This window comes from Klebsiella sp. C360, from assembly GCF_048822415.1.
GTDB lineage: Bacteria > Pseudomonadota > Gammaproteobacteria > Enterobacterales > Enterobacteriaceae > Klebsiella > Klebsiella quasipneumoniae.
Window position 1 is genome coordinate 55,480 of sequence record NZ_JBMEZZ010000009.1, and the last position, 55,141, is coordinate 110,620.

Here is a 55,141-nt window from a genome sequence, read left to right on the forward strand (position 1 = left end):
GGGTCAGGTTAGCCCGATCGCGGCTGGTTGATATGGAACGGAATTCATTCAGAGGCAGCTTCGGGTTATCGGCGTTAAATTTTTCCCGGAACTGGCTGATCGACAAGTCAAAGCTCGGCGCGCCGGCGAGCAGGTAGGGGGCAGCGGTCGTCGATTCACTTTCTGCGGACAACGCGTGCGGGCCGACGGCAAGGCCCATCAGCCCACTGAAACACAAGATTGTCCACTTCTTCATGCCCGTCGTTCCTTTTTTTGCCTGCTGACGATTAAATCGGGAAGCGCGGCGCTTGTCAAAAAGTCACGACGCCAGGGTAAACTACGCAGACGATGATGATAAGGAAAAACGCATGACCCTACAGCAGTGGTTATTCTCAATTAAAGGGCGCATTGGCCGCCGCGATTTCTGGATCTGGATTGCCATCTGGCTGGTGACCATGAGCGCTCTGTTCACCCTGGCAGGCAGCAATCTGCTTAATCTGCAGACGGCGGCGTTTATTATCGTCTGCCTGCTGTGGCCGACGGCGGCGGTGGTAGTGAAGCGACTGCACGATCGCGGCAAATCCGGACTGTGGGCGCTGCTGATGATTTTGGCGTGGATGCTGCTGGCGGGGAACTGGGCGATGCTGCCGCAGGTCTGGCAGTGGGGCGTCGGGCGCTTTGTGCCGACGCTGATTATCGTCATGATGCTGATCGACCTGGGGGCGTTTGTCGGCACCCAGGGCGAGAATAAGTTCGGCAAGGAGACCCAGGACGTGCGCTGGAAAGCGGACGCCTGATTACCAGTAATGCTCCGCCGTCATGTGGCCCGGCCGGCGACGCAGATGTTTGGTCATCTGCCGGGTCTCTTTTAACAGCTGTTGGGTATCGCGCACCATCTGCGGGTTGCCGCACAGCATCACATGGCTGGTGTCGTTGGTCATCGGCAGGCCGACCGCCTCCTCCAGCGCCCCGGTTTCAATCAGGAACGGCACCCGGCCGGTCAGCGAGCCTGCCACGGTTTCGCGACTGACCACCGTCTGGATGCGTAATTTGCCGGCGTAGCGCTGCTCAAGCTCGCGCATCAGCGGCAGATAGCTCAGGTCCGCGGCGTAGCGCACGGCATGGACCAGCACCAGATGGTTAAAGCGCTCAAGATCTTTGCCTTCCTGGAGAATCGACAGGTAAGGCCCAAGCGCGGTGCCGGTCGCCAGCATCCACAGGGTATCGCAATCCGGTACTTCCTCGAGGACGAAGAAGCCAGCCGCTTCGCTCACCACCTGGACCTCATCGCCCGGCTTCAGCGCCGCCAGACGCGGGCTCAGTTTGCCTTCCGGGACGGTGACCAGATAGAACTCGAGATCGGGATTGCCGGGAGCGTTGACGTAGGAGTAGGCGCGCTGCACGCGTTCGCCGTCGATTTCCAGCCCGAGCTTGGTAAATTGCCCGGCGGTAAACGGCTGAACCGGCGCCCGCACGTATAAACTGAACAAGGCGTCCGTCCAGTACTCCACTTTTGTCACTTTGCCGCTAACCCAGTCCGCCATCGTCTTCTCCTGTTGCCAAGCGATGCTTTATCTTCGGCCCAGACGGGCAAGATTTCCACCCCGCAGGCGCAAGAAAGCTCTATTGATCAAATATAAACGAAGAACAGGACAACCGCCCGCGGACGGTTGCCTGGAGGAGAAAAAGCGGTATTACAGGATGTGCTGCTGGACGTCCGGATCTTTACGGTCGAGGTAATGAATCGACTGGATCCGACGGATGGTGCGCGACTTGCCGCGGATCAGCAGCGTCTCGGTGGTGGCCATATTGCCCTTACGGGTGATGCCGTCCAGCAGATCGCCTTTGGTGATGCCGGTGGCGGAGAAGACGACGTTATCGCTGCGCGCCATTTCATCAAGGCGCAGCACTTTACCCGCTTCGATGCCCATGGTTTTGCAGCGCGCCAGCTCGTTTTCACCGATGCGACGATTCTCTTCACTGTCGCCCTTCACGTGGTGACGAGCCAGCAGGCGGCCCTGCATATCGCCGTCGAGCGCGCGGATCACCGCGGCGGAAACCACCCCTTCCGGCGCGCCGCCGATGCCGTACAGCACGTCGACTTCGCTATCCGGCATGCAAGTGAGAATGGAGGCCGCGACGTCGCCATCGGGAATGGCGAACACGCGCACGCCCAGTTGCTGCAGCTGAGCAATCACCGCGTCGTGGCGCGGTTTCGCCAGCACGGTGACGGTCAGCTCGCCCAGCGGCTTGTTCAGCGCGCGGGCGATATTGCGCAGGTTCTCTTCCAGCGGCAGACTGAGGTCGATAGCGCCTTTAGCGCCCGGGCCGACAATCAGCTTTTCCATATACATATCCGGCGCGTTGAGGAAGCAGCCTTTATCGCCGACCGCCATCACCGCCAGGGCGTTAGCCTGGCCCATCGCCGTCATCCGGGTGCCTTCGATGGGATCGACGGCGATATCCACCGCATCGCCCTTGCCGGTGCCCACTTTTTCGCCGATATAGAGCATCGGCGCTTCATCGATTTCGCCCTCGCCAATGACGATGGTGCCGTCGATATTGACGAGGTTAAGCATAATGCGCATGGCGTTCACCGCGGCGCCGTCGGCGGCGTTTTTATCGCCGCGGCCCAGCCATTTATAGCCCGCCAGCGCGGCGGCTTCGGTGACACGCGAAAATTCGATGGCCAGTTCTCGTTTCATAATCCACTCATTGTGTAGAAAAATTGCCCGCAGCGCGGCAAAAGCGCGCTACGCGTTGGAATAGCGTTCGGTTTCCGGCATCCAGCGCTCGATCAGCGCCTGGGCCTGCAGCGGATAGCGTTCATGAATGTGGCGCGCAATGCGCTGAACGTCGGGGATCATCGCCTGATCGCGCAGTAAATCCGCCACTTTAAACTCGGCGTTGCCGGTCTGGCGGGTGCCGAGCAGCTCGCCGGGACCGCGAATTTCAAGGTCTTTCTGGGCGATGACGAAACCGTCGTTGCTGTCGCGCAGCACCTGCAGACGCTTCTGCGCCGTTTTAGAGAGCGGCGATTTATAGAGTAGCACGCAGTGGGAAGCGACCGCGCCGCGCCCGACGCGCCCTCTGAGCTGGTGCAGCTGCGCCAGACCCAGACGTTCCGGGTTTTCGATAATCATCAGGCTCGAGTTCGGCACGTCGACACCGACTTCAATGACCGTCGTGGCTACCAGCAGGTGCATTTCGCCCTGCTTGAAAGCCTGCATCACCGCCTGCTTTTCCGCCGGTTTCATCCGCCCGTGCACCAGACCGATATTCAGCTCCGGCAGCGCCAGCTTGAGCTCCTCCCAGGTGGCTTCCGCCGCCTGGGCCTCCAGCAGATCGGACTCTTCGATGAGGGTACAGACCCAATAGGCCTGGCGGCCTTCGTGGGTGCAGGCGTTGCGCACGCGGTCGATAATATCGCTGCGCCGGGTGTCCGGGATAGCGACGGTGGTCACCGGGGTTCGGCCCGGCGGCAGCTCGTCGATAACCGAGGTATCGAGGTCGGCGTAGGCGGTCATCGCCAGGGTGCGCGGGATCGGCGTGGCGGTCATGATCAGCTGATGCGGATGGAAACCCTGCTGCTGACCTTTCTCCCACAGCGCCAGCCGCTGGTGTACGCCGAAGCGGTGCTGTTCGTCGATAATCACCAGCGCCAGGCCATTAAACTGCACCTGTTCCTGGAAGATGGCGTGGGTGCCGACAATCATCTGCACCTCGCCGCTGGCGATCGCGTCCTGCTGCGCCTGGCGGGCTTTGCCTTTCTGTTTGCCCGCCAGCCAGCCGACTTCAATACCCAGCGGTGCAAACCAGATGCGGAAGTTATTGGCGTGCTGCTCGGCGAGCAGTTCGGTGGGCGCCATCAGCGCCACCTGTTTGCCGTGGGCGATAGCGCGCAACGCGGCCAGGGCGGCGACCAGCGTTTTACCGGAGCCGACGTCGCCCTGCACCAGGCGCATCATTGGCACGTCCAGCGCCATATCGCGCTCGATCTCGGCGGTGACCCGCGCCTGCGCGCCGGTGGGCTTAAAGGGCAGGGAGGCCAGCAGCTGATTTTTCAGGGTATCGTTGGCGCCGAGCGGCAGGGCGTGATAGCGCTGGGCGCCTGCCCGCAGCGCCAGCATGCTGAGGTTGTGCGCCAGCAGCTCTTCCAGAATCAGGCGCTGCTGCGCCGGGTGCTTGCCGCTTTCCAGCTCGCTAAGCAATAACGATGGCGGCGGACGATGCAGGGTGCGCAGCGCCTCCGGCAGGCTCATCATCCCCTGCGCCAGCTCCGGCGGCAGGAGTTCGCCGATAGTGCAGGTCTCCAGCAGCTCGAGCGCCTGATCGGTGAGCTTGCGCAGGGTCGCCTGCTTAATGCCCTCGGTAGTCGGATAGACCGGCGTTAGGGTCTCCTGCAGCTCCGGGGTGCTCATATCGCCCTGGACGCGATATTCCGGGTGGATCATTTCGGCGCCGTACTTCCCGCGTTTGGCTTCACCGTAGGCCAGCACGCGTCGACCGGTCGCGAGGCTGTTTTTCATCGCCGCGTTGAAGTTGAAAAAGCGCATGGTGAGGATGCCGGTGCCGTCGCTGATCTGGCAGGTCATCATTCGGCGGCCGCCGAAGGTAATATTGCTGTTGAGCACTTCGCCTTCCACGGTGGCATAAACGCCGGGAAGCAGATCGGCTATCGGATAAAGATGGGTGCGATCTTCGTAGCGCAAAGGCAGGTGCAGCAGCAGATCCTGTACCGTATGCAGGCCGATCTTCGCCAGCTTGCTGCTCTGCGCAGCCCCGACGCCGGTGAGTGAACTGAGCGGAACGGCATCTAACAGGCGGCCTGACATCGGGTTTACCTCGCAGCCTGCATGGTGGCCCACCACGCGGCATCGGCTTCCACTTCGCCCTGCTCGTTAACGTGGGGGTAAGGCAGCCCTTTTTGTCTCGCGACGCGGGCCAGCACCGGATAGCCGCCTTCAAACAGCAGGCGCTGTTGCTCTTCCGGCGGCAGCATGCTGTTGGCGCGTTGGTACATCCCGGCATTCTGTCGCTGCCGCTGGGCTTCATACAGGATCAGCGCCGAGGCGACGGAGACGTTCAGCGACTGCACCATGCCGATCATCGGGATAATAATGTCCTGATCGGCCAGGGCCAGCGCTTCCTGAGTGATGCCGGTTTTCTCCTGACCCATCAGGATGCAGGTTGGGCGCGTATAGTCGATTTCACGGAAATCGATGGCTTTGTCGGAAAGATGGGTGGCGAGGATTTGCATACCCTGGCCTTTGAGGTGGCCGACGGCATCTGCGATGGTACGGTGGGTTTTCACCTGCACCCAGCTGTTGCTGCCCGCGGCGGCGGAGGCCATGGTGCGCATCCGGCTGCTCGGCCAGACCGCGTGCACCTCGTGTACGCCAACGGCGTCTGCGGTCCGGATGACCGCAGAGACGTTATGGGGCTTATGGACCTGCTCCATGCAGACCGTCAGGTCAGGCTGACGCCTGGCGAGCATCTCGCAGATACGCGCATAACGCTGTGAATTCATTACTCTTAATCCTTCGAATTACCTCTTTAGCCGCTGCGGATCACGCGGCCCATCCCTGGGCCTCGCCCCTGACGGGGGCGCTGCAGGCAGCGTTCAAATCTGCTCCCGGCAGATTTGTCATTCGCTTGCCGCCTTGATGCAATTCGAATGTTTTGTCTAAAAGCTAATTTCGGTTACGGGTGACTTTAATCACGTCCGGCATGACGCGTATTTTGCGCATGATATTCGCCAGATGCACGCGGTCGCGGGCGGTCAGGCGGATAAAGGCGCTGTATACGCGGCCATCTTTCTCTTCCGTATTCAGGCTCTGGATATTGGAAGAGGCGGTGTTGATCGCCGCCGTCAGGTTAGCCAGTGCGCCCTGGTGGTTAAACATATCCACCTTGATCTCCGTAATGAACTCCTGAGCGGTCTCTTTATCCCACTCAACCGCCATAAATTTCTCCGGCTCTTTCTGGTAGCCGCGGATGTTACGACAGGATTCATGATGGATAACCAGCCCTTTGCCGGGACTGACGTGGGCGATAATCGGGTCACCGGGGATCGGGCGACAGCACTTGGCGAAAGTGATCAGCACGCCATCGGCGCCTTTGATCGGCAGATGGCCGTGGTTTGAGGCATTGGCCGGCACCGGCGCCGCAGCGGCTTCGCCCTGCTGCAGGTTTTTCGCCACCACCACGCTCATGGCGTTGCCCAGACCGATCTCCGCCAGCAGATCGTCAAGCGAGGCCAGCTTCATCCGGTCGAGCTCGCGCTGGATATTCTCCGGCGGGATCTCGGCGAGTTTGCGGCTACCGCCCAGCGCGTGGTTGAGCAGGCGGCGGCCAAGGCTGACCGAGTCATCGCGCTTGAGGTTTTTCAGCAGCTGACGGATCTTGGCGCGCGCCTTCGAGCTGACGACAAAGTTCAACCAGGCGGCATTCGGACGTGCGCCCGGCGCGGTAATAATTTCGACAGTCTGACCGCTGGAGAGCGGCTGCGACAGCGGATAGGGCTGGCGGTCGACGCGCGCGCCGACGCAGGCATGGCCGATATCGGTATGCACCGCATAGGCGAAGTCCACCGGCGTGGCGCCAGCGGGCAGTTCGACAATGCGCCCTTCCGGGGTGAAAACGTAAATCTCATCGGGGAACAGATCGGATTTAACGCTCTCGATAAATTCAAACGAGCTGCCGGCGCTCTGCTGCAGCTCCAGCAGGCTTTGCATCCAGCGCTGGGCGCGGATTTGCGCGGTGGTGCTGCTTTCGCCGCCGTGCTCTTTATAAGCCCAGTGCGCCGCGACCCCCATCTCCGCCATCTGGTCCATGTCTTCGGTACGAATTTGTACCTCGACCGGGACGCCGTGGGGGCCGATCATCGAGGTGTGCAAAGACTGATAGCCGTTCGCTTTCGGAATAGCGATGTAATCTTTGAAACGACCTGGACGCGGTTTATAGAGGCTGTGCATCTGGCCAAGCACGCGGTAGCAGACATCGGCATCATGGACGATAACGCGGAAGGCGTAGATATCCATGATCGAGTGAAAACGCTGCTCTTTAAGCACCATTTTGCAGTAGATCGAGTACAGATGCTTTTCGCGACCGCTAACGCGGCAGGGGATCCCCGCTTCCTGCAAACGCCCTTCGATTTCCGAGAGAATCTTTTGGATCATCTCTTTACGGTTGCCGCGCGCCGCTTTGACCACCTCTTTAATGACGCGGTAGCGGTTCGGGTACAGTGCCTCAAAGCCCAGCTCTTCGAGCTCGGTTTTGATGTGATGGATACCTAAACGGTGCGCCAGCGGGCTGTAGATTTCCAGCGTTTCGCGGGCGATGCGGCGGCGTTTATCCGGGCGTAGCGAGCCCAGGGTACGCATGTTGTGGGTGCGGTCGGCAAGCTTGATGAGGATGACGCGGATGTCCTGCACCATCGCCATGATCATTTTGCGAAAGTTTTCGGCCTGTGCCTCTTTCTTATCGCGGAACTTGAGCTTATCAAGTTTCGATACCCCCTCTACCAGTTCGGCGACGCTTTTACCAAAAAGCTGTTCCATGTCCTGGTAGGTGGCGGGAGTATCTTCAATCACATCATGCAGCAGCGCGGCCATCAGCGTTTCGTAGTCGAGCTTCATCTCGGCCAGAATACAGGCTACCGCGACCGGGTGCGTGATATAAGGTTCACCGCTTGAACGTGTCTGACCCTCGTGAGCGTCACGTGCAACGAGATACGCCTGCCGCAGACGTTTGATCTGGTCTTCCGGCAGGTAGTTTTGAATCAGCTGATTCAGGCTTTCAAACAGATACAAGGGCGACCCGCTGTGTGATTAACGACGACCTTCAGCAATCGCGGTAACGGCTTGTAATTCAGCGGCTTCCTGCTCTTGCTGTTCCTGGCGCTCACGTACGTCGAGGATCTGGTTGTTGATCAGACCTTCTTCGATTTCGCGCAGTGCGATTACGGTGGTTTTATCGTTTTCTTCCGGTACCAGCGGATCCTTTCCGCCTACCTGCATCTGACGAGCGCGACGCGCGGCGACCAGTACCAGGTCAAAACGGTTACCAATTTTCTCTACAGCGTCCTGAACAGTTACGCGTGCCATACTTAAAATGCTCCACAGGTGAAGAAATGACTGGGCATGATACTGAATGTGGGTTCAGTCTGCCAATAGTTTGGTGATTAAAGCGCCATGTCGCTGCTTTTGGCGGCTCATGCGCAGACGTTCAGCGCGGATGATATTTTTCAGGTCGCTCAGGGCGGTGTCAAAATCATCGTTCACAATCAGGTAATCATATTCGGCGTAATGGCTCATTTCCGCAACGGCCTGAGCCATTCGCTTCGCGATCACCTCTTCGCTGTCCTGGCCGCGGCCGCGCAGGCGACGGTCCAGTTCATCTTTTGACGGCGGCAGAATAAAAATGCTGCGTGCGCCAGGCATGCTTTTACGGATCTGCTGCGCGCCCTGCCAGTCGATATCGAGGAAGACATCAACGCCGGTCGCCAGCACCTGCTCGATCGCTTTACGCGACGTGCCGTAATAGTTGCCAAAGACCTCTGCATGTTCCAGAAACGCGTTTTCGCCAATCATCGAGCGGAATTCGTCGTGATTCACGAAGAAATAATGTTCGCCGTGCACTTCACCCGGACGCGGCGCCCGCGTGGTATGGGAAACCGATACCTGGGTGTCATACAACGGTTGGGTTTTTAATAAAGCCTGAATCAGGCTGGATTTACCCGCGCCGCTAGGGGCGGAAACAATATAAAGCGTGCCTTGAGCCATGAGTGTCTTTTGTATGTGGTTATCGAAAGAGGTCCTACATACGAGCCTATTATACACGTCGCCGCGGCGTGACGCAGTCCTTGTCACACTTTTTGCCGCTGTTTCTTTCATTTTGCCTGCCGTTTTCCTGAATTCGCCAGCCGTTGCTGCAACGAGGTGTAAATCCTGGAAGGCGCTTCGCAGGGTGAAAAAGCGCCCGTCGCGGTTTCCGGCATTCTGCCGCAGACTCTCCGCCAGGTGATGAAGGAGGGGACAGCAATGCGTAAAGGAGGAGGGTGGCTGGCGATAGGGATGTTCTCCGCCAGCGCGCTGGCGACGTGTCCGGACTGGCCGCCGGCCAAAGGCAGACAGGAGATCGCACGTCTACATCAGCAGATTGACGCCTGGAACGAGGCTTACTGGCGACAGGGCGCCAGCGAGGTGAGCGATGACGTTTACGACCAGCTCGCCTTGCGCCTGGCGCAGTGGCGGCAATGCTTTCCGGGCGCGACGCCTGAGGATGACGATCTGCCTCCGCCGACTGGCGATACGCGTCATCCAGTCGCCCATACTGGCGTGCGCAAGCTGGCGGATGGGGCCAGCGTGGCCCGCTGGATGAAAAATAAAGCCGACCTGTGGGTACAGCCTAAAGTGGACGGCGTGGCGGTCACCCTGGTCTATCGCCAGGGGCATCTGGTTCAGGCTATTAGCCGCGGGGATGGCCTGCGCGGTGAGTTGTGGACCGCCCGAGCGCGGCAGATCCCGGCGCTGGCGAAGCTGACGACCGGCGAACTGGCCAACAGCGTGCTGCAGGGGGAGCTATTTCTGCGTCGGGAGGGGCATATTCAGGAGCAGGCTGGCGGAATGAACGCGCGGGCGAAAGTCGCCGGGTTGATGATGCGGGCTGACGCGGCGGCGGCGCCGCTGAGCCAGCTGGACGTTTTTATCTGGGCCTGGCCAGACGGTCCCTCGGATATGCGCCGTCGACAGCAGCTGCTGGCGCAGGCGGGGTTTGGCTACAGCGGACAATACACCCATTCGGTAACGCGCGTTGAGCAGGTGGCGGAGTGGCGCCAGCGCTGGTATCGCTCGCCGCTCCCCTTCGTCAGCGATGGCGTGATTGTGCGTGAAGGACGCGAACCGTCGGGGCGCGTCTGGTCACCGGGAAGGGGCGAGTGGCTGGCAGCCTGGAAATATCCTCCGGCATCGCGGGTGATGGAGGTGCGGGCGATCCATTTCAGTACTGGCCGCAGCGGCAGACTCAACGTAGTGGCTGAGCTTGAGCCCCAGCGGCTGGATGACAAACGCGTGCAGCGGGTTAACGTTGGCTCTGTGAGCCGCTGGCAGGCGCTGGATATCGGGGTTGGCGATCAGCTGCAGATCAGTCTGGCAGGCCAGGGTATTCCAAGGATCGACGCTGTTGTCTGGCGGACGGTCGAGCGCCATAAACCGACGCCGCCGGCGGCGAAATTCAATGCGCTAACCTGCTATTTCGCCACCCCCGAGTGCAGCGAACAGTTTCTTTCCCGGCTGGTCTGGTTGTCATCAAAGTCGGCGCTGGATATCGATGGCGTAGGGGAAAGCGTATGGCGCGTTATTCAGCAGCAGCACCCGATGGAGCATCTTTTTTCCTGGCTGGCGCTCACGCCGGAGCAGCTGCAGGCGATGCCGGGGATCTCGGCTGCCCGCGGGCAGCACCTCTGGCATCAGTTTGATCTTATTCGTAAACGGCCTTTTATACGCTGGGTGCTGGCGATGGGGATCCCGGTGCCCCAGGGGGCGCTGGCGCAGCCTAGCAGTGAAAACTGGCGCCTCCTCACGGCAAAGAGTGAAGCGCAATGGCGCACGCTGCCGGGCGTGGGGGCGATCAGAGCCCGACAGTTAGTGGCTTTCCTGCATGACCCTGACGTGGCGGCGCTGGCGCAATGGCTTAGCAGGCAGCGCATCCCCGGGTTTTGAGGCGGTTAGTGGGCGTCGTGGGTGTAGTGGAAGACCGGTAGCCCGAGCTTCCAGCGCAGCGCCAGCATGCGGGCGGTAAAGCCGAACAGCAGCGTGGCCAGGACCACCACATCGTGGCTGCTGACGTAGTGTTGCAGCGCTATATAGAGTACCGCTGCGGCAAACGAGATCCCGGCATACAGCTCTTTCTGGAAGACCAGCGGAATGCGCTTGCAGAACATATCGCGCAGTACGCCGCCGAAAACGCCGGTGATGACCGCAGCAATAGAGGCGATAACCGGGCCTTCGCCCATATCCAGGGCGATCTGCGCGCCGATGATGGAAAACACGATCAGCCCCAGCGCATCCAGCACCAGGAAAAGCCGGCGAAGGTGCGGCATTACCGGGGCGGCAATTGTGGTAAGGACGGCGGCGACGGCGACAATGATGACGTATTCCGGATGCTTCACCCAGCCGAGAGGATAGTGTCCCAGCAGGATATCGCGAACAGAACCCCCGCCCAGCGCGGTCGCGGTGGCGATAATAATGACGCCAAACGTGTCCATCCGCCGACGACCGGCAGCCAGCGCTCCGGTCATGGCTTCCGCGGTGATACCGATTAAATACAGAACATGAAGCAGCATAGATCCCCCCAGACAGTGGCCGGCAGGTTAACGATTTGTGCGCAGGATCACGATTGATATTTTCTAAAGTGAAGTCGTTAGGCCAGGAAAAAGTAATGACAACATGGCTTAAATTGGCTTTATTTGGTGGTTAAGTATTATTTTTTGAATTTTTACAGATTAGAAAAAGTAATGTCTTATTCCCGATCGGTTATCTATATTGAAAACGCTATGAATACCTAATGTTTAAGTCCCGACCTTTATCCTTTTATTTTCTTTCTCGAGGAGATGAGAAAATGCGTGTCGCCGCCGGGAACAAACATTATCTGACTCGCCTGATGGCCGTGGCATTAACCGGGATTCTGGCCGGTCTGTCCGGTATGGCGCTGGCGCTGATTTTACATGCCATTCAGCACCTGGCTTTTGGCTACAGTCCAGCGCATATCGTCGGTTCGGTATCATTTTTACAGGGCGTCACGGCGTCGCCCTGGCCACGTCGCATCGCGGCAATCGTGGCCGGCGGCATCGTCGCCGGATTTGGCTGGTGGCTGCTTGGTCGCTATGGGCAGAAGCGGGTTTCCATTGCCGCGGCGGTGGCTAACCCTTCCGTCCCCATGCCCGCGGGCACCACGACGATCCACGCTCTGCTGCAGATCGTCACCGTAGCGCTGGGGTCCCCGCTTGGCCGCGAAGTGGCTCCTCGGGAAATGGGCGCGCTAGGAGCGGGGATGGTGGCGCGTAAGCTGCGCCTGCTGGAGGATGAAACCCGTACGCTGATTGCCTGTGGGGCGGGCGCGGGCCTGGCGGCGGTGTATAACGTCCCGCTGGCAGGGGCGTTGTTCACCCTCGAGGTCATGCTGCTGTCGTTTAGCTGGGAAAAAACGCTGGCGGCGATAATGACCTCGGCGATTGCCGCCTGGACGGCCACCCTCGGGTTAGGGGATGAATCGCAATACCATTTTGTTTCCAGCGCGCTTCCGCACACCTTTCTCTGGTGGGCGATTCTGGCGGGCCCGATTCTTGGCGCCGGCGCCTGGCTCTTTCGCAAAGCGACCAGCGCAGCGCGTTCACGCGTGCGAAGTAACTGGCAGATGCCGGTGTTCTGTCTGCTGGCGTTTTCGCTTCTGGCCGTCCTTAGCCTCTGGTTCCCTGCGCTACCGGGCAATGGCAAGGGGCCGATGCAGTTGGCGCTCAGCGACGGGCTGCCTCACTCCATGGTCGCGATCCTGTTAGGGCTGAAGCTGGTGGTGATCCTGGCGGTGTTGCGCGGCGGCGCGGAAGGCGGGTTGTTAACCCCGGGGCTGGCGGTGGGCGGGCTGGCCAGCCTGCTGCTCTGCGCGCTCTGGCAATCAGGGTTCCCTGGCGGAGATGAAAGCAGTTTCGCCCTGGTGGGGGCAGCCGCTTTTCTCGCCGCCTCCATGCAGATGCCGCTGACGGCGGTGGTGCTGGTGATGGAGTTCACCCACATGGATCACAGCTATCTGGCCCCGACGCTGCTGTGCGCGGCAGGGGCGTTTTTGACCTGCCGGGTACTGGATAAAAAATAGTGCTTTTGAAATGAATGAAAAAAGGCCGGTAAACCGGCCTTCAGAAAGGTATCTGAGATTACTCGATATTCTGGATCTGCTCGCGCATTTGCTCGATCAGCACTTTCAGCTCAATCGCAGAGTTGGTGACCTCGGCATTGATCGATTTTGACGCCAGGGTGTTCGACTCACGGTTGAACTCCTGCATCATAAAGTCGAGACGGCGACCCACAGCCTCTTTCTTTTTCAGAATGTTGTAGGTCTCTTTTACGTGGGCTTCGAGGCGGTCCAGCTCTTCGGCAACGTCGATACGCTGCGCCATCAGCACCAGCTCTTGCTCGAGACGGTTATTCTCCAGCTGCACTTCCGCATCTTCCAGCTTGGCGACCAGACGCTCGCGCTGCCACTGGAGAATTTCCGGCATATGAGCGCGAACTTTCGCCACTTCGCCGCTCACGCCTTCAAGACGCTGCTCGATAAGCGCTTTCAGCGCCTGGCCTTCCGTTTCGCGAGCGACGATGAAGTCATCCAGCGCGCCGTCAAGGGCTGCCAGAATGTCGGCGGCGATGGCGTCAAGATCCTGTTCTTTGGCGGCCATCACGCCCGGCCAGCGCAGGATATCAACCGGATTGATTTCCCCTTCATCGCTCTGCATTTTTACCCAGTTGGCGGCGTTAACCAGCTGTTTAGCTAGCTTTTCGTTGAGAATCAGTTCGCCCTGAGCGCTGGGGTCTTGTTCAAAACGCAGGGTGCATTCGACTTTACCGCGAGTCAGGCGGGCGCGAATGCGCTCGCGTACCACGGGCTCCAGGCTACGGAACTGCTCCGGCAGGCGGAAGTACGTTTCCAGATAGCGCTGGTTTACCGAGCGCAGCTCCCATGCGGCGCTACCCCAGTCACCCTTGATTTCACGGCGGGCATAGGCGGTCATACTGCGGATCATAGACGTTCCTGTTTTTAAAGAAGAGTGGGGAGGATTATAGCTTTCGAGACCTTATCAGGATAGGAATAAGCGCCTTTAATCCGTATAATGCGCAGCCACATTCGTTTCAAGCCGGAGATTTCTATCATGCGTCCAGCAGGTCGTAGCGCCAACCAGGTGCGCCCCGTTACCCTGACCCGTAATTACACAAAACACGCTGAAGGCTCTGTGCTGGTTGAATTCGGTGATACCAAAGTGCTGTGCACCGCCTCCATTGACGAAGGCGTACCGCGTTTCCTGAAAGGACAGGGACAGGGGTGGATCACCGCTGAATATGGCATGCTGCCGCGTTCAACGCACACGCGTAACGCGCGTGAAGCGGCAAAAGGCAAACAGGGCGGCCGGACGATGGAAATTCAGCGCCTGATCGCCCGTGCGCTGCGCGCGGCGGTTGATCTGAAAGCGCTGGGCGAGTTTACCATCACCCTCGACTGCGATGTGCTGCAGGCCGACGGCGGCACCCGCACCGCGTCTATTACCGGTGCCTGCGTGGCGCTGGCCGACGCGCTGAATAAGCTGGTGGCGGCCGGCAAGCTGAAAACTAACCCGATGAAAGGGATGGTGGCGGCGGTCTCTGTTGGGATCGTTAATGGCGAAGCCATCTGCGATCTGGAGTACATCGAAGACTCTGCCGCGGAAACCGATATGAACGTGGTGATGACCGAAGATGGTCGCATCATCGAGGTGCAGGGTACGGCAGAAGGCGAGCCGTTCACCCATGAAGAGCTCCTCACTCTCCTGGCGTTAGCCCGAGGGGGGATCGAATCCATTATTACGACGCAGAAGGCGGCGTTAGCAGATTAGTTTTTAAGGCGACTGAGAAGTCGCCTTTTTTTTGACCGTAAAAAAGTAAGATGAGGAGCGAATCCATGAAGCCGTATCAGCGCCAGTTTATTGAGTTTGCGCTTAGTAAGCAGGTTCTTAAGTTTGGCGAGTTCACGCTGAAATCCGGGCGTAAGAGCCCCTATTTCTTTAACGCCGGCCTGTTTAACACCGGGCGCGATCTGGCTCTGCTGGGCCGTTTTTATGCCGAGGCGCTGGTGGATTCCGGGATTGAGTTCGACCTGCTGTTTGGCCCGGCCTACAAAGGGATCCCGATTGCCACCACCACCGCGGTGGCGTTAGCCGAACACCATGACCGCGACCTGCCTTACTGCTTTAACCGTAAAGAGGCAAAGACTCACGGCGAAGGCGGCAATCTGGTCGGTAGTCCACTGCAGGGCCGGGTCATGCTGGTGGATGATGTGATCACCGCCGGTACGGCGATTCGCGAATCCATGGAGATCATCCAGGCCAACGGCGCGCAGCTGGCGGGTGTGCTGATCTCCCTGGATCGTCAGGAGCGCGGCCGCGGCGAAATCTCCGCCATTCAGGAAGTGGAGCGGGATTACGGCTGCCAGGTTATCTCGATCGTCACCCTGAAAGAGCTGATCGCTTACCTGGAAGAGAAACCGGAGATGGCGGAACACCTGGCGGCAGTTCGCGCTTATCGCGAAGCCTACGGCGTGTAACGAAAATGCCCGGTAAGCAGAGCGCTACCGGGCAATGCAAAAAAACTACTGCAGCTGTGCGGCGACCAGCGGCCAGCGGGCGTCGAAATCATCCGTCGGACGGTATTTGAACTCGCTGCGCACAAAGCGCGACAGCATGCCCTCGCAGAAGGCCAGCAGCTGGCTGGCCAGCAGCGTTTCGTCGAGAGTGTAGCCTTCGCCTTCGCGCATTTTTTTCTCGCGCATCACCTGACGCAGCTGCACTTCGATGCGTTCAAAAAGCTGGTTGATACGGCCCTGCAGCCGATCCTGTTCGAACATCAGCGCGTGTCCGGTGAGGATGCGCGTCAGCCCAGGATTACGCTCGCCAAACCCAAGAATCAACAGAACAATCAGGCGCAGGCGCGCGGATGTGTCCTTCTCATCTTTCAGAATCAAATTGATGCGCGTAATCAGACTGTCTTCAATGAACTCGATCAGGCTGTCAAACATGCGGGTTTTGCTGGGAAAATGGCGATACAGCGCGGCTTCAGAAACGCCGACGGAAGCCGCCAGTTTCGCGGTGGTAATACGTTGGCTACCATCGCTGGATTCCAGCATTAGCGCCAGAGATTGAAGTATTTCTTCGCGACGATTCCGTTTCGCAGTTTGCTTTTCTGCCATGTTTTAAAATACCCCTGAAAATAAGCACTTGTCAGGCAGACATCCACAACGCGACCGCAAACCAGAGTTTGCGGTGATGTTATTGCATTATGCGCGTTGGGATGCAGATTCCGTGTTGCTGGGCTTATTTACGCCCTGAGTGACCGAAGCCGCCTTCGCCGCGGTCGGTGGCATCGAAAGATTCCACCAGGTTAAATTCCGCCTGCACGACCGGCACAAAGACCATCTGCGCGATACGTTCGCCCGGCTCGATAATAAAGCTCTGCTGACCGCGGTTCCAGACGGACACCATCAGCTGCCCCTGGTAATCGGAGTCGATAAGGCCCACCAGGTTGCCCAGCACCACGCCGTGCTTATGACCCAGGCCCGAGCGCGGCAGGATCACCGCCGCCAGAGAGGGATCGGCGATATGAATCGCAAGGCCGGTCGGCAACAGCGTGGTTGCGCCCGGCGCCAGCTCTACGGCGTCGTCGAGACAGGCTCGCAGGTCAAGTCCGGCGGAGCCGGAGGTGGCATAGGTCGGCAGCGGAAATTGCTGGCCGACACGCGGGTCCAGAATCTTAACGTCGATTTTTTTCATCATAACGGGTCACGATCTCGTCGAGTAATAATTGGCCCAGGAGTTCCTTGCGCTCAAGTGGTAAGCGCTTTTCCCCATCCTGCCAGAAAAGGTGTAATGCGTTGCTATCGCTGTTAAATCCCTGATTAGGCTGGGAAACATCGTTGGCGCAAATCAGGTCGAGGTTTTTGCGGGCACGTTTTTGCCGCGCATATTCTTCCACATTATTCGTTTCGGCGGCAAACCCAACGACGTAGGGGCGATGCGATTTTAGCGCTGCAACCCCGGCGACGATATCCGGGTTTTTAACCATTTTTATTGTTAATTCATCACCTTGTTTTTTTATTTTATCTTCGGCGATGGCGGCGGCGCGGTAATCCGCCACCGCGGCGCAGCCAATAAAAATGTGCTGCTGCTGAGCGCTGGCCTGGACGGCCGCTTCCATTTCCAGCGCGGTAGTGACATCAATGCGCTGCACAAAGGGCGGTGTCGGTAGCGATACCGGTCCGCTGACCAGGGTCACGTTCGCGCCGCGCTGTGCGGCGGCGGCGGCAATCGCGAAGCCCATCTTACCGGAGCTGTGGTTTGAGATGTAACGCACCGGATCCAACGGCTCACGGGTCGGGCCCGCGGTAATCATGAGGTTGAGATGTTGCAAATCTTTGACAGGGGAAGCGAAATGCTGTGCGGCCATCTCCACGATGGTTAACGGATCGAGCATTCGCCCCGGGCCGACGTCGCCGCAGGCCTGGCTACCGCTGTCCGGTCCCCACAGCAGCAGGCCGCGGGAAGCGAGCGTCTGCAGATTATGCTGGGTGGCCTGCGCGCGATACATCTGCTGGTTCATGGCGGGCAAGACGGCAACCGGGGAAGGGGTGGCGAGACAGATCGTCGACACCAAATCATTGGCCATGCCTGCCGCCACGCGGGCGATCAAATCGGCGGTCGCCGGGGCGAGGATCACCAGGTCGGCCCATTTTCCGAGCTCAATATGGCCCATGGCCGCTTCCGCCGCCGGATCGAGCAGGCTGTCGGAAACCGGATAGCCGGATACCGCCTGCAGGCTGAGTGGGGTGATGAACGCTTTTGCCGCCTCCGTCATTGCGACACGCACTTCCGCGCCGCGTTCACGTAGTCGCCGTACCAGTTCCGGGGTTTTATACGCCGCGATACCGCCGCTGACGCCCAGGACGATTTTTTTACCCGCCAGAGTCATCATGATGTATTCCTGTTGCCGTAGACCAGAATCCGCGCATCTTATCACAATCCTGCCGCCGTCGTGCCTCTGACGGGCATTCACTTTGCGAGCGGCTACGCAGGGTGAAAAGCGGCGGGTCGGCAGCGTCGTCAGGCTGTGCCAGGATAGGCTGATTCACGCAGGAGGGCGCATGGACGGAACGGAAAATCTGATGCCACGGGAGAAGATGCTGCAATTCGGCATCGAGGCGCTGACGGACGTTGAGCTACTGGCGCTGTTTCTGCGCATTGGCACACGCCGTCAGGATGTGCTGAGCTACGCCCAGGCGTTATTGCAGCGTTTTGGTTCGCTCTACGCTCTGCTTTCCGCTGATAAAGCGCAACTGGTTGCCGTTGACGGGCTGGGGCTGGCGAAATATGCGCAACTGAAGGGGATTGCCGAGCTGGCGCGGCGCTATTTTAGCTCGCAGCTGGTTGAGGAGGCCGCGCTGGTCACCCCCTCAATGACGCGGGAATTTTTGCAAAGCCAGCTGACGGAAGAGGAGCGCGAGATCTTTATGGTGATCTTTTTAGATAATCAGAACCGCGTGTTGAAACATAGCCGCCTTTTTTCTGGTACTCTTAGCCACGTTGAGGTGCATCCGCGAGAAATTGTACGCGAAGCCATCAAAGTAAACGCCGCCGCCGTGATCCTTGCGCATAATCATCCCTCCGGTAGTCCGGAGCCGAGTCAGGCTGACAGGCTGATTACCGAAAGGGTGGTAAAGTGTTGTCGATTCATGGAGATACGTGTGCTTGACCATCTGGTTATCGGCCGCGGTGCGTATGTATCTTTTGCCGAACGTGGCTGGATTTAGCCCCGAACTGGCGATCCTTCGGGATCTTTGTCTGTTCGGGACTTGAGCACATCGCCGAGTCAGCGTATACTACGCCACCTTTGAGAATCTCGGGTTTGGCATTTGGGCCTGGCAGTCGAGAGTTCACATTGAACTGCGATGACCAGGCTGTAAAGCCTGACGAGGCGCCAATACCCCATACGAAGCTCGAGCTAATTTGATTTTTGGAGAATAGACATGTCCCGAGTCTGCCAAGTTACTGGCAAGCGTCCGGTGACCGGTAACAACCGTTCCCACGCACTGAACGCGACTAAACGCCGTTTCCTGCCGAACCTGCACTCTCACCGTTTCTGGGTTGAGAGCGAGAAGCGTTTTGTCACCCTGCGCGTATCTGCTAAAGGTATGCGTGTAATCGATAAGAAAGGCATCGATACAGTTCTGGCTGAACTGCGTGCCCGTGGCGAAAAGTACTAAGTACTTAGAGGAAATAAATCATGGCTAAAGGTATTCGTGAGAAAATCAAGCTGGTTTCTTCCGCTGGTACTGGTCACTTCTACACCACCACGAAGAACAAACGTACCAAACCGGAAAAAATGGAACTGAAAAAGTACGATCCGGTTGTACGTCAGCACGTTATCTACAAAGAAGCTAAAATCAAATAATTTTAGCCTCCTTGTATAAAAACCCCGCTCCGGCGGGGTTTTTTGTTTTTAAAACTCCCCCATATAGCTTTCACACACTCCCTTTTCAGCCACCTGTCCGTGAAGCACAATACGCCGGGTAAATGGAGGAAAATCATGCCTGAATTACCAGAGGTTGAAACCAGCCGCCGCGGCATTGAGCCGCACCTGGTTGGCGCAACCATTCTGCACGCCGTCGTGCGCAACGGACGGCTGCGCTGGCCGGTTTCTGAAGAGATTTATCGCCTGAGCGACGTTCCGGTGCTCAGCGTGCGTCGTCGCGCCAAATACCTGCTTCTGGAACTCCCGAACGGCTGGATCATTGTCCATCTTGGGATGTCGGGAAGCCTGCGCATCCTGAGCGAAGAGCTGCCTGCGGAAAAACACGATCACGTTGATCTGGTTATGAGTAACGGTAAAGTCCTGCGCTATACCGATCCGCGCCGCTTTGGCGCCTGGCTGTGGACCAAAGAGCTGGAAGGCCACCCGGTGCTGGCGCATCTGGGGCCGGAGCCGCTGAGCGACGCCTTCAACGCCGATTATCTCCAGCAGAAATGCGCGAAGAAGAAAACCGCGATCAAACCCTGGCTGATGGATAACAAGCTGGTGGTGGGCGTCGGCAATATCTACGCCAGTGAATCGCTGTTCTCCGCCGGGATCCACCCTGACAGGCTGGCGTCCTCACTGTCGCGGGACGAGTGCGAGCAGCTGGTGAAGGTGATTAAGCTGGTCCTGCTGCGTTCGATAGAGCAGGGCGGCACCACGCTGAAGGACTTCCTGCAAAGCGATGGCAAGCCCGGCTATTTTGCCCAGGAGCTACAGGTCTATGGCCGCAAGGGCGAACCCTGCCGGATCTGCGGCACGCCGGTTGTCGGGACCAAGCATGCCCAGCGGGCGACCTTTTATTGCCGCCAGTGTCAGAAATAGTCGCCGGAACAGGAATGATTGTCGGCCAGGTCAGCGGACCTGCGGGTGCGTATCTGGTGGGCCGGGGACGTTTGTAGGCCAGATAAGCGCAGCGCCAGCCTGGCACATGCCCCAGCAGATGCGTTACTTCAGCTTATTCAACAGCGCCTGGTGGACGTTGGCTGGCAGGAAGTGAGAGACATCGCCCTGGTGGCGCGCGACTTCTTTGACCAGCGAAGAGGAGATAAACGACCACTCTTTGCACGGCATCAGGAACACGCTCTCAAGGGTGGGCATCAAATGGCGGTTCATATGGGCCAGCTGCATCTCATATTCGAAATCCGCCACCGCCCGCAGGCCGCGGATCAGGATATTGGCCTGCTGCGCGCGCGCGAAGCTGGCCATCAGGTCGCTGAAGCCGACCACCTGAACATTCACCAGGTGGGCCGTCGCCTGCTCCGCCAGCGCAATACGTTCATCAAGGCTGAACATCGGCTTTTTACTCGGGCTGGCGGCGATAGCCAGCACCACTTTATCGAACATACTCGCCGCGCGGGTGACGATATCGATATGGCCATTGGTGATGGGATCGAAGGTACCCGGATAGATCGCTTTTGTGCTCATGATGACTCTTTCTCCGAGTAGCCGTGGCTCAGCGCCCACAGCTCGGTATATTTCGTAAACGTATACTGCGCGTTGACCATCGCCAGTAACCAGCCCTGCTTACCGTCCAGCACCCCACCGCGCAGCAGCAGCGTTTTCAGGAACGCGCCCAGCGTGTGGCTGAATATCCCCGCCATCGAGGTCTTCTTGCCCTTCCGGTGGCGTTCTAGCGCCCATGCGGCGGCGTAAGCCAGCTGTTTTTGCTGAAAGCCAGCGAAGTCGCGGCACGTCAGATGCAGGAGATCGCCGGTCAACGGAATGACCTCGGCGCCCAGGCTATCCAGCGATTCATGGACCAGATTATCGTTATAGCGGTAACGGGCGCGTTCGTACAGGCGCAGGACGCGATCGGGGTACCAACCGCTGTGGCGCATAAAGCGTCCGAGAAAATAGTTACGGCGGGCGATGCTGTAGATGGCGCCGCGCTGCGGGGCTGCCAGTACCGTAAGAATAGCCTGTCTGAGTTCCGGCGTGACGCGCTCATCGGTATCGATCATCAACACCCAGTCGCCGGTGGCGTAGTCCTGCGCGCGCTGGCGCTGAATGCCATAGCCTCGCCAGTCGGTATGGGTATAGACCTGCGCCCCGAGGCGGCGAGCCAGCTCGACGGTGCCGTCGGTACTGCCGGAGTCGAGGACGATAATTTCATCCGCCCAGCTAACGGAGTCCAGACAATCCGGCAGCAGGTCCGCTGCGTTTTTGGCGATCATCACCACGGAAAGCCGGTTCGACATTAATGACTCCGCTGCGGCAGGTAAGGTTGCAGTAACTGTAGCAGACGCGACAGCGCGCCCTGGTTCTGGTGCAGCACTTCCACCGCGTGACGGCCATACCACAGGCGGTAGTCTTCATCGGTCAGCAGCGTGGAAACCTCTTTGACCAGCGAGTTAGCGTCGGTGACGGTGATCAGGCCATCGTCCTGCTGCAGCTTGGCGCAGATATCTTTGAAATTGAAGGTATGCGGCCCCATCAGCACCGGAATGGCGTGCGCCGCCGGCTCGAGCGGGTTATGGCCGCCGCGCTCCACCAGGCTGCCGCCGACGAAAGCGAGGTCGGCAATGCCGTAGAGCAGCATCAGTTCGCCCATGGTATCGCCAATGACCACCTGGGTACTGGAGGAGGGGATCTCGCCGGTGCTGCGCAGAGTGAAGCTCATTCCGGCTTTTTGCACCATGTCGCGGGCGTCAGGGAAGCGCTCCGGATGGCGAGGAACAAGGATCAGCAGCAGGTTCGGAAAGGTCTCCAGCAGCTTTTTATGCGCCTGGAGGATAATTTGCTCTTCGCCATCGTGGGTGCTGGTGGCAATCCAGACTTTGCGGTGTGGCGCCCATTGCCGGCGCAGCGTCACCGCGCGGGCCGCCAGTTCTGGCGTGACGGAGATATCGAATTTCAGGCTGCCGGTGACCGCCAGCTGGTTGCGCTTCAGTCCCAGCGCGAGGAAGCGGTTGCCATCTTCTTCATTCTGCGCGGCGATAAGCGTAATACGGCTCAACAGGCGGCGCATAAAGCCGCCCAGCTTGGCATAGCCTTTGGCGGAACGTTCGGACAGGCGGGCGTTGGCAATCACCAGCGGGATCTTACGCTTATGCAGCGCGGCTACCATATTCGGCCACAGTTCGGTCTCCATGACGATCACCAGCTTCGGCTGAACGGTGTCCAGGAAGCGGTTCATGGCGCCGGGCAGATCGTAGGGCAGATAGACGTGATGGACATCTTTGCCGAAGGCCGACATGGCGCGCTCGGAGCCGGTTGGCGTCATGGTGGTGACGGTGATCGGCAGAGAAGGGTAGCGGTGGCGCAGGGCGCGAACCAGCGGGATGGCGGCTAAGGTTTCGCCGACGGAAACGGAGTGCAGCAGAATGCCATCCGGCTCTACCTTGTTCTGACAGAAGCCATAGCGTTCCGCCCAGCGTTTACGGTAGGCAGGAGCCTTACGACTGCGCAGCAGCAGCCGCAGCCACACCAGCGGCTGAATAAGGTAAAGTAGGGTGGTATAAAGCAATTCCAAACTATTTATCCGTTCTCTGTTTTGGCGGGCAAATTCTAAGCATTTAGCCCGCGTAAAGCTATCTCTTTGGCGGAAACAGCGGGTTTTTGGTCTATCCCGCGTGGCGATAACGCTTAATACGCAGATAACGGCGTCCCAGGCGCCAGCGTAAACGGAAAGTACAGGCGTTTTTCCAGATTAACCGCCAGATACCGCGGTCGAAGAATTCTTTAATGATAACATGCTTTTTCGACTCATCTTTCATACTGTCGAAGGTGTGGATGATCCCCAGGCCTTCTTTGGCGATCTGCCAGCGACAGGCGGCGATATGGCGCACTTTGTCCGGGTAACGCTGGTTGATCGCCTCCAGCATCTCCAGAATTTTCATGTAATGGCGCGCCGAACGCATCAGCGTGTCGTCGTTGTCCGGCTTATGCGACACCGACTCAGAGTGGATGTAGTAATCATAGAATTGCTGACTGGTGTACTGCACGCGCTCCGCGGCCAGCAACGCCTCTGTGGTCCACGGGATATCCTGATGGCGCAGGCCGGGCTCGAAATGGAAGTGATGCTGGCGGATAAAATCGTGGCGATAGATATTGAGCCAGGTGACGTGCAGAAATTTCCGCGAGTCCAGGGCCTGCTTGAGCCAGACATGGCCCGGCAACACACCGGTCGAGGGCAAGCGATCCAGCGGAAAGATCGGGTGGCTCTCGCGGCGCTTTTCGTACACGTAGGTGCCGTTGCAGGTGGCGACATCGAGATGTGCTTTCTCCGCCATCTCCAGCAGCGTGCGATACATGCCCGGATAGAGTTTATCGTCGATGTCCGGAAACGCGAGGTACTTGCCGCTGGCAACCGCCAGGCCGGTATTGCGCGCGACCGAGACGCCCTGGTTTTCCTGCTCCAGCACCTGGACGTTCTGCAGCCGATCCCGCCATTCGGCGATCACCGCCAGGCTGTTGTCCGTCGACCCATCGTTCACCAGGATCAGTTCATAGCTGTCCAGCTGCTGCTGTTCAATGCACTCAAAGAATTGCGCAAGAAATTTCTCACCGTTGTAGACGGCAGCCACGATGCTCAGTAAAGGCGTTTGACTCATAAATCTTCGATCCTGGTTAACTAACGGCGTCAGATGCGCTGCAGCTGACGGTACTGCTGACAAATGGACACGACGCTGAATTTTTCCAGCGCGGCATCGTCGATGGCCGGCGGGTTATGGTAAATGCTTTGCATCGTCTGAGCCAGCGCCGGACTGGTGAGATCCGCCAGACCGCGGGCAAGTTCGCCGGTGAGGATCTCGGTGACGCCGCCGGGGCAGCGGGTGCTGGCGACCGGGGTATGCAACAGCAGCGCCTCCACCACCACATTGCCGAATCCTTCGCTATCCGAGCTCAAAACCAGCATCCGCGCGCCTTTGATCCACGGTAAGGGGTTTTCCTGAAAACCTTTGAACCACACCCGGTCGTCAATCTGCAGCGTTTTGGCCAGCTGGCGCAGGCGCTGCTCTTGCTCCGGTTTCCCCTGGCCTAACAGCACCAGCGGCGCGTCGATGCCGCTTTGCGCGTAGGCTTCGAGCAGGCGGTCGTGGCGTTTGCCGGGATGGAAGCGGCCGACGTGAATCAGGTAGTCGCCGTCCGGGCGCTCGCTGTCGGCTTCCGCCCCGGCGCGCAGGGCGGCGATATCGAAGGGGTTATAGATGGTTTTCAGCTGCGCCGGGCGCAGGGCGAAGGCGTCCACCAGATCGCGCCCCACGGCGTCGGAAACCGCTACCACGTTGCGCCCCTGGTAAATCCGCTTAATTTTCTGCTGCTTCATCCAGCGGTCAAAGCCGGTACGGTGACCAAGATAAGAGGCCGAGAAGACGCCGTGCAGGCAGAACCAGACGTTGCGCTCGCGCAGCGCCCGGCTGCGGGCGACGATGCGGTCGGTTTTGTGCAGGTTGGAGAGCACAAGGTCAAATTGTCCCTGCTGCTCGGCCCGGATGACCGCGGCGTCCAGCTGGCGGGCGCGGCGGGACAGCTCGGTCAGCTTGCGCCACGGTTTGCGGCAGCGATCGGCCACCACCTGGTAGTCGAGCCCCTCGGGCAATGGGTACTCGCAGACGTCGCGTAGCGAAATGAGCGAGACCCGATCGCCGTCGCGCAGGAACTGCGCCGCCAGGGTGAGAACCACTTTCTCCGCGCCGCCGCCGGGCAATCCGTCAATCACAAATAAGATGCGCATCGTTATTTCACCAGATCCTGATAAAGGGAAAGCAGCTGGGTTGAGAGGCGCTTGCTGGTGCAGGCCATGATGCGCTCGCGGGCGCGGTCGCCTTCCGCGGAGCCCAGCGCGCGGGCAGGCAGGGCCATCACCGCCTGCTGCAGCGCCGGGATATCCAGGGCGTCGCAGACGTAACCGTTGTGGCCGTTGACGATAAACTCCGCCCCGCCGCAGCCGGTGGTGGTGATCACCGGCAGACCGCAGGCCATTGCCTCAAGGATGACGTTGGGGAACGGATCGTAGAGGGTCGGCAGCAGCAGGCCATCGGCCATCTGATAGAACGGCAGCGTCTCCGACTGCATGCCGAAGAAGCGCACCCGATCTTCGCAGTTCAGGCTTTTCGCCAGCGCCTGATAGCGCGGCTGATCTTTATCTTTGCCAACCACCAGCAGATAGCGATCGGTCGGGGCGATGGCGCGGATCGCCGCCGCCAGCCCTTTACGCTCAAAGCCGGAGCCGACGTAAATCAGGCAGGTCGCCTGCAGCGGCAACTGCCATTTTGCGCGTAAGGCGGCAAAGGTTTCTTCACCCGGCGGCAGGAAACGCTGGTTATCAATGGCGTTATAGATAACGTGGATCTTGTCCGCCGGCAGGCCAAAGTCTTCGATGATCTCGCGTTTGATCATCTCGGCGTTGCAGATCACCCCGCGCAGATGCGGGTCTTCGTACATCGCCCGTTCCGCTTGCATCACATAACGGTGGTAGCGGTCGGCGAACAGCAGGCGGCTTTTCCAGGCAGGTAAAATGCGCGAGCGCTGTTGCAGCCAGCGGCGATGAACGCCGTCGCCGGCGCGGTAGAGATCGCAGCCGGGAATACGCTCATGGCTCTGCACCAGGTCGAAGGATTCGCGCTGCCAGAGCGCCCGCGCGGCGTTGGCAAACCCGCGCTCGCGGCTGATGCGCCCCCATTTGCGCGGATTACAGATATGGATCTGCCAGTCCGGTTTCACCGGCCCCTGCCATTCGCGGGTGATGACGTTCAGCTGCAGATGACTGCTGTCGAGGGCTTCCAGCGCGCGGGAGACAAAGCGTTCTGCGCCGCCGTCCGGGCGGTACTTCTGCCGCACCAGAGCCAGCCTGAATTTACTCATGCCAGTACCTTTTTCGCCGCCGCGATCACGGCGTCGGTAGGAATTAAATCGAGATAACGTTCGTCGGTGTTGGTGTTGATGGCGTCCGGGTCGGGCAGTGGACCGAAGTCGCCTGCCCAGATCACCTCGCCTTTCGCCTGCCATGGACGCCAGAAGGTCAGCTTCGAGGGGCCGAACAGGGCGACCAGCGGAGTGCCGAGAGCCGCAGCCATATGCATTGGCACCGAGTCGACGCCGATAAACAGCCGGGCGTGATCGATCACCGCCGCCAGCTGGCGCAGCGTTAACTGGCCGGCTAAAGAGTGCAGCCGCGCCTGCGGGCAGCCGGCGATGATGGTCTCCACCATCTTCTTCTCTCTATCGTCGGGGCCGGAGGTGAGTACCACCGCGTACCCTTCGGCGGACAGCGCGTTGATCAGCGCGCTCATCCTGTCTTCGCGCCAGCATTTAAAGAACCAACGCGACGTTGGCTGGATGACGATGTAGTTATCCCGGAAGTCCTCCGGCAGCAGGGCGCGGCTGGTGGCCCAGTCTGCTTCGCTGTAGCCCATCCGCGCCGGGGCGTCGTTCAACTGGATACCGAGCGGAGCGAGGATAGAGAGATTCTGCTGTACCGTATGCAGCTGATTATGCTGTTGGGTGGCGGCCAACGCGGTGTGGCAATAGCGCCAGAACGGGTGGCGACGCTTCGGAAAATCAAAGCCGATCCGCGTCGCGGCGCCGGTCAGTTTGCTGATAATCGCGCTCGGCCACTGGTCGGCAAGGTTGAGCACCATATCGTATCGCTGCTGGCGCAGCGTCTGAATGAGCTGCCATTGCATCTTCAGCTGATGCTTTTTCCCCTGCTTTTTCCAGCGGCGGTCGAGACCATAAATTTGGTGGATATCGGGGTTGGCGGCGAGCATATCCCGGGTCTCTTCATACAGCAGGACATCCACGCTGGCGGCGGGATACTGCTGTTTCAGCGCGTGAATAAGCGGGGTGATCAGCAGCATGTCGCCATGATGGCGCAGCTTAATGACCAGGATCCGCGCCGGGTTCAAGGGGCTGCGGGAGAGGGTTTCAGGCGTCATACTCTGTTCTTCATCCAGGATAAGGGTTCCGATTCTAGGGGATCAGACAGATTGAGAGAAGCGTTGTATTGCTCTACCATGACCCGATACGTATGGCCTGAGGACGTTTTCGTGCACAATCCCGCATTTCTCATCACGATTGATACAGAGGGCGATAACCTCTGGCAAAAACATGACAGCATCACCACCGAGAATGCGCGTTATCTCCCGCGTTTTCAGCAGCTTTGCGAAAAGTATGGCTTTAAACCGGTCTATTTGACCAATTATGAAATGGCCATCGATCCCTTTTATATCGAATTCGCCAGAGACGTGATTGCCCGCGGCACCGCGGAAGTCGGTATGCATCTGCATGCCTGGAACAGCCCGCCGACCGAGCCGCTGACCGCCGATGACTGGCGGCATAAGCCTTATCTCATTGAATACAGCGATGCCATGATGCGTGAGAAGGTCGACTATATGACGCGTCTGCTGGAGGACACCTTCCAGACCAAAATGGTTAGTCATCGCGCCGGGCGCTGGGCCTTTGACGAGCGCTATGCGCGTCTGCTGGTGGAGTACGGGTATCAGGTGGATTGCTCGGTGACCCCGCGGGTGAACTGGAAGACCGCCAAGGGGGCGCCGCAGGGCGATGGCGGGACCGATTATCGTCGCTTCCCGCAGCATGCCTATTTCCTCGATGAAAATGACATCAGCCGCGAGGGCCGCTCGCCGCTGCTGGAAGTGCCGATGAGCATTCAGTACAAGCACTCCGCGTGGATGAACAGCGTGAAGCAGGGCTACGACCGCCTGCGCGGCAAAGTGCGTTCCCCCTCCGTGCACTGGCTGCGTCCGATGGGCGGCAACGTGGAGACGATGAAAAAAGTCGTCGAACAAACGTTGACGCAGGGCAATGACTACGTGGAATATATGCTCCACTCTTCAGAATATATGCCCGGCGGCAGCCCCACGTTCCAGAATGAACGGGATATTGAGCGTTTATACGCTGACCTTGAAGCCTTTTTTAGCTGGCTGGCGCCGCAGGTGAAGGGCATGACGTTGGCAGAATATTACCAGCGGAAAATCACACAGCGCTAACACAGCTCAAGGTACCGTATGCGTATCCTTAAACAATTGACGCGGAAAAAGAACGCTTTTTTCCGCGGTATTAAATTTAATTTAATTAACTATCGATACAGAAATAAGCCGGCGCGCAAACCCTTCGACCCGGCCCCTGTGCGCCGCGTGCTGCTATTGCGCCTGGACGATAAAGTCGGCGATATGGTGGTGACCACCGGCTGCGCCAGAATACTGGCCGAACGGGGATATCAGGTTTCGGTGTTAACCGGACCAATATGCTGCGAAATATTAGCCGGCTCAGAATTCATTGAGCAAGTATATTTATATCGACCACGCATGTCCTTAAATACGTTACGGGCGGCGGGTTTTGATGCGGTTATCGATTTTGATGACGTGACCAGCTATGAACGCTTTAAATTACTCGCCGATTTACGGGCGACCAGCGTGATTGGTTTTAATAAAGAGCCCTATAAACTTTACGATCATTCGATCGCTTTTTTTGACAGCAACAGCCATATTTCCCTGCGCTATCAGCAGGTGGTGAAGCTTTTTGGCGTCGTTGACGACCAGCCATACGACTATCATCTCCCCGGCTGTCGCCATGAGCGGGAGAAAGTGGCGCGCTTGCTTTCCCAGGCCGGAGAGGTCGCACTGCGCATCGCCATTAACCCTTTTACCGCCTCCGAGGATAAAGACTTCTGTCGTCATCAGGTGGCGACCCTGGTCGAGCGGCTACATGCTCTGCCTTACCGGGTCTGTATCGTGATGGTGGGTCGCAGCGAGAAAATTCAGCAGCTGGGGCTGGATATGGCGCTGTACGTCGCCGACAGCACCATCAACTCCGCCGTGGAGGTGATTCGCAGCTGTGATTTAGTCATTACGCCGGACACCTCGATTGTGCATATCGCCCGCGCCTTCGATAAACCGATGGTGGCGGTCTATAACAAACGCAAACTCAAGGATACCGGGCTGCCCGGCTATCATATCTGGGCGCCGGGCTATGACAAAGCGAGGCAGATCGTTTGTGAAGAAGCGAATGTCGCCGATGTGGCGATTGAGTCGGTATGGCCGGTGATTAAAGAGCAGGCCGACCGGCTGGTCGCCGCCCGCAGTTAATAGAAAAGTGAATATAAAAAAGGGCCGTCAGCGGCCCTTTCTTGTTAACGCTTTTCCGCCAGCCCTTTGCTGAGCGCAATGCCCAGCGGCAGCCAGAACAGCACCCAGGTCTCCCGGGGGTTGCTGATGATAAACATCCCCTGCGAGGCCATAAACACCAGCGCGTAAAACAGGATCGCCAGACTGTAGCGGCTGTCTGAGCGGCGCTTGCGCCACGCCTGCCACAGTCCGCAGGCAATGACCGCCAGCAACAGCAGTAAACCCACGATGCCGCCTTTCAGCAGGGCGCCCATATATACGCTGTGGGTGGTGGTGATGTGTTCGCCGCTGTAGTTGATGAAATCCAGTTCATAGCTAAAACCGCGTCCCAGCCAGGGCTGGCTGGCCATCTCCGACAGCGTATGGTGCCAGATGCTCAGGCGCAGCCCGCTTTGGGTGCCCAGCTCTTCGAAACGGGCGAGCAGCATGTCGCCCACCGGCGTCATGACCAAAAGCAGAGCCACCAGCACGGCCAGCGCCGCGGCGATCAGCAGGTTGCGGCGGGTGAAGACGTGCAGGTGCAGCGTACAGCCGACCGCCAGCACCAGGGCGATGATCGGCCCGCGGCTTTGGGTCAGCAGCATCATCACCAGCATGATGGCCACTGGCAGATAGAGCCAGTGGCTGGCTTTTTCTTTCAGTAGCATGCCGCAGATTAAGATGCCGATGCCGCAGTATCCGGCAAGGTCGATAACGTTTGTTGGCCCGGGGTTCTCGGGGGAGACCGCTCGTTCGGTGAGGACCAGGATGTGGTCGAACATCAGCGTCCACAGCGAGAGCACGGTGATCCCGCCAACCACCGCCAGCATGGCCAGGCGGCGGGTTCGTTCGTCGCTGAGCAGCATCGCCATCAGCAACAGATAGCCCGTCAGGTACACGCCGTGGGTGATCGGCGAGTCGATATGCTGCGGCGTATGGCCCCACAGGTTACTGAGGGCGTAATAGATAAAGAAGACCGCCAGCAGCGCCCAGGTCTGCCACTGTTCGCGTAACACGCCGGCCAGCGCCTGGCGGTTTTCCGGGCGTACCAGCGAGAGCAAGAGCAGCAGGATCGATAAATGCAGCAGGTTATTGGTCCGGGTGGACATGCAAAAAATCGCGCTGAAAAATAAAAACAAAGGAAAAACAATCGAGTAACCCTGTCTGGCGTAGTTACTCATTTTTAAAGTACTCATTAAACGCAACCTTTTCGAAAATAGTGTCCGGCACAGCGCTTTCTGGTGAAAAATTAATGACCCGGATCTGGCGTTGCTGCAGTACCTGCGCGGCATGTGCAAAGGAGGGCATGACGAGGGTATCCACTTTTGTTGCCAAGTACGAAGGCAATTTTTCTTGTTGTGTTTCGTAGAATCGCGGCTGGTTGAAGTTAGTCATATCCAGACCGCTGACCAGGATAGTGCTGAAGCCCAGCCAGGCGAGGATCTGCAGCGCCCAGTAGACCACCGTGCCGGCATCAAAGACGCCCTGGCGAATATCGGTGCTAAAACAGATATCCGGGCGCTGGGGATGAAAGCACATCGCCGGATTCTGCTGGTAAGTGCGCTTTATCGCTTCGCTGGCGACTTTCGGCTGGTAAATCTTATAGCAACCGTCCTCAATCAACGCCAAACGGCAGCGCAGCGCGTCCGCATGGCGATCGACGATTTTGGCGATCCCATGCATGGTGGTGAACAGCAGAATGTCCGGCTGACTGACGATGGCGCGGATAATGTCCGGCTTCTTATCGAAAAACTCCATGTCGACGATGGTATAGAGCGAAAAGTGCAGTCGGTCGGCAAGATGCCAGGCGCCATTGACGCCCATCACCGGGATCGTTTTCGACAACAGGGAAAAATCGATATTGCGGGTCGAAGGGCCAGTGGCGGTCAGCAGGACTTCGCCCTGCATGCTGTTTTTCAGCGCGCTCAGGCTGACCAGCGGCACCGTTTTCCCTTTATAACGCAACGCGCTGATTTCGCCGCTCGGCGCGCGGGTGATGCGGGTAAAAGGCCACAGATTTTCATTGTGACGATAAGCGCGAGGGCGGGTGTAGCGATAGATCTGCTTAAACAGGGATCCCATCAGAGCAACCCCTGATTTTGCAGAAGAAGATGAACCCGGCTGGCGGTAATATCGCCGGTGCTGGCGCTGTTTTCCGGCCGCACGATGTGCTGGTTTTTACCGTATCCGCCAATCAGCCCCGGATCGGTCGGGCCGTAGAGCGTGAAGTTCGGTTTATCCAGCGCGGCGGTCAGATGACTCAGGCCGGTATCGACCGAGACGACGGCCCGGGCGCTGGCCAGAACCTGCGCCACCTGCTCAAGGCTCATGCGCGGCAGCACTTCAACATACTCCCGGCCTTCCGCCAGCCGCTTCGCCCGCGCCTCTTCGTGCGGGGCGCCCCACGGCAGCTTAATGCGGACGCCGCTGTCGGCCAGCAGATCGAGCAGTTCCTGCCAGCGGTTTTCCGGCCAGTGCTTATCGTCGCGGGTGGTGGCGTGCAGAAACACCAGATAGGGGGCGGCAGCGCTAGCCTCGTGCTGCAGGAAATGGCGCGCAATGGCGTAATCCCCCTGGGTTTGGGGTTTCGCGTAGCCGAGGCTTTTGGCGAACAGCTCGCGGGTACGCTCCACCGCGTGCTGCTGTTTCGCAATGTGGTGGCGGCGGTTGTAAAACAGGCTGGCCAGCGGCTCGCGGGCCGTTTGCCAGTCCATACCATGCTTGACGCCGTGCGCCAGACGGGTGACCAGCGCAGCGCTTTTCACCAGCCCCTGGGCGTCGATAATGGCGTCATACTTGACCGCCTGGACGGCCTCGCGAAAGGCTTTACGCTCCGCTTTGATCGGCGCGGAGAACCAGGCTTTACGCCAGCGGCGGATCGCCACCGGGATCACCCGCTCGACGCTGTCATGCCAGGAGGGGATCTGCGCGAAGCCTTCTTCCACAACCCAGTCGAAGCGGATGCCGGGGATGGCCTGTGCGGCGTCGGTCAGCGCGGGCAGCGTGTGCAGCACGTCGCCCATCGATGAGGTTTTTACAATCAATACCCGCATCCGCTACGCTTCCTCGTGCCCGGTTTTTTCCGTCAGCAATTCGTTCAGCTCTTGCAGGACGCGCTCTGGCGTAATGTCGATCAGGCTCTGATGATAACCTTCCGCGGCATCGCCTTTGCGCACCTTGTGGTAGCCGGTAATCAGACGGATCACGCGCGCTTTATGCGACAGCGGCGGGGTAAAGTCCGGACTGCTCGGGCCATACAGCGCCACCAGCGGGCGGTCCAGCGCCGCGGCGACGTGCATCAGCCCCGAATCGTTAGTCACCACCGCTTTACAGGCGGCAATCAGGATCACCGCCTGCTCCAGCTGGGTTTCACCCGCCAGATTCCGGCACCAGGCCTGCTGCTCGCTGCTGAGGGCGGCGATGATCTCTTTGCCGGCCTCGTTATCTTTTGCCGAGCCAAATAGCGCAATCTGATAACCATCGTCGATGAGCTTTTTCGCCAGCGCAGCATAGTGATAGTGCGGCCAGCGTTTTGCCGGGCCGAACTCCGCGCCGGGGCAAAAGCCGATGATCGGCCGATCGTTGGACAGGTTAAAGGCGCTGCAGGCCTGCGACTTTTCCCCTTCGTTGACCTGCAGCTGCGGCCATAGCAGCGGCTGCGGCAGATCTTTGGCGCAGCGCATCACGCCGTTGTCGTAGGCCAGCGCCACGTAGCGTTCCACCATCAGCGGCCAGGCGTCTTTGTCCAGCACCCGGGCGTCGTTGAGCAGGCCGTAGCGCATCTCGCCGCGCCAGCCGGTGCGTAGCTGGATGTTGGCAAAGAAGGGGACTAATGCCGATTTAAACGAGTTTGGCAGCACGTAAGCGCGATCGTAGCGACGCTCGCGCAGGCTGTGGCCGAGTTTGCGGCGTTCGCCGATAGCCAGCGCGCCGTGGCCCAGCGGCATCGGGATCGCTTCGTTCACTTCCGGCATGCGCGATAACAACGGACGACACCAGGCTGGCGCCATCACGTCGATAATCGCCTGGGGATAGCGCGCCCTGAGCGTACGATAAAGACTTTGCGACATCATCATGTCGCCCACCCAAGACGGGCCTACCACCAGAATTTTCATGTTATCTCTTACGCATCCCGATTCAGCCAGGCCATATACTCCGTTACGCCTTCGGCAACGGTTTTGAACGGTTTGTCATAGCCCGCTTTACGCAGGTTAGTCAGATCCGCCTGGGTGAACGCCTGGTAGCGGCCTTTCAGTTTGTCCGGGAATGGGATGTACTCGATGCTGCCTTTTTTGTGGTACGCCAGGGTCGCGTCGGCGACGGCCTGGAAGGATTCCGCGCAGCCAGTGCCGAGGTTGAAGATGCCGGAAACGCCGTTTTCCCAGAACCACAGGTTGACGTCAGCCACGTCGCCGACGTAGACGAAGTCGCGCTTGAAGCCGTCGCTGCCTTCGAACAGTTTCGGACTTTCGCCATTATTCAGCTGGGTGTTGAGGTGGAAAGCGACGCTCGCCATGCTGCCTTTGTGGCCTTCGCGCGGCCCGTAGACGTTGAAGTAGCGGAAGCCGACGATCTGCGAATTGGCTTCCGGCAGGATCTGACGAACGTATTCATCGAACAGGAATTTGGAGTAGCCGTAGACGTTAAGCGGCTGCTCATACTCGCGAGACTCGATGAAATCGCTGGTGCGTCCACCGTAGGTGGCCGCCGAAGAGGCGTACAGGAACGGAATTTCGCGCTCCAGGCAGTAGTGCAGCAGCTCTTTGGAGTACTGATAGTTGTTGTCCATCATGTACTTGCCGTCCCACTCCGTGGTGGAAGAGCACGCGCCTTCGTGGAAGATTGCGTCAATGTCGCCGAACTCTTCGCCTGCCATAATCTGGATCAGAAAGTCTTCTTTATCCATGTAGTCAGCGATGTTCAGGTCAACCAGGTTCACAAACTTGGTGCCGTCTTTCAGATTGTCGACAACCAGAATGTCGGTAATGCCCTTGTCATTCAGCGCTTTAACGATGTTGCTGCCGATAAAGCCTGCGCCGCCGGTTACGATGATCATAACTGTACCTTTGAAGTTGAGAGCCCAGAGACAATCCGGACATGAATGCTCATATCATATCACCACATGAGCAAGCCTACAGCCATTCGCAGAATAAGGTGCTGGGCTGACGTGATTTATGCTGCAAATAATTCATTCAGGCCTGCATCATCTCGTATCAGCGTATAGCTTTGGGTAATATGTGCCAAATTTTGCCGAATCTGGAGAGTTGCAATGCGTGGTGATTTCTACAAACAGTTAACTAGCAATCTGGAGACCGCTCGGGCCGAAGGCTTGTTTAAAGAAGAGCGCATCATCACCTCGGCGCAGCAGGCGGACATTACCGTCGGCGACAGCCACGTGATTAACTTCTGCGCCAATAACTATCTGGGTCTGGCCAACCACCCGGCGCTGATCGACGCGGCGAAATCCGGTATGGACAGCCACGGCTTCGGGATGGCCTCGGTACGCTTCATCTGCGGCACCCAGGATACGCACAAGCAGCTGGAGAAGAAGCTGGCGGATTTCCTCGGTATGGAAGACGCAATCCTCTACTCGTCCTGCTTCGACGCCAACGGCGGCCTGTTTGAAACGCTGCTCGGCCCGGAAGACGCCATTATCTCCGACGCCCTGAACCATGCCTCGATCATCGACGGCGTGCGCCTGTGTAAAGCAAAGCGCTTCCGCTATGCCAACAACGATATGCAGGAACTGGAAGCGCGTCTGAAAGAAGCCCGCGACGCTGGCGCGCGTCACGTGCTGATCGCCACCGACGGCGTCTTCTCGATGGACGGCGTGATCGCCAACCTGAAAGGCGTTTGCGACCTGGCGGATAAATACGATGCGCTGGTGATGGTCGATGACTCCCACGCCGTCGGCTTCGTCGGCGAAAACGGTCGCGGCTCCCACGAATACTGCGATGTGATGGGGCGCGTCGACATTATCACCGGCACGCTGGGTAAAGCGCTGGGCGGCGCCTCCGGCGGCTACACCGCCGCACGCAAAGAGGTGGTTGAGTGGCTGCGCCAGCGTTCCCGTCCGTATCTGTTCTCCAACTCTCTGGCGCCGGCCATCGTGGCCGCCTCCATCAAAGTGCTGGAGATGGTCGAAGAGGGCGCAGACCTGCGCGATCGCCTGTTGGCCAACGCGCGTCTGTTCCGTGAAAAAATGACTGCGGCAGGCTTCACCCTGGCGGGCGCCGACCACGCCATCATTCCGGTGATGCTGGGTGAAGCGGTGGTGGCGCAGAACTTTGCCCGCGAACTGCAGAAAGAAGGGATCTATGTCACCGGCTTCTTCTATCCGGTGGTACCGAAAGGCCAGGCGCGTATTCGCACCCAGATGTCGGCGGCGCATACCCCTGAACAAATTGAGCGTGCGGTGGAAGCCTTTACCCGCATCGGCAAACAACTGGGCGTCATCGCCTAATAAGGGTGTGAGATGAAAGCGTTATCCAAACTGAAAGCGGAAGAAGGCATCTGGATGACCGACGTACCGGAACCGGAAGTCGGCCATAACGATCTGCTGATTAAAATCCGCAAGACCGCCATTTGCGGGACCGACGTGCACATCTACAACTGGGATGAGTGGTCGCAGAAGACCATTCCGGTGCCGATGGTGGTCGGGCACGAATATGTCGGCGAAGTGGTGGGGATTGGCCAGGAAGTGCGCGGCTTTAAGATTGGCGACCGCGTCTCCGGCGAAGGGCATATCACCTGCGGCCACTGCCGTAACTGCCGCGCAGGCCGTACCCACCTGTGCCGCAACACCATCGGCGTGGGCGTCAACCGCCCGGGCTGCTTTGCCGAGTATCTGGTGATCCCGGCCTTTAACGCCTTTAAAATTCCCGACAATATCTCTGATGACCTGGCGTCCATCTTCGACCCATTCGGCAACGCCGTGCACACCGCGCTCTCCTTCGATCTGGTGGGGGAAGACGTGCTGGTCTCCGGCGCCGGTCCGATCGGCGTGATGGCGGCGGCGGTGGCGAAACACGTCGGCGCGCGTAACGTGGTGATCACTGACGTTAACGAGTACCGTCTCGTGCTGGCGCGCAAAATGGGCGTCACCCGCGCGGTGAACGTGGCGAAAGAGAACCTCAACGACGTGATGGCCGAGCTGGGGATGACCGAAGGTTTCGACGTGGGTCTGGAGATGTCCGGCGCGCCGCCGGCGTTCCGCAGTATGCTGGATACCATGAACCACGGCGGCCGTATCGCGATGCTGGGTATCCCGCCGTCGGATATGTCCATCGACTGGACCAAGGTCATCTTCAAGGGGCTGTTTATCAAAGGGATCTATGGTCGCGAAATGTTCGAAACCTGGTACAAGATGGCGGCGCTGATCCAGTCTGGCCTGGATCTTTCGCCGATCATCACCCACCGCTTCGGCATTGACGACTTCCAGAAGGGCTTTGACGCCATGCGCTCCGGTCAGTCCGGTAAAGTGGTTCTGAGCTGGGAATAACGCCTCCGGTCTGTTGTAAACCTCAGCAAAAAAGGCGCCTGCGGGCGCCTTAATTTAGATTTGGATAACATTTTTAGCCTGCTTAATATCAAGCGCACAATTTCTACATCGATTTTACGGTTATTCGCTTATACAGTGTGTTTAGTCGCGGTTTAACTTTGAAACGATCATGCTTAAACTCTCCGTATGCTTACTGACCTGTAACTCTGCACGTCTGCTCATGGAGGTGCTGCCCCCGCTGCTGAAGGTGGCCGATGAGTGTATTGTCGTCGACTCCGGTAGCACCGACGAAACGGTCTCTATTTGTCAGCAGTTTGGTCTCACCGTCCATCATCATGCCTATAAAGCCCACGGCGCGCAGATGAACTATGCCATCGGACTGGCCAGCCATGACTGGGTGCTGTGCATGGACAGCGATGAAATTCTTGATAACGACGTCGTGGCGGCCATTCAGGCGCTAAAAGCGGGGGAGGAGCCTGACCCGGCCTGCGCCTGGCGTTTGCCGCGCTACTGGTTTGTCCTCGGCACGCAGGTGCGGACGATCTACCCTATTTCCTCGCCGGATTACCCGGTGCGCCTCTTTAACCGCCAGCAGGCGCGGTTTAACGACCGGCCGGTGGATGACCAGGTGGTCGGACACGCGCGCTCCGTCAGGCTGCCGGGCTTTGTACGCCATGACACCTTTTATTCGCTGCATGAAGTGTTTAATAAGCTGAACAGCTATACCACCCGGCTGGTGAAGCACCAGCAGATCACACCTTCGCTGACGCGGGGGATCGTCAGCGCCATTGGCGCTTTCTTTAAGTGGTATCTGTTCAGCGGGGCGTGGCGCTATGGCAAAGTCGGCGTGGTCACCGGCCTGTACGCCACGTTTTACAGCTTTCTCAAATATTTTAAGGCGTGGTACGCCCACGAAGATAACCAGGCGCCCGTCGCGCAAAAGCGAACGGACCCCTGAGTGGTCTAGCTGCCGGGATTGTCCCAGCCCTGCCATTTGAGGCGATAGTACTGGACCAGCGCGCTCTGGCTGATGCTGTCGCTGAGGATAGTGAAGAAGCGGCTGGCGTTCACGGGCTCCAGCGGGCGCTTCGGCTTGCAATACTTCACGCCGTGGAACGGATTACGCGGCTTCTGCTGCTGCGGCGGCGTTTGTTGCGCGGGCGGCTGAGCATAGTTTGGCGTCGAGTTGTCGACCTGCGGCTCGTTGAGCAGGCTGCTCGGGCGCACCAGCGTGATATCCGGCGGCAGGTTATAGACCATCTGCTGCAGCACCCGCACCGTCGTCGGATGCGGATGGCCAATGGCTATCGCCGAACCGTTACGCCGCGCCAGGGCGATGGCGCGGTTGAACTGGGTGCGGATATCGGCTTCATTCTGCGTATCGTCCAGAAACACCTTGCGCTTAATCACCTTCACCCCGGTGCCCTGCGCGGCGCGCATGGCCTGGGTGTTGCCGATGGTCACGCTGTCGAGAAAATAGAGATTGTAGCGCTCCAGGGCCTGCATCACCTTCTGCATGCCAAACAGGTTGGAGGTCATCGCGCTGCCCATATGGTTATTCAGCCCGACGGCGTAGGGGACTTTGCCATAGGCCTCGCGGATGATGCGCTCGATCTCCTCGCTGCTCATCTCGGGGCGCAGGGTGTCTTTTTCCAGCGGCTGTTTACTGAGCGGCGCCATCGGCAGGTGGATGAGCACTTCATGGCCCAGATTATGCGCTTTCGTGGCCATTTCCCGGGCGTGCGGCGCGTTCGGCAGCACGGCGACGGAGATAGTGGACGGCAGCGCCAGCACCTGATTTTCGGTCTGCGGGCGGTAGCCAAAATCGTCAATAACGATGGAGAGTTTGCCAGCGAACGCTGGCGCCGCCAGAGCCAGCGAACCGGCTACGGCAAGAGCAATTGCGCGAAATTGAAGCAAAACTTATCTTCCCAACCACGGCTGTGGATTGACCGCCTGACCCTGGCGGCGAATTTCGAAATAGAGCGACGGACGGCCCTGACCGCCGCTGCTGCCTACGAGCGCGATAGGCTGACCGGCACGCACCTGCGTACCGACGCTGACCAGCGCGCTTTGGTTATAGCCATACAGGCTCATGTCGCCTTTGCCATGCTCGACCACCACCACCAGACCATAGCCCTGCAGCCAGTCGGCCAGAATGACCCGACCATCGGCAATCGCTCTGACTTCGGTGCCTTCAGACGCGGCGATAACCATCCCTTTCCAACGTAGTTCACCTTGCAGCTGTTCGCCATATCGATGAAGGAGCGGACCGCGAACCGGCCAGAACGCCTGACCGCGCGGCGAGCCCAGCCCGCCGGTGCGCGACATCAGCGAACGCTCGCTTTCCGTTGGTTTATAGGTGGTGCCTTTGCGCGATGCTTCCTGCTGGCGGTCGCGCACCGCCTGCGCATCGCGAGCTTCCCGATCGGCACGGGCTTTGGCGGCAGCCTCCGCCTGGGCGATACGACCGCGTAGGCGCGATTCGTTAGCCCGCAATTCACTTAACTGTTGCTGACCCCGCTGAATGGAGGACTCCAGGCCGGAAAGGGTCTTTTTCCGTTCGTTACGCGCCTGCTCCAGCTTCGCCTGCTGGGCTTTTTGCTCGTAGACCAGCGTCTGCTGCTGGCTCTGCTTCTCTTCGAGCATCGACTTTTGCACCGCCATCTCTTCGCGCGTTTTCTTCAGTTCCGCGATGGTTTCCTGGCGGGCCTGGTTGAAATAGCTGAAATAGACCTGCATCCGCTGATTGCGCTGACCCTCTTCACCGCTCAGCACCATCTGGATGCCGGTATGCGGCCCCTGGCGGAACGCCGCGTCAAGCTGCGCGGCGAGGTTACGCTCCTGAGACGCGCGCTGGCGCTCCAGCTTCGCGAGAGAAGCGTTCATCTCGTCAATCTGCTTATTGAGCTGGTTCAGGCTGTCCTGGGTTTCGCGCAGTTTGCGGGCCGCGGCGGCGATCGCCTCTTCCTGCGCTTTGAGCTGAGCGAGCAGGCTTGCGCGCTGCTGCTGCTGTTGCTTAATCGCCCGCTGCCTGGCGGCGATGTCGGCCTGGATGGACTTTAGCTGATCGCGATCGTCGGCGTGCGCAGATGACGCGCACAGTAATACGCCAGCGCTGAGCGCGCTGGCGTAAAGGACGGATCGAACTGCCGTTGCGATCCATGTAGTTGAATACGTCGCCTTTCCCCTCATGGGGAAGGATTATTCCACGATGAACAGCGGCTTGCCAGTCATCTCTTGCGGGATTTCCATTCCCATCAGCGACAGCATGGTCGGGGCGATGTCGGAAAGTTTGCCGCCATTGACCGCTTTAACCGCTTTGTTACCGACGTAGATCAGCGGAACCGGCAGGTTGGTGTGGGCGGTGTGCGCCTGACCGGTGGCCGGGTCGCGCATCTGTTCGGCGTTACCGTGGTCGGCGGTGATCAGCAGCTGGCCGCCAACGGATTCCACCGCCTGAGCCACCTGATCGATACAGTGATCCAGCGCTTCAACGGCTTTCACTGCCGCTTCCATCACGCCGGTATGGCCAACCATATCGCCGTTTGGGTAGTTACAGATGATGGTGTCGTACTGGCCGCCTTTGATGGCCGCGACCAGTTTTTCGGTCAACTCGGCGGAGCTCATTTCCGGCTGCAGATCGTAGGTCGCCACTTTCGGCGAGTTAATCAGAATCCGCTCTTCGCCTTTGAACGGCTCTTCTACGCCGCCGTTGAAGAAGAAGGTGACGTGGGCGTATTTCTCGGTTTCGGAGATGCGCAGCTGGGTTTTATCGTGCTTCGCCATCCACTCGCCGAAGGTATTGGCCAGCGAGGCGGGCGGGTAGGCGCAGGCCACTTTGATGTCGGCGGCATATTCGGTGAGCATCACGAAGTCGAGGTTAACCACTTTCTTACGCGCAAAGCCGTCGAAGTCGGCGTTGACGAAGGCGCGGGTGATTTCGCGTGCGCGGTCAGCACGGAAGTTCATGAAGATCAGCGCATCGCCATCTTCCATCGCGGCATCGGCCTGGCCGGCGGCGCGGATCACGGTCGCTTTCACGAACTCGTCGTTTTCGTCACGGGCGTAGGCAGCCTGCAGGCCGGCGACGGCGGTATCGGCCTGGAATTCGCCTTTCGCCAGCGTCATCAGATCGTAAGCCTGCTCAACGCGATCCCAGCGGTTGTCGCGGTCCATGGCGTAGTAGCGGCCAATGAGCGACGCGATGCGGCCCTTGCCCAGCGCGGCAAATTTGGCTTCGAATTTTGCCAGCGTTTTTTCCGCGCTGCGCGGTGGGGTGTCACGACCGTCGAGGAAAGCGTGCAGGTAGATCTTCTCTGCGCCGCGCTCTGCCGCCAGCTCTACCATCGCCATGATGTGATCTTCATGGCTGTGAACGCCGCCCGGCGACATCAGACCCATGATATGTACCGCTTTACCCGCGGCAACCGCTTTATCGACCGCGGCGGTCAGTACCGGGTTGGCGAAGAAGGTGCGCTCTTTAATTTCCACATCGAGACGGGTCAGGTCCTGATAGACGATACGACCGGCGCCCAGGTTGACGTGGCCCACTTCGGAGTTCCCCATCTGACGGTCCGGCAGGCCAACTTCCAGGCCGGATGCATCGATCAGGGTATGCGGACGTTTGGCCCACAGGGCGTCCATTACCGGCGTTTTAGCGCTGTAAATGGCGTTATCCTGTTGGTCTTCGCGATAGCCGTAGCCATCCAGAATCACCAGTACCATAGGTTTTTTAGTAACCGACATTGCGACAACCTCATGCTCAAAGACAGAAATTTTGCGTAATTTTACTACAGCTGAATCGTTTAAATCCCCGTGAAAGATCAAAGAAAGGGAGCGGCCGGGCCGCGGCGCGTCAGCGAGAACGGCTTTTTTTCGCCGCCGCCCGCAGAAAATACATTACATCGCGCTCACTGGCTGTAATTGCCGCAAGGCACAGGTATACTCCTTTCCTGGTTTTTTTCTCACTTAGTCGGGAGTTGTAACCCCCCATGCAAGAAATTATGCAATTCATCGGCCGTCACCCTGTTCTGAGCATCGCGTGGATCGCGCTGCTGGGGGCGGTGCTGTTCACCACCTTCAAGGGCCTGATGTCGAAAGTTAAAGTCATCACCCGTGGTGAAGCGACGCGTCTTATCAATAAAGAAGACGCGGTGGTGGTCGACCTGCGTCAGCGTGACGATTTCCGTAAAGGCCATATTGCCGGCGCCATCAACCTGCTGCCCAGCGATATCAAAGCGAATAACGTCGGCGAGTTGGAAAAACACAAATCGCAACCCATTATTGTGGTAGACGGTTCCGGCATGCAGGCGCAAGAGCCAGCCAGCGCGCTGAACAAAGCCGGGTTTGAAAAAGTCTTTGTACTGAAAGAGGGCATTGCTGGCTGGAGCGGCGAAAACCTCCCTCTGGTACGCGGCAAATAACTTACCTCGCGTGGTGATGCCGCCGCGTTTTCCCCTTCGCGCCTGACGTGAGGGGAACACAGGCTGCGGCGTAAAACCCTCAGGGTAATAACAGGAGTGAAGTCATGGCCAATATTGAGATCTACACCAAAGCGACCTGCCCGTTCTGCATCCGCGCGAAAGCGCTGCTGAACAGCAAAGGCGTAACGTTCCATGAGTTGCCGATCGATGGCGATGCCGCGAAGCGTGAGGAGATGATCCAGCGCAGCGGACGGACGACGGTTCCGCAGATTTTTATTGATGCGCAGCACATTGGCGGCTGTGACGACTTGTATGCGCTTGATTCACGTGGTGGACTTGATCCCCTCTTGCGCTAATTTTTGCGCGCTTTCCCTGCCGGAAGCGCGTATTTAAGGACAACACGAAAGGGTTTTACTATGTCAGAACAAAACAGCACCGAAATGACCTTCCAGATCCAGCGTATCTATACTAAAGATATCTCTTTTGAAGCGCCGAACGCGCCGCAAGTTTTCCAGAAAGACTGGCAGCCGGAAGTTAAACTTGATCTGGATACCGCCTCCACCCAGCTGGCTGAAGGCGTTTATGAAGTGGTGCTGCGTGTAACCGTGACCGCCGCGCTGGGCGAAGAGACCGCGTTCCTCTGCGAAGTACAGCAGGGCGGTATTTTCTCCATCGACGGCATCGAAGGCACCCAGATGGCGCACTGCCTTGGCGCATACTGCCCGAACATTCTGTTCCCGTACGCGCGCGAGTGCATCACCAGCCTGGTTTCCCGCGGTACCTTCCCGCAACTTAACCTTGCGCCAGTGAACTTCGATGCGCTGTTTATGAACTATCTGCAGCAGCAGGCTGGCGAAGGTGCAGAACAACATCAGGATGCCTGATGAACGCACTTAATGCTGCAATGACTGTGATCGGTGCCGGCTCTTACGGCACCGCTCTTGCCATCACCCTGGCAAGAAATGGCCACCACGTTGTGCTCTGGGGCCATGACCCGAAACATATCGCGACGCTGCAACACGATCGCTGCAACGCTGCGTTCCTTCCCGATGTGCCTTTCCCGGATACGCTGCATCTTGAAAGCGACCTGGCCACCGCCCTGGCCGCCAGCCGCGATATTTTGGTGGTGGTGCCAAGCCATGTGTTTGGTCAGGTGTTACGCCAGATTAAACCGCTGATGCGTCCTGACGCGCGTCTGGTATGGGCGACCAAAGGTCTCGAGGCCGAAACCGGTCGTCTGCTGCAGGACGTGGCGCGTGAAGCGCTGGGCGATGATATCCCGCTGGCGGTGATCTCCGGGCCAACCTTCGCCAAAGAGCTGGCCGCCGGCCTGCCGACGGCGATTTCGCTGGCGGCGACGGATCCGCAGTTTGCCGAGGATCTGCAGCACCTGCTGCACTGCGGCAAGAGCTTCCGCGTCTACATCAATCCGGACTTTATCGGCGTCCAGCTCGGCGGCGCGGTGAAAAACGTCATCGCCATCGGGGCGGGGATGTCGGACGGCATCGGCTTCGGCGCCAATGCGCGGACGGCGCTGATTACCCGTGGCCTGGTGGAAATGTCTCGCCTTGGCGCGGCGCTGGGCGCCGACCCGGAAACCTTTATGGGCATGGCCGGTCTCGGTGACCTGGTGCTCACCTGCACCGACAACCAGTCCCGTAACCGTCGCTTCGGCATGATGCTCGGCCAGGGGATGGACGTGCAAAGCGCCCAGGAAAAGATTGGCCAGGTGGTTGAAGGCTACCGCAATACCAAGGAAGTTCGCGTTCTGGCACAGCGTTTAGGTGTCGAAATGCCAATAACCGAGGAAATTTATCAGGTATTGTATTGCGGAAAAATTGCGCGCGAGGCAGCATTGACCTTATTGGGTCGCGCCCGCACGGACGAGCGCAGCAGCAATTAGCTTTCCTTTGTCACCTGAATGACCCTGCCAGCGCAGAACTGGCAGGTCATTACCATATCGCCTGGAGTATGCAATGCCGTGTGAAGAACTGGATATCGTCTGGAATAATATTAAAGCCGAAGCCCGGGCTCTGGCGGACTGTGAGCCAATGCTCGCCAGTTTTTACCACGCAACGCTACTCAAGCATGAAAATCTGGGCAGCGCGCTGAGCTATATGCTGGCCAACAAGCTGGCTTCCCCGATTATGCCGGCTATCGCCATTCGCGAAGTGGTGGAAGAGGCCTACGCCGCCGACCCGGAAATGATCGCCTCGGCGGCCTGCGATATTCAGGCGGTGCGCACGCGTGACCCGGCGGTGGATAAATACTCGACGCCGTTGCTCTATCTGAAGGGTTTCCATGCCCTGCAGGCCTATCGTATCGGCCACTGGCTGTGGACTCAGGGCCGGCGTGCGCTGGCGATTTTCCTGCAAAACCAGGTGTCCGTCTCTTTCCAGGTGGATATCCACCCGGCGGCGAAAATCGGCCGCGGGATTATGCTCGACCACGCCACCGGTATTGTGGTTGGCGAAACGGCGGTGATTGAGGATGACGTCTCTATTCTGCAGTCGGTCACCCTCGGCGGTACCGGTAAAACCAGCGGCGACCGTCACCCGAAAATTCGCGAAGGCGTGATGATTGGCGCCGGGGCGAAAATCCTCGGCAATATCGAAGTCGGGCGTGGGGCGAAGATTGGCGCCGGTTCGGTGGTATTGCAGCCGGTTCCGCCGCACACCACCGCCGCAGGCGTGCCGGCGCGTATCGTCGGCAAGCCGGAGAGCGACAAGCCGGCGATGGATATGGATCAGCATTTCAACGGCATCCACCACACTTTCGAGTACGGCGACGGGATTTAACGTCTTGCCCGGTGGCGCTGCGCTTACCGGGCCTACGATCTCTCCCCGCCCAGCATGTCGCCCGGATAAGGCGCGGTGCGCCGCCATCCGGGAAGGGGTCAGTTAGCTGCGCAGCACGGCGCCTGGATACCCCAGCTGCCGCCAGGCCTCGTACACCACCACCGACACCGCGTTTGACAGGTTCATGCTGCGGCTGTCCGGCATCATCGGAATCCGAATTTTCTGCTCCGGCGGCAGGGCATCAAGGATGCTGGCCGGCAGACCGCGGGTTTCCGGACCAAACATCAAGAAATCGCCATCCTGATAGCTCACCGCGCTGTGCGCCGGCGTACCTTTGGTGGTCAGGGCGAACAGACGCTGCGGCTGCGCGCTGGCGATAAACGCCGCGTAATCGGCGTGGCGCTGCACGGCGGTGAATTCGTGATAGTCCAGTCCGGCGCGTCTCAGGCGCTTATCGTCCCAGGTGAAGCCCATGGGCTCAATGATATGCAGACTGAAGCCCGTGTTGGCGCACAGGCGGATAATATTCCCGGTGTTCGGCGGGATCTCTGGTTCGAATAACACGATGTTCAGCATACTGCCCCCTTAATTGCGGGGGGCAGAATAGCAGATATTTGGTCAACCCTCACCCCGGCCCTCTCCCTGAGGGTGAGGGCCGGGGGAGAGCAAAACGGCGCAGCTTATGCCGCGTTATGCTGCTTCAGCGCATCGAAGGTCTGCAGCGCCTCCGCGTTCTGCACCAGCGAATCACGGCTAATGTCCGCGATGGTTTTTGCGCCGGTCAGGGTCATCGCCACCTTCATCTCTTTCTCGATCAGATTCAGCAGATTCGCCACCCCCTGCTTGCCGTGGGTCGCCAGGGCGTACAGGTAAGCGCGGCCCAGCAGAACGCTGTCGGCGCCCAGGGCGATCATGCGCACGACGTCGAGACCGTTGCGGATGCCGCTGTCGGCGAGAATGGTAATGTCGCCTTTCACCGCGTCGGCAATCGCCGGCAGGGCGCGGGCGGAGGAGAGCACGCCGTCAAGCTGGCGGCCGCCGTGGTTGGAGACCACAATGCCGTCGGCGCCGAAGCGCACCGCGTCGCGGGCGTCCTCCGGGTCGAGGATCCCTTTGATCACCATCGGTCCGTCCCAGAAATCACGGATCCACTCGAGGTCTTTCCATGAAATCGACGGATCGAAGTTATTCGCCAGCCAGCCGATGTAATCCTCCAGGCCGGTCGGCTGGCCGAGATAGGCGGAGATATTCCCCAGATCGTGCGGACGGCCGTTGAGGCCAACGTCCCATGCCCACTGCGGATGGGTCACCGCCTGCCAGTAGCGGCGCAGGGCGGCGTTCGGGCCGCTCATGCCGGAATGGGCGTCGCGGTAGCGGGCGCCGGGAGTCGGCATATCGACGGTAAAGACCAGCGTTGAACAACCCGCCGCCTTCGCGCGCTCCAGCGCATTACGCATAAAGCCGCGGTCGCGCAGAACATACAGCTGGAACCACATCGGCCGCTTGATGGTCGGGGCGACCTCTTCGATCGGACAGACGGAAACGGTGGAGAGGGTAAACGGAATGCCTTTGTCATCCGCTGCGCCGGCGGCCTGCACTTCGCCGCGGCGGGCGTACATTCCGCACAGCCCCACCGGCGCCAGCGCCGTCGGCATCGCCAGCTTCTCGTTGAAGAGGGTGGTCTCGAGGCTCAGGTCCGACATATTGCGCAGAATACGCTGGCGCAGCGCCACGTCGGAAAGGTCCTCGACGTTGCGGCGCAGGGTATGTTCGGCGTAAGCCCCGCCGTCGATATAGTGGAACAGGAACGGCGGCAGGATACGCTGGGCGGCGGCGCGATAGTCGCTGGCGGCGGAAATAATCATCACGAATTCTCCCTGGAATTATCAATAGCATCGCCGGGCAGGCGGGTAATTCGCGCCTGGCGGGCCTGGTCTTCATCAAAACGTTTAATGGTGGCGTGGACAAAACCTAAGTGGGCCATCATCGCCTGGCGCGCCGCCTCGGCGTCGCCGGCGACAATCGCCTCCATGACGGCCTGGTGCTGTTCGGTCAGGCGGGCAAAAACCGGCGGCACCAGATACATCCGCTGACGGCTCTGCTTGACGGAGGAGTGCAGCAGGTCGAAAAAGCCGCGCATGGTTTGCAGGAGCACCACGTTATGCGAGGCTTCGGCGATGGCCAGATGAAAGCGGACGTCCGCCTGCGAGGCGATATCCGGGTCTTCGCTCTGGGTCGCTTCAAAGCACAGGCGAATTTTTTCTTTATCGGCGTCGGTGGCCCGCATCGCCGCGTGCCACGCGGTGCTGGCTTCGATGGCGTGGCGGGCCTCGAGGATGTCGAAGCTGTAGTCAGGGTCATCGGCCAGCAGCGTCTTCAGCGGCTGGACGATGTTTTGCTCCGACCACGGCTCATGCTGAAAGCGGACGAAAGTGCCGCCGCCGCGACGGCTCAGCAGCACCCCTTCATTGACCAGCATCGCCAGCGCTTCGCGCAGGGAATTGCGCGAGACGCCGAGCTGAGCGGCGAGCTGGCGCTCGGCGGGCAGTCGCATGCCCGCCTCCAGCTGTTGTTCTTCAATCAGCGCCCGGACGCGACGCGCCACGTCGTCGGCCAGGCGTTTAGGCATCACTATCACGGTATCATCCAGGTTAAAACGTAGGCCTGCAGCGTAGTGATCAGACCCACCATGCAGGTGAAGATCAGGCTGTGTTTGACGGTAAAGCGGAACAGATCCGACTCTTTACCCACCAGGCCTACCGCGGCGCAGGCGATGGCGATCGACTGCGGGGAAATCATCTTGCCGGTGACGCCGCCGGTGGTATTGGCCGCGACCAGCAGGATATCGGAGACGCCAATCTGCTGCGCCGCCGTTGCCTGCAGCGCGGCGAACAGGGCGTTAGACGAGGTATCCGAACCGGTCAGGAATACCCCCAGCCAGCCCAGGAACGGCGAGAAGAAGGTAAACGCGTGGCCGGTATGGGCCAGCGCCAGGGCCAGGGTCGACGACAGCCCGGAGTAGTTGGAGATAAAGGCGAACGCCAGCACCATGCCGATAGAGTAGATCGGCAGCGCCAGGTCCTTCAGCGTTCCGGCGAAGGTGGTCAGCGCGTCTTTCGGCTTCATGCGCAGCCAGACGATGGACAGCAGGGCGGCGAACAGAATGGCGGTGCCGGTTGCCGACAGCCAGTCAAACTTATAGATGGCGGCGTAAGGCGTCGCGGCGCTGACCACCGGCGGCATGCGGGCGACCATTTTGTCGAGGAACGGCACCGAAATATTGATGACGAAGTCATACATCGCGCCGCCCGGTGCGAACAGCGCTTTGAACGGCGGCACGCTCCACAGGGTCACGGTGGCGGTCAGGAACAGGAACGGCGACCAGGCGCGGATCACTTGTCCCGCGGTGTAGCGCGTGCGGGCCAGCGTCATATCCACCTGCGAGGCGCCGATATCGCCAAAGCGGAAGATGCGCACTGGCTGCCAGCGTTTGAGGAACAGGGTCAGGCAGACCAGGGAGACCAGCGATGAGATGATGTCCGGCAGCTCCGGGCCAAGGAAGTTAGAGCTGAGGTACTGGGCGATAGCGAACGAGCCGCCTGCGACCATCACCGCCGGCCAGGTCTCTTTGATGCCCCGCCAGCCGTCCATAATCGCCATGATCCAGAACAGCACGATAATGGTCAGGAACGGCAGCTGGCGACCCACCATCTGGCCGATGGCGAAGCTGTCGATACCGGTCACCTGACCGGCCACCAGGATCGGGATGCCCATCGCGCCGAAGGCCACCGGCGCGGTGTTGACGATCAGGCACAGGCCTGCGGCATACAGCGGGTTAAACCCGAGGCCGACCAGCAGCGCCGCGGTAATCGCCACCGGCGCGCCAAATCCCGCCGCCCCTTCGAGAAAGGCGCCGAACGAGAAGCCGACGATCAGCATCTGCAGGCGCTGGTCAGGCGTAATCGACAGGATCGACGAGCGGATAATGTCGAACTGTCCGGTCTTCACCGAGATTTTATAGACGAAGACTGCGGCAATAATAATCCAGGCGATGGGCCACAGTCCGTAGAAGAAGCCATACACCACCGAGGCCAGGGCGCGGTCCACCGGCATTTTATAGAACAGCAATGCGACGGCCAGGGCGATCGCAACGGTCCAGGTAGCGGCGAGATAGCCTTTCAGTTTGAGCTTTATCAGCGCAAAAAAGAAAAACAGAATCGGTAGCGATGCGATAAGACTGGATAACCAGATATTACCGGCGGGATCGTAGTTTTGTTGCCAGAGATTCATGCAGGGTCTCCATCGGGCCGCCAGGACGGGTGGGCTGAGTCTGCGCTCTTTGCCGACCCGTCGTAGGTAAAATTGGCCCGGCCAATTAGGAATAGCAGGGTTGATGACAACGAATGGTTAACCAGATGTTACTCTTAGGCAACGGGTTTGTGATGTATTTTGATGGATTTGTGAACTGCCGGGGGGTAGATAAAATTATTGGTTGGACCAATCGGCCGGGCAGGGAACGAAAAAGGGGGGGTAGGACAGAATAACCCTCTCCGAACGGAGAGGGCTGCGGATCAGAATTCGCTGCGGGCGAAACCGGTCATCTCTTTCAGGCCCATTTCCCGGCCCAGGGCGGTCATCGGATGGACGACCACCAGGCCGCGGACGCTTTTCTTCAGCTTGCCCATATCGGCCTGCTCTTTTTTGGTAATCGCGCGGCGGAACGGCAGGCTCATCAGTTTCTGCGCCTCTTTGCTCAGCTTCTGGTTCTGGACGGAACGCAGACGTTCAATCTCCGTTTCCAGAGTGGCTTTTTCTTTCTCCAGCTCCGCGTATTTATCGGCGGCTTCCACCAGCGACAGCTCGGCCTGCTGGTGGCGGATGGCGTCGAGACGATCGCTCAGACGTTTGATTTCATTCTTTTCGACTTCTTTCATGGTGATTTGATCTGTTAATAAAGGGGCTTCATTCGCCTATAGTATGTGCCGTGACCGCTATTGTTGATAGCTATTTATCAAAAATTCGCCGTTTATCGCCTTCAGAATACGATACCTTAATCTGCTAATAATTTGAATTTTATAATTATTCCTTCCGATACCCGCGCTAATTTCATTTCTGTGAAGCCTGTCGGCAGATAAGCACGTTTTCCTTAACCCACGCCGGTGAATTGGCTAATGCTTAATCAGATTATTCCCAAAAGGAGGACGTGATGGCAAAGATCGGCGACGGCGTACCACGTTTAATCGACAAAGCGGTTGATTTTATGGCTTCCAGTCAGGCGTTTATGGAGTATTTGAAAAAGTCTCCGCGGCTGCAGCATGTACCGCGAGATATCCCTCAGGATAAGGAAGCGTTGTTTCTGCAGCGTCTGGAATATTATCGTCAGCTTTACCGGCCGACCTGCGACCAGACGGAGCCGGAATCAGAGCGTTGATTTCTGGAAGGCTTTTTTTAAGCTGATTCGTGAAATCAGCTCAGTCAGGGACAACACCATCGTTGAACGCACCATCTGCTGGTAACGCAGTTTCTGCATTGCCAGCAGTTCGGCGTCGCTGTCATCAAACTGCGGCGTTGGCGGCAGGGCGGCGACGCAGTGCAGTTCGCCGAACGGACCGATAATTTCGTCGTCGGTAAAGCTGTACTCATTGCCGTCGTGATTAAGCTCTTCGCGCAGGGCCATCAGCAGCTCGGCGTCTTCATATTCGGCACGACTTATCACCCCAAGGCCATAAATCAGCTTCAGGCGTACTGAGAGATCGCCGAGCGGCCCGCTGCCCTCCAGCAAGGGCTCGACGGCGTATTTCACCGCGTAGTCGTCTTTACGGAACACCTGAAGCACCAGAATATTGACCGCTTCCGTTAACAGCTCGACGGTGGCGATCAGGAAGCTTCGTACGGTTTTGCCAGCATTCAGACGCTCAAGCACACGGTTTTCAAATGCTTGTGTTTCTTCCATCATTGCCTGCATATCTGACAGGAGTCGTAATGGGCGCGACGTCGGCCGCGCCAGGTTGTGCATCATTTTACCGCGTTGTAGTCGTTAACGGCCTCCGCGACGACATCGCTTGCCGCGTCAAGGCCGGAAATCTGCGCCAGCGCGGCCTGCGGCCCTTTGTCGGCGATCAGTGTCGCCAGCTCCTGCGCCTGCGGATCGTCTTCGCTACGGAAATGCATCGCCGCCGCAATCCCTTTCACCAGATTGCGGTGCGGCAGGCCGTATTCCAGCGTACCCAGCAGCGGCTTAATTAAACGGTCGCCGGCGCTCAGTTTGCGCAGCGGCTGACGGCCAACGCGCTCGACATCGTCTTTCAGGTACGGGTTCTCGAAACGGCCAAGAATTTTCTGGATATAAGCCGCGTGCTTCTGCGGGTCAAAGGCGTAGCGTTTGATCAGCACCGCGCCGCTCTCCTCCATCGCGCCCTGCACGACGGCCCGAATTTTCTCGTCGAGGATCGCGTCGCGAATCGTCTGGTGGCCCGCCAGTTTTCCGAGGTAGGCGGTTATAGCATGCCCGGTGTTTAAGGTGAAGAGCTTGCGTTCGACAAATGCCATCAGGTTATCAGTTAATTCCATTCCCGGGATGGTCGGCAGTTCGCCCTTGAACTGGGTTTTATCGACGATCCATTCGCTGAAGGTTTCCACGGTGACTTCCAGCGGGTCATGGGTAGCGGACGCCGATGGCGGCACAATACGGTCAACGGCGGAGTCGACGAAGCCGATATGGGTTTCCACCCAGGCCTTATCTTCCTCCGCCAGGGCGTTAAATACGTGGCCTTTTAACTGCGTGGTGCCGCGCACCATGTTTTCGCAGGCGATAATGTTCAGCGGGCGTTCGGTGCCCTGCGCCTTGCGCTTCGCCAGCCCTTTGGCGATGGCCGGGGCGATGCGCTCAAGAACGACGGGACCGACGGCGGTGGTCACCAGGTCGACGCTGGCGATCAACTCCACTACCTCGTCGCCAATGCTGCTGACGGCATTCACGCCGGAGACGGTATCCACCTGCTCATTTTCGCCAACGACGTGAACCTGGTAGCTATGACGGGCATTCAGGGCATCAAGTACGGTCTGATTGACATCGGCAAACGTCAGGTCGATGCCCGCGTCGGCCAGCAGTTTACCGATAAAGCCACGTCCGATATTACCTGCGCCAAAATGTAATGCTTTCATAGTATTAACCTTCAATTAATGTTTTTACCTGAGAGGGCTGGGGTGAGGCTTTTTCCCTCACCCCAACCCTCTCCCAAAGGAGAGGGTTGGATAGCGCTGATTATTTATTCAACAGCGCCAGTACGTCGTCAACGCTGGTGGTGTTCGCCAGGCGCTCAATCACCGTTTCGTCATCCAGCGCGTTGGTCAGGCTGGTAATCACCTGAATGTGCTCGTTGTTGCGGGCGGCGATGCCGATCACCAGGCGGGCAACATCGTCTTCATCTTCCCCAAAGCGCACCCCTTCCGGGTACTGGCAGAAGACGACGCCGGTTTTCAGCACGCGGTCTTTCGCTTCGATGGTGCCGTGCGGCACCGCGATGGACTCGCCGAGATAGGTCGAGGTCAGTTTTTCGCGGTCCAGCATCGCCTGCACATATTCCGGCTCGACGTAGCCGCCTTTCACCAGCTGCTCGCCGGCGAAGCGAATGGCTTCTTCTTTGGTGGCCGCTTTGCGACCGAGGAAGATGTTATCCGCACCCAGCTTGAACAGGTTTTTGTTCGTATCATCAAAGCTGTCTTTCAGGCTATCGGTGACTTTAACTTCGTTGTCGATGTGGCGCTGGGCCGCCACCAGACGCTCGGTCAGGCTGGTGTACAGACCGCTGTCGAGGAAGTTGGTCAGCGAAATATGCTGCGCCTGCGGTACCTGGCGCATGGCGCGCTCGGTCAGGTCGCGGTGGGTGATCACCAGGTCAACATCCGGCGGCAGATTATTAATGGCGCTGTTGGTGACCGAGATGTTGCTCAGGCCGGCATCCTGCACTTTCTTGCGCAGTACCCCGGCGCCCATGGCGCTGGAGCCCATCCCGGCGTCGCAGGCGACGATGATTTTACGCACATGGCTCAGGTCGTTGGTGACATTGCCAGCCGCCAGCGGGTTGGCGCCTTTGGATTCCGCTTTCATGTCATGCATACGACGGGTCGCGGCTTCGATATCGTCTTCTTCTTTGACTTTGCTGGTCTTGAGCAGAACCGCAGAGACGACGAAGGAGACCGCCATCGCGGCGATAATGGCTGCGATGTTCGCGAAGTAGGCCCCTTTCGGCGTCATCGCCAGCACCGCCAGGATAGAGCCCGGGGAAGCCGGAGAGACCAGACCGCCGTTGAGGATGGTCAGGGTGAAGACACCGGTCATCCCGCCGAGGATAACGGCCAGGATCAGACGTGGGTTCATCAGCACGTACGGGAAGTAGATTTCATGGATACCCCCCAGGAAGTGGATGATAGCCGCCCCGCCTGCAGACTGTTTAGCGCTGCCGCGGCCAAAGAACATGTACGCCAGCAGAACGCCCATCCCCGGACCCGGGTTAGCTTCAATCAGGAAGAAGATGGATTTACCCAGCTCGTGGGACTGCTGAATACCCAGCGGCGAGAAGATACCGTGGTTGATGGCGTTATTAAGGAACAGGATTTTTGCCGGTTCCACGAAGATAGACGCCAGCGGCAGCATGTCGTGCGCCACCATGAAGTTAACGCCAGCCGCCAGAATTTTCGACAGAACTTCTACCGCCGGGCCGATGCCGAGGAAGGCGAGAATGGCGAGGATCATCCCGATGATGCCGGCGGAGAAGTTATTCACCAGCATTTCAAAACCGGATTTGATCTTACCGTCTACCCAGTTATCGAATTTCTTGATGCAGTAGCCGCCCAGCGGGCCGGCGATCATGGAGCCGAGGAACATCGGCATATCCGCGCCGACGATAACGCCCATGGTGGTGATCGCCCCGACCACGCCGCCACGTTCGCCGCCGACTAATTTACCGCCGGTGTAACCGATCAGCAGCGGCAGCAGGTAGGTGATCATCGGACCGACCAGCTTCGCCAGCGTTTCGTTTGGCAACCACCCTGTCGGAATGAAAAGCGCGGTGATGATACCCCACGCGATAAACGCGCCGATATTCGGCATCACCATATTGCTGAGAAAACGACCAAAGCTTTGCACTTTGATCTTGATATCGGATGACATAAAACACCCCTTCTTCTGTTTTGCGTATCGCGCAGGCTAAAAGCCCGAGGTTTGTTGTTAATGTGGCGGCAGAGGTAGCCGGGCCCTGATTGATAGTGCGAAATCTGGCACTGAATCGTTTAGCTGTCCAGCCAGCGCCCTTAAGTGTGAGTTAGATCACATGAATATAGGGGGCGGAGAGGGTTTTATAGTGATTGTGATCACATAATGGCTGTGTAAAAAAACAACAGACCGCCGTTTTTGCCGCTAATCTGCGTTTTTGTGTGATATTTGTCACAATTTTGTTTCGTGTTTTTGTTGTTTGTTTGTGATTTTGATCACAAAGAATTTCACGGTGGATTTTTGCCGCTGTGATCTCGGCCCGGTTTTGCGGCCAGGGCGAGGCGGCGCTGTAACTAAGCAACCATGTTTGTTAAATAACTTTTTTCCGCCGGATGGCAAAAATGAAAGGGGTGAATTATGCTCAAATCAGCGGTCCGGATATCAGTGGGCCGTGATTAAAATTTATATAAATTATTAGCGTAAAGCCGAGGGAATTATGTTTCTCAATTATTTTGCGCTGGGCGTTCTGATCTTCGTTTTTCTGGTCATTTTTTATGGGATTATCATTATTCACGATATTCCTTATTTGATTGCCAAAAAACGCAACCACCCCCATTCCGATGCTATTCATGTCGCCGGATGGGTCAGTCTTTTTACGCTCCACGTCATCTGGCCGTTTTTATGGATATGGGCCTCGCTGTACCAGCCTGAGCGCGGTTGGGGCATGCAGCATAAGGCGAATACGGACCCCGACGAACCTGAAAAAGAGACGGATATACAACAGCTTCG

General features: G+C 58.7%; 57 protein-coding genes (2 of these 57 running past the window's edge). 21 read left to right on the forward strand and 36 right to left on the reverse strand.

Annotated features, from left to right (window positions below):
* Window positions 1-235 carry the 5' end (the start) of a YiiQ family protein gene (locus ACOI7D_RS20870; RefSeq protein ID WP_023291378.1) on the reverse strand. 365 nt of this gene lie to the left of the window's left edge, so 235 of the gene's 600 nt are visible here — the first part of the coding sequence; its start codon is at window positions 233-235; its stop codon lies off the left edge, out of view.
* A 112-nt stretch (window positions 236-347) separates the two neighbouring features.
* Here ACOI7D_RS20870 and ACOI7D_RS20875 point away from each other — a divergent pair, with 112 nt between their 5' ends.
* Window positions 348-776, forward strand: a complete 429-nt coding sequence (locus ACOI7D_RS20875) for a DUF805 domain-containing protein (RefSeq protein ID WP_004173894.1) — start codon at window positions 348-350, stop codon at window positions 774-776.
* Here the strand turns inward: ACOI7D_RS20875 and fpr are convergent, their stop codons facing one another.
* From fpr to gmk, 7 genes are all read right to left on the reverse strand, one after another.
* A complete protein-coding gene (gene fpr, locus ACOI7D_RS20880) occupies window positions 777-1,523 on the reverse strand; it encodes a ferredoxin--NADP(+) reductase (RefSeq protein WP_048298571.1) in 747 nt (248 codons plus the stop codon).
* A 150-nt stretch (window positions 1,524-1,673) separates the two neighbouring features.
* Window positions 1,674-2,684, reverse strand: coding sequence for a class II fructose-bisphosphatase (gene glpX / locus ACOI7D_RS20885; RefSeq protein WP_065813141.1), 1,011 nt, complete (start codon window positions 2,682-2,684; stop codon window positions 1,674-1,676).
* A 48-nt stretch (window positions 2,685-2,732) separates the two neighbouring features.
* Complete coding sequence (recG, locus tag ACOI7D_RS20890) at window positions 2,733-4,814, reverse strand: ATP-dependent DNA helicase RecG (RefSeq protein WP_109546809.1); 2,082 nt, start codon at window positions 4,812-4,814, stop codon at window positions 2,733-2,735.
* A gap of 5 nt (window positions 4,815-4,819) precedes the next feature.
* Complete coding sequence (gene trmH, locus ACOI7D_RS20895) at window positions 4,820-5,509, reverse strand: tRNA (guanosine(18)-2'-O)-methyltransferase TrmH (RefSeq protein ID WP_017900060.1); 690 nt, start codon at window positions 5,507-5,509, stop codon at window positions 4,820-4,822.
* Window positions 5,510-5,672: 163 nt separating this feature from the next.
* Window positions 5,673-7,793: a bifunctional GTP diphosphokinase/guanosine-3',5'-bis pyrophosphate 3'-pyrophosphohydrolase gene (gene spoT / locus ACOI7D_RS20900; protein WP_004205080.1), complete on the reverse strand. Its 2,121-nt coding sequence runs from the start codon at window positions 7,791-7,793 to the stop codon at window positions 5,673-5,675.
* An 18-nt stretch (window positions 7,794-7,811) separates the two neighbouring features.
* On the reverse strand, window positions 7,812-8,087 hold the full coding sequence (rpoZ, locus tag ACOI7D_RS20905; RefSeq protein ID WP_000135058.1) for a DNA-directed RNA polymerase subunit omega: 276 nt from the start codon (window positions 8,085-8,087) through the stop codon (window positions 7,812-7,814).
* Window positions 8,088-8,141: 54 nt separating this feature from the next.
* Window positions 8,142-8,765 carry a guanylate kinase gene (gene gmk / locus ACOI7D_RS20910; RefSeq protein ID WP_002922664.1) on the reverse strand — a complete coding sequence of 208 codons (624 nt, stop codon included), beginning with the start codon at window positions 8,763-8,765 and terminating at the stop codon, window positions 8,142-8,144.
* 258 nt (window positions 8,766-9,023) lie between these two features.
* Between gmk and ligB the strand changes: the two genes are divergently transcribed.
* Window positions 9,024-10,703: an NAD-dependent DNA ligase LigB gene (ligB, locus tag ACOI7D_RS20915; protein WP_109546810.1), complete on the forward strand. Its 1,680-nt coding sequence runs from the start codon at window positions 9,024-9,026 to the stop codon at window positions 10,701-10,703.
* Window positions 10,704-10,708: 5 nt separating this feature from the next.
* Here ligB and ACOI7D_RS20920 read toward each other — a convergent pair whose 3' ends face one another.
* Entirely contained in the window at window positions 10,709-11,326 is a 618-nt protein-coding gene (locus ACOI7D_RS20920; RefSeq protein ID WP_002922654.1) for a trimeric intracellular cation channel family protein, read from the reverse strand.
* Window positions 11,327-11,601: 275 nt separating this feature from the next.
* On the opposite strand from ACOI7D_RS20920, the gene ACOI7D_RS20925 reads away from it, so the two are divergent.
* Window positions 11,602-12,852 (forward strand): chloride channel protein, encoded by a 1,251-nt coding sequence (locus ACOI7D_RS20925; RefSeq protein ID WP_060589882.1) that lies wholly within the window; start codon window positions 11,602-11,604, stop codon window positions 12,850-12,852.
* Window positions 12,853-12,910: 58 nt separating this feature from the next.
* Here ACOI7D_RS20925 and ACOI7D_RS20930 read toward each other — a convergent pair whose 3' ends face one another.
* Window positions 12,911-13,774, reverse strand: coding sequence for a YicC/YloC family endoribonuclease (locus ACOI7D_RS20930; RefSeq protein WP_002922636.1), 864 nt, complete (start codon window positions 13,772-13,774; stop codon window positions 12,911-12,913).
* A gap of 126 nt (window positions 13,775-13,900) precedes the next feature.
* Here ACOI7D_RS20930 and rph point away from each other — a divergent pair, with 126 nt between their 5' ends.
* Window positions 13,901-14,617, forward strand: coding sequence for a ribonuclease PH (rph, locus tag ACOI7D_RS20935; protein ID WP_023319338.1), 717 nt, complete (start codon window positions 13,901-13,903; stop codon window positions 14,615-14,617).
* A gap of 65 nt (window positions 14,618-14,682) precedes the next feature.
* The gene (gene pyrE, locus ACOI7D_RS20940) at window positions 14,683-15,324 is read left to right on the forward strand and encodes an orotate phosphoribosyltransferase (RefSeq protein WP_004205073.1); all 642 of its coding nucleotides are present in this window, start codon (window positions 14,683-14,685) and stop codon (window positions 15,322-15,324) included.
* A gap of 45 nt (window positions 15,325-15,369) precedes the next feature.
* Here the strand turns inward: pyrE and slmA are convergent, their stop codons facing one another.
* From slmA to coaBC, 3 genes are all read right to left on the reverse strand, one after another.
* Window positions 15,370-15,966 (reverse strand): nucleoid occlusion factor SlmA, encoded by a 597-nt coding sequence (gene slmA / locus ACOI7D_RS20945; RefSeq protein ID WP_004205072.1) that lies wholly within the window; start codon window positions 15,964-15,966, stop codon window positions 15,370-15,372.
* 124 nt (window positions 15,967-16,090) lie between these two features.
* Window positions 16,091-16,549, reverse strand: coding sequence for a dUTP diphosphatase (dut, locus tag ACOI7D_RS20950; protein WP_004145270.1), 459 nt, complete (start codon window positions 16,547-16,549; stop codon window positions 16,091-16,093).
* Entirely contained in the window at window positions 16,527-17,741 is a 1,215-nt protein-coding gene (gene coaBC / locus ACOI7D_RS20955) for a bifunctional phosphopantothenoylcysteine decarboxylase/phosphopantothenate--cysteine ligase CoaBC (RefSeq protein ID WP_044525069.1), read from the reverse strand. The genes dut and coaBC overlap by 23 nt, the downstream gene beginning before the upstream one ends.
* Before the next feature lie 172 nt (window positions 17,742-17,913).
* Here coaBC and radC point away from each other — a divergent pair, with 172 nt between their 5' ends.
* The 4 genes from radC (at window position 17,914) to mutM (ending at window position 20,165) form a co-directional block, all read left to right on the forward strand.
* On the forward strand, window positions 17,914-18,579 hold the full coding sequence (gene radC / locus ACOI7D_RS20960; protein ID WP_017900054.1) for a RadC family protein: 666 nt from the start codon (window positions 17,914-17,916) through the stop codon (window positions 18,577-18,579).
* A 216-nt stretch (window positions 18,580-18,795) separates the two neighbouring features.
* On the forward strand, window positions 18,796-19,032 hold the full coding sequence (gene rpmB / locus ACOI7D_RS20965; RefSeq protein WP_000091955.1) for a 50S ribosomal protein L28: 237 nt from the start codon (window positions 18,796-18,798) through the stop codon (window positions 19,030-19,032).
* 20 nt (window positions 19,033-19,052) lie between these two features.
* Window positions 19,053-19,220, forward strand: a complete 168-nt coding sequence (rpmG, locus tag ACOI7D_RS20970) for a 50S ribosomal protein L33 (protein WP_002922510.1) — start codon at window positions 19,053-19,055, stop codon at window positions 19,218-19,220.
* 135 nt (window positions 19,221-19,355) lie between these two features.
* Entirely contained in the window at window positions 19,356-20,165 is an 810-nt protein-coding gene (mutM, locus tag ACOI7D_RS20975; RefSeq protein WP_032454367.1) for a bifunctional DNA-formamidopyrimidine glycosylase/DNA-(apurinic or apyrimidinic site) lyase, read from the forward strand.
* Between the two features lie 123 nt (window positions 20,166-20,288).
* Here mutM and coaD read toward each other — a convergent pair whose 3' ends face one another.
* The 7 genes from coaD to rfaQ all read right to left on the reverse strand — a co-directional run bounded on the left by coaD (window position 20,289) and on the right by rfaQ (window position 27,223).
* A complete protein-coding gene (coaD, locus tag ACOI7D_RS20980; protein ID WP_004205067.1) occupies window positions 20,289-20,768 on the reverse strand; it encodes a pantetheine-phosphate adenylyltransferase in 480 nt (159 codons plus the stop codon).
* The gene (locus tag ACOI7D_RS20985; protein WP_023291366.1) at window positions 20,765-21,541 is read right to left on the reverse strand and encodes a glycosyltransferase family 2 protein; all 777 of its coding nucleotides are present in this window, start codon (window positions 21,539-21,541) and stop codon (window positions 20,765-20,767) included. The genes coaD and ACOI7D_RS20985 overlap by 4 nt, the downstream gene beginning before the upstream one ends.
* Entirely contained in the window at window positions 21,541-22,815 is a 1,275-nt protein-coding gene (gene waaA / locus ACOI7D_RS20990) for a lipid IV(A) 3-deoxy-D-manno-octulosonic acid transferase (protein WP_004205065.1), read from the reverse strand. Before waaA ends, ACOI7D_RS20985 begins: the two co-directional genes overlap by 1 nt.
* 91 nt (window positions 22,816-22,906) lie before the next feature.
* Window positions 22,907-23,896, reverse strand: a complete 990-nt coding sequence (locus ACOI7D_RS20995; RefSeq protein ID WP_023291365.1) for a glycosyltransferase — start codon at window positions 23,894-23,896, stop codon at window positions 22,907-22,909.
* A 29-nt stretch (window positions 23,897-23,925) separates the two neighbouring features.
* Window positions 23,926-25,020 (reverse strand): glycosyltransferase, encoded by a 1,095-nt coding sequence (locus tag ACOI7D_RS21000; protein ID WP_023291364.1) that lies wholly within the window; start codon window positions 25,018-25,020, stop codon window positions 23,926-23,928.
* Window positions 25,021-25,022: 2 nt separating this feature from the next.
* Window positions 25,023-26,150 (reverse strand): glycosyltransferase family 4 protein, encoded by a 1,128-nt coding sequence (locus tag ACOI7D_RS21005; RefSeq protein ID WP_060589874.1) that lies wholly within the window; start codon window positions 26,148-26,150, stop codon window positions 25,023-25,025.
* Window positions 26,147-27,223 carry a putative lipopolysaccharide heptosyltransferase III gene (rfaQ, locus tag ACOI7D_RS21010; RefSeq protein WP_050533484.1) on the reverse strand — a complete coding sequence of 359 codons (1,077 nt, stop codon included), beginning with the start codon at window positions 27,221-27,223 and terminating at the stop codon, window positions 26,147-26,149. Before rfaQ ends, ACOI7D_RS21005 begins: the two co-directional genes overlap by 4 nt.
* Window positions 27,224-27,334: 111 nt before the next feature.
* Here rfaQ and ACOI7D_RS21015 point away from each other — a divergent pair, with 111 nt between their 5' ends.
* Together ACOI7D_RS21015 and ACOI7D_RS21020 are read left to right on the forward strand one after the other, a co-directional pair.
* The gene (locus tag ACOI7D_RS21015) at window positions 27,335-28,297 is read left to right on the forward strand and encodes a polysaccharide deacetylase family protein (protein WP_023291361.1); all 963 of its coding nucleotides are present in this window, start codon (window positions 27,335-27,337) and stop codon (window positions 28,295-28,297) included.
* 18 nt (window positions 28,298-28,315) lie between these two features.
* The gene (locus ACOI7D_RS21020; protein ID WP_032454363.1) at window positions 28,316-29,395 is read left to right on the forward strand and encodes a glycosyltransferase family 9 protein; all 1,080 of its coding nucleotides are present in this window, start codon (window positions 28,316-28,318) and stop codon (window positions 29,393-29,395) included.
* 44 nt (window positions 29,396-29,439) lie between these two features.
* Here ACOI7D_RS21020 and ACOI7D_RS21025 read toward each other — a convergent pair whose 3' ends face one another.
* The 5 genes from ACOI7D_RS21025 to rfaD are packed head-to-tail and all read right to left on the reverse strand — an operon-like array spanning window position 29,440 to window position 34,469.
* Window positions 29,440-30,609: an O-antigen ligase family protein gene (locus ACOI7D_RS21025; protein WP_060589872.1), complete on the reverse strand. Its 1,170-nt coding sequence runs from the start codon at window positions 30,607-30,609 to the stop codon at window positions 29,440-29,442.
* Window positions 30,587-31,495: a glycosyl transferase gene (locus ACOI7D_RS21030; RefSeq protein ID WP_023291358.1), complete on the reverse strand. Its 909-nt coding sequence runs from the start codon at window positions 31,493-31,495 to the stop codon at window positions 30,587-30,589. Before ACOI7D_RS21030 ends, ACOI7D_RS21025 begins: the two co-directional genes overlap by 23 nt.
* Window positions 31,495-32,466 (reverse strand): lipopolysaccharide heptosyltransferase RfaC, encoded by a 972-nt coding sequence (gene rfaC, locus ACOI7D_RS21035; RefSeq protein WP_065882887.1) that lies wholly within the window; start codon window positions 32,464-32,466, stop codon window positions 31,495-31,497. Before rfaC ends, ACOI7D_RS21030 begins: the two co-directional genes overlap by 1 nt.
* Window positions 32,467-32,469: 3 nt before the next feature.
* Entirely contained in the window at window positions 32,470-33,528 is a 1,059-nt protein-coding gene (gene rfaF / locus ACOI7D_RS21040) for an ADP-heptose--LPS heptosyltransferase RfaF (protein ID WP_109546811.1), read from the reverse strand.
* An 8-nt stretch (window positions 33,529-33,536) separates the two neighbouring features.
* On the reverse strand, window positions 33,537-34,469 hold the full coding sequence (gene rfaD, locus ACOI7D_RS21045) for an ADP-glyceromanno-heptose 6-epimerase (RefSeq protein WP_109546812.1): 933 nt from the start codon (window positions 34,467-34,469) through the stop codon (window positions 33,537-33,539).
* 213 nt (window positions 34,470-34,682) lie between these two features.
* Between rfaD and kbl the strand changes: the two genes are divergently transcribed.
* The 3 genes from kbl to ACOI7D_RS21060 all read left to right on the forward strand — a co-directional run bounded on the left by kbl (window position 34,683) and on the right by ACOI7D_RS21060 (window position 37,872).
* Window positions 34,683-35,876, forward strand: a complete 1,194-nt coding sequence (gene kbl / locus ACOI7D_RS21050; protein ID WP_109546813.1) for a glycine C-acetyltransferase — start codon at window positions 34,683-34,685, stop codon at window positions 35,874-35,876.
* 12 nt (window positions 35,877-35,888) lie between these two features.
* The gene (gene tdh, locus ACOI7D_RS21055; protein ID WP_117140857.1) at window positions 35,889-36,914 is read left to right on the forward strand and encodes an L-threonine 3-dehydrogenase; all 1,026 of its coding nucleotides are present in this window, start codon (window positions 35,889-35,891) and stop codon (window positions 36,912-36,914) included.
* Between the two features lie 169 nt (window positions 36,915-37,083).
* Window positions 37,084-37,872: a glycosyltransferase family 2 protein gene (locus ACOI7D_RS21060; RefSeq protein WP_023291354.1), complete on the forward strand. Its 789-nt coding sequence runs from the start codon at window positions 37,084-37,086 to the stop codon at window positions 37,870-37,872.
* A gap of 5 nt (window positions 37,873-37,877) precedes the next feature.
* Here the strand turns inward: ACOI7D_RS21060 and ACOI7D_RS21065 are convergent, their stop codons facing one another.
* From ACOI7D_RS21065 to gpmM, 3 genes are read right to left on the reverse strand one after another with little or no spacing between them, the layout of a single operon-like run.
* Window positions 37,878-38,834, reverse strand: a complete 957-nt coding sequence (locus ACOI7D_RS21065) for a divergent polysaccharide deacetylase family protein (RefSeq protein ID WP_023291353.1) — start codon at window positions 38,832-38,834, stop codon at window positions 37,878-37,880.
* Window positions 38,835-38,837: 3 nt separating this feature from the next.
* A complete protein-coding gene (gene envC, locus ACOI7D_RS21070; protein WP_023291352.1) occupies window positions 38,838-40,109 on the reverse strand; it encodes a murein hydrolase activator EnvC in 1,272 nt (423 codons plus the stop codon).
* Window positions 40,110-40,118: 9 nt separating this feature from the next.
* Window positions 40,119-41,663 (reverse strand): 2,3-bisphosphoglycerate-independent phosphoglycerate mutase, encoded by a 1,545-nt coding sequence (gpmM, locus tag ACOI7D_RS21075; RefSeq protein WP_023291351.1) that lies wholly within the window; start codon window positions 41,661-41,663, stop codon window positions 40,119-40,121.
* A 245-nt stretch (window positions 41,664-41,908) separates the two neighbouring features.
* On the opposite strand from gpmM, the gene ACOI7D_RS21080 reads away from it, so the two are divergent.
* From ACOI7D_RS21080 to cysE, 5 genes are all read left to right on the forward strand, one after another.
* On the forward strand, window positions 41,909-42,340 hold the full coding sequence (locus ACOI7D_RS21080) for a rhodanese-like domain-containing protein (protein WP_023291350.1): 432 nt from the start codon (window positions 41,909-41,911) through the stop codon (window positions 42,338-42,340).
* A gap of 104 nt (window positions 42,341-42,444) precedes the next feature.
* The gene (gene grxC, locus ACOI7D_RS21085) at window positions 42,445-42,696 is read left to right on the forward strand and encodes a glutaredoxin 3 (protein WP_002922429.1); all 252 of its coding nucleotides are present in this window, start codon (window positions 42,445-42,447) and stop codon (window positions 42,694-42,696) included.
* A 60-nt stretch (window positions 42,697-42,756) separates the two neighbouring features.
* Window positions 42,757-43,224: a protein-export chaperone SecB gene (gene secB, locus ACOI7D_RS21090; RefSeq protein ID WP_002922428.1), complete on the forward strand. Its 468-nt coding sequence runs from the start codon at window positions 42,757-42,759 to the stop codon at window positions 43,222-43,224.
* Window positions 43,224-44,243, forward strand: a complete 1,020-nt coding sequence (gene gpsA, locus ACOI7D_RS21095; RefSeq protein ID WP_109546815.1) for an NAD(P)H-dependent glycerol-3-phosphate dehydrogenase — start codon at window positions 43,224-43,226, stop codon at window positions 44,241-44,243. The genes secB and gpsA overlap by 1 nt, the downstream gene beginning before the upstream one ends.
* Window positions 44,244-44,316: 73 nt before the next feature.
* Window positions 44,317-45,138, forward strand: coding sequence for a serine O-acetyltransferase (gene cysE / locus ACOI7D_RS21100; RefSeq protein ID WP_002922426.1), 822 nt, complete (start codon window positions 44,317-44,319; stop codon window positions 45,136-45,138).
* A gap of 102 nt (window positions 45,139-45,240) precedes the next feature.
* Here the strand turns inward: cysE and trmL are convergent, their stop codons facing one another.
* The 5 genes from trmL to ACOI7D_RS21125 all read right to left on the reverse strand — a co-directional run bounded on the left by trmL (window position 45,241) and on the right by ACOI7D_RS21125 (window position 50,072).
* Complete coding sequence (trmL, locus tag ACOI7D_RS21105; protein ID WP_023291348.1) at window positions 45,241-45,714, reverse strand: tRNA (uridine(34)/cytosine(34)/5-carboxymethylaminomethyluridine(34)-2'-O)-methyltransferase TrmL; 474 nt, start codon at window positions 45,712-45,714, stop codon at window positions 45,241-45,243.
* Between the two features lie 104 nt (window positions 45,715-45,818).
* Window positions 45,819-47,003 carry an FMN-dependent L-lactate dehydrogenase LldD gene (lldD, locus tag ACOI7D_RS21110; protein ID WP_004205042.1) on the reverse strand — a complete coding sequence of 395 codons (1,185 nt, stop codon included), beginning with the start codon at window positions 47,001-47,003 and terminating at the stop codon, window positions 45,819-45,821.
* Window positions 47,003-47,776: a transcriptional regulator LldR gene (lldR, locus tag ACOI7D_RS21115; RefSeq protein ID WP_004205041.1), complete on the reverse strand. Its 774-nt coding sequence runs from the start codon at window positions 47,774-47,776 to the stop codon at window positions 47,003-47,005. Before lldR ends, lldD begins: the two co-directional genes overlap by 1 nt.
* Window positions 47,773-49,428: an L-lactate permease gene (lldP, locus tag ACOI7D_RS21120; protein ID WP_044525040.1), complete on the reverse strand. Its 1,656-nt coding sequence runs from the start codon at window positions 49,426-49,428 to the stop codon at window positions 47,773-47,775. Before lldP ends, lldR begins: the two co-directional genes overlap by 4 nt.
* Window positions 49,429-49,709: 281 nt before the next feature.
* Window positions 49,710-50,072, reverse strand: a complete 363-nt coding sequence (locus ACOI7D_RS21125; RefSeq protein ID WP_109546816.1) for a YibL family ribosome-associated protein — start codon at window positions 50,070-50,072, stop codon at window positions 49,710-49,712.
* 272 nt (window positions 50,073-50,344) lie between these two features.
* Between ACOI7D_RS21125 and ACOI7D_RS21130 the strand changes: the two genes are divergently transcribed.
* Window positions 50,345-50,569 (forward strand): hypothetical protein, encoded by a 225-nt coding sequence (locus tag ACOI7D_RS21130; protein ID WP_002922402.1) that lies wholly within the window; start codon window positions 50,345-50,347, stop codon window positions 50,567-50,569.
* On the opposite strand, the gene mtlR is transcribed toward ACOI7D_RS21130, so the two are convergent.
* From mtlR to mtlA, 3 genes are all read right to left on the reverse strand, one after another.
* Window positions 50,558-51,154 (reverse strand): mannitol operon repressor MtlR, encoded by a 597-nt coding sequence (gene mtlR / locus ACOI7D_RS21135; RefSeq protein WP_002922401.1) that lies wholly within the window; start codon window positions 51,152-51,154, stop codon window positions 50,558-50,560. The genes ACOI7D_RS21130 and mtlR overlap by 12 nt on opposite strands.
* Window positions 51,154-52,302, reverse strand: coding sequence for a mannitol-1-phosphate 5-dehydrogenase (gene mtlD / locus ACOI7D_RS21140; protein WP_023291346.1), 1,149 nt, complete (start codon window positions 52,300-52,302; stop codon window positions 51,154-51,156). Before mtlD ends, mtlR begins: the two co-directional genes overlap by 1 nt.
* Before the next feature lie 100 nt (window positions 52,303-52,402).
* Window positions 52,403-54,310 carry a PTS mannitol transporter subunit IICBA gene (gene mtlA, locus ACOI7D_RS21145; protein WP_064158062.1) on the reverse strand — a complete coding sequence of 636 codons (1,908 nt, stop codon included), beginning with the start codon at window positions 54,308-54,310 and terminating at the stop codon, window positions 52,403-52,405.
* Window positions 54,311-54,848: 538 nt separating this feature from the next.
* Between mtlA and ACOI7D_RS21150 the strand changes: the two genes are divergently transcribed.
* On the forward strand, window positions 54,849-55,141 hold the 5' portion of the coding sequence (locus ACOI7D_RS21150; protein WP_109546817.1) for a DUF3302 domain-containing protein. 76 nt of this gene lie beyond the right edge of the window; the window shows 293 of its 369 coding nt (coding positions 1-293); the start codon lies at window positions 54,849-54,851; its stop codon lies off the right edge, out of view.

Excerpts from the sequence above, each read along its gene's own strand:
- ACOI7D_RS20920 (WP_002922654.1), bottom strand. The coding sequence starts at position 11,326 with ATGCTGCTTCATGTTCTGTATTTAATCGGTATCACCGCGGAAGCCATG.
- ACOI7D_RS21025 (WP_060589872.1), bottom strand. The coding sequence starts at position 30,609 with ATGAGTACTTTAAAAATGAGTAACTACGCCAGACAGGGTTACTCGATT.
- rfaD (WP_109546812.1), bottom strand. The coding sequence starts at position 34,469 with ATGATCATCGTAACCGGCGGCGCAGGCTTTATCGGCAGCAACATCGTT.
- gpsA (WP_109546815.1), top strand. The coding sequence starts at position 43,224 with ATGAACGCACTTAATGCTGCAATGACTGTGATCGGTGCCGGCTCTTAC.
- fpr (WP_048298571.1), bottom strand. The coding sequence starts at position 1,523 with ATGGCGGACTGGGTTAGCGGCAAAGTGACAAAAGTGGAGTACTGGACG.
- rpmB (WP_000091955.1), top strand. The coding sequence starts at position 18,796 with ATGTCCCGAGTCTGCCAAGTTACTGGCAAGCGTCCGGTGACCGGTAAC.
- cysE (WP_002922426.1), top strand. The coding sequence starts at position 44,317 with ATGCCGTGTGAAGAACTGGATATCGTCTGGAATAATATTAAAGCCGAA.
- rpoZ (WP_000135058.1), bottom strand. The coding sequence starts at position 8,087 with ATGGCACGCGTAACTGTTCAGGACGCTGTAGAGAAAATTGGTAACCGT.
- slmA (WP_004205072.1), bottom strand. The coding sequence starts at position 15,966 with ATGGCAGAAAAGCAAACTGCGAAACGGAATCGTCGCGAAGAAATACTT.
- rfaQ (WP_050533484.1), bottom strand. The coding sequence starts at position 27,223 with ATGACGCCTGAAACCCTCTCCCGCAGCCCCTTGAACCCGGCGCGGATC.
- ACOI7D_RS21060 (WP_023291354.1), top strand. The coding sequence starts at position 37,084 with ATGCTTAAACTCTCCGTATGCTTACTGACCTGTAACTCTGCACGTCTG.
- ACOI7D_RS20925 (WP_060589882.1), top strand. The coding sequence starts at position 11,602 with ATGCGTGTCGCCGCCGGGAACAAACATTATCTGACTCGCCTGATGGCC.
- glpX (WP_065813141.1), bottom strand. The coding sequence starts at position 2,684 with ATGAAACGAGAACTGGCCATCGAATTTTCGCGTGTCACCGAAGCCGCC.
- coaD (WP_004205067.1), bottom strand. The coding sequence starts at position 20,768 with ATGAGCACAAAAGCGATCTATCCGGGTACCTTCGATCCCATCACCAAT.
- coaBC (WP_044525069.1), bottom strand. The coding sequence starts at position 17,741 with ATGACTCTGGCGGGTAAAAAAATCGTCCTGGGCGTCAGCGGCGGTATC.
- gmk (WP_002922664.1), bottom strand. The coding sequence starts at position 8,765 with ATGGCTCAAGGCACGCTTTATATTGTTTCCGCCCCTAGCGGCGCGGGT.
- pyrE (WP_004205073.1), top strand. The coding sequence starts at position 14,683 with ATGAAGCCGTATCAGCGCCAGTTTATTGAGTTTGCGCTTAGTAAGCAG.
- rpmG (WP_002922510.1), top strand. The coding sequence starts at position 19,053 with ATGGCTAAAGGTATTCGTGAGAAAATCAAGCTGGTTTCTTCCGCTGGT.
- rfaF (WP_109546811.1), bottom strand. The coding sequence starts at position 33,528 with ATGAAAATTCTGGTGGTAGGCCCGTCTTGGGTGGGCGACATGATGATG.
- ACOI7D_RS21125 (WP_109546816.1), bottom strand. The coding sequence starts at position 50,072 with ATGAAAGAAGTCGAAAAGAATGAAATCAAACGTCTGAGCGATCGTCTC.
- rfaC (WP_065882887.1), bottom strand. The coding sequence starts at position 32,466 with ATGCGGGTATTGATTGTAAAAACCTCATCGATGGGCGACGTGCTGCAC.
- dut (WP_004145270.1), bottom strand. The coding sequence starts at position 16,549 with ATGATGAAAAAAATCGACGTTAAGATTCTGGACCCGCGTGTCGGCCAG.
- recG (WP_109546809.1), bottom strand. The coding sequence starts at position 4,814 with ATGTCAGGCCGCCTGTTAGATGCCGTTCCGCTCAGTTCACTCACCGGC.
- ACOI7D_RS21000 (WP_023291364.1), bottom strand. The coding sequence starts at position 25,020 with ATGCGCATCTTATTTGTGATTGACGGATTGCCCGGCGGCGGCGCGGAG.
- rph (WP_023319338.1), top strand. The coding sequence starts at position 13,901 with ATGCGTCCAGCAGGTCGTAGCGCCAACCAGGTGCGCCCCGTTACCCTG.
- secB (WP_002922428.1), top strand. The coding sequence starts at position 42,757 with ATGTCAGAACAAAACAGCACCGAAATGACCTTCCAGATCCAGCGTATC.
- ACOI7D_RS20875 (WP_004173894.1), top strand. The coding sequence starts at position 348 with ATGACCCTACAGCAGTGGTTATTCTCAATTAAAGGGCGCATTGGCCGC.
- tdh (WP_117140857.1), top strand. The coding sequence starts at position 35,889 with ATGAAAGCGTTATCCAAACTGAAAGCGGAAGAAGGCATCTGGATGACC.
- grxC (WP_002922429.1), top strand. The coding sequence starts at position 42,445 with ATGGCCAATATTGAGATCTACACCAAAGCGACCTGCCCGTTCTGCATC.
- ACOI7D_RS20930 (WP_002922636.1), bottom strand. The coding sequence starts at position 13,774 with ATGATCCGCAGTATGACCGCCTATGCCCGCCGTGAAATCAAGGGTGAC.
- trmH (WP_017900060.1), bottom strand. The coding sequence starts at position 5,509 with ATGAATTCACAGCGTTATGCGCGTATCTGCGAGATGCTCGCCAGGCGT.
- kbl (WP_109546813.1), top strand. The coding sequence starts at position 34,683 with ATGCGTGGTGATTTCTACAAACAGTTAACTAGCAATCTGGAGACCGCT.
- mtlR (WP_002922401.1), bottom strand. The coding sequence starts at position 51,154 with ATGCACAACCTGGCGCGGCCGACGTCGCGCCCATTACGACTCCTGTCA.
- ACOI7D_RS21020 (WP_032454363.1), top strand. The coding sequence starts at position 28,316 with ATGCGTATCCTTAAACAATTGACGCGGAAAAAGAACGCTTTTTTCCGC.
- trmL (WP_023291348.1), bottom strand. The coding sequence starts at position 45,714 with ATGCTGAACATCGTGTTATTCGAACCAGAGATCCCGCCGAACACCGGG.
- ACOI7D_RS20985 (WP_023291366.1), bottom strand. The coding sequence starts at position 21,541 with ATGTCGAACCGGCTTTCCGTGGTGATGATCGCCAAAAACGCAGCGGAC.
- ACOI7D_RS21080 (WP_023291350.1), top strand. The coding sequence starts at position 41,909 with ATGCAAGAAATTATGCAATTCATCGGCCGTCACCCTGTTCTGAGCATC.
- ligB (WP_109546810.1), top strand. The coding sequence starts at position 9,024 with ATGCGTAAAGGAGGAGGGTGGCTGGCGATAGGGATGTTCTCCGCCAGC.
- envC (WP_023291352.1), bottom strand. The coding sequence starts at position 40,109 with ATGAGGGGAAAGGCGACGTATTCAACTACATGGATCGCAACGGCAGTT.
- ACOI7D_RS20995 (WP_023291365.1), bottom strand. The coding sequence starts at position 23,896 with ATGAGTCAAACGCCTTTACTGAGCATCGTGGCTGCCGTCTACAACGGT.
- mutM (WP_032454367.1), top strand. The coding sequence starts at position 19,356 with ATGCCTGAATTACCAGAGGTTGAAACCAGCCGCCGCGGCATTGAGCCG.
- radC (WP_017900054.1), top strand. The coding sequence starts at position 17,914 with ATGGACGGAACGGAAAATCTGATGCCACGGGAGAAGATGCTGCAATTC.
- lldP (WP_044525040.1), bottom strand. The coding sequence starts at position 49,428 with ATGAATCTCTGGCAACAAAACTACGATCCCGCCGGTAATATCTGGTTA.
- ACOI7D_RS21030 (WP_023291358.1), bottom strand. The coding sequence starts at position 31,495 with ATGGGATCCCTGTTTAAGCAGATCTATCGCTACACCCGCCCTCGCGCT.
- ACOI7D_RS21130 (WP_002922402.1), top strand. The coding sequence starts at position 50,345 with ATGGCAAAGATCGGCGACGGCGTACCACGTTTAATCGACAAAGCGGTT.
- gpmM (WP_023291351.1), bottom strand. The coding sequence starts at position 41,663 with ATGTCGGTTACTAAAAAACCTATGGTACTGGTGATTCTGGATGGCTAC.
- mtlD (WP_023291346.1), bottom strand. The coding sequence starts at position 52,302 with ATGAAAGCATTACATTTTGGCGCAGGTAATATCGGACGTGGCTTTATC.
- mtlA (WP_064158062.1), bottom strand. The coding sequence starts at position 54,310 with ATGTCATCCGATATCAAGATCAAAGTGCAAAGCTTTGGTCGTTTTCTC.
- lldD (WP_004205042.1), bottom strand. The coding sequence starts at position 47,003 with ATGATTATTTCCGCCGCCAGCGACTATCGCGCCGCCGCCCAGCGTATC.
- ACOI7D_RS21005 (WP_060589874.1), bottom strand. The coding sequence starts at position 26,150 with ATGAGTAAATTCAGGCTGGCTCTGGTGCGGCAGAAGTACCGCCCGGAC.